This window comes from Flavobacterium kayseriense (assembly GCF_014305095.1).
GTDB classification, from domain to species: Bacteria; Bacteroidota; Bacteroidia; order Flavobacteriales; family Flavobacteriaceae; genus Flavobacterium; species Flavobacterium kayseriense.
In genome coordinates this window covers 403701-461371 of record NZ_JACRUI010000004.1, presented here as the reverse complement: position 1 = coordinate 461371, position 57671 = coordinate 403701, and the positions used below count along the sequence as shown (strand labels likewise).

The 57671-nt window shown below is 34.7% G+C and carries 49 protein-coding genes (2 of these 49 cut by a window edge); 19 read left to right on the top strand and 30 right to left on the bottom strand.

Annotated features, from left to right (window positions below; all coding sequences use genetic code 11):
• The 4 genes in view from H8R22_RS13285 to H8R22_RS13270 are tightly spaced (at most 52 nt apart) and all read right to left on the bottom strand, a layout consistent with a single transcriptional unit that may run on beyond the window.
• Window positions 1-496: the 5' portion of an NAD(P)H-binding protein gene (locus tag H8R22_RS13285; protein ID WP_187010871.1), read on the bottom strand. It extends 161 nt beyond the left edge of the window; only the first 496 of its 657 coding nucleotides appear in the window; it begins with the start codon at window positions 494-496; its stop codon lies off the left edge, out of view.
• Between the two features lie 10 nt (window positions 497-506).
• Window positions 507-968 carry a DUF1456 family protein gene (locus H8R22_RS13280; protein ID WP_187010870.1) on the bottom strand — a complete coding sequence of 154 codons (462 nt, stop codon included), beginning with the start codon at window positions 966-968 and terminating at the stop codon, window positions 507-509.
• A gap of 52 nt (window positions 969-1020) precedes the next feature.
• Window positions 1021-2040: a dipeptide epimerase gene (locus H8R22_RS13275; protein WP_187010869.1), complete on the bottom strand. Its 1020-nt coding sequence runs from the start codon at window positions 2038-2040 to the stop codon at window positions 1021-1023.
• 17 nt (window positions 2041-2057) lie between these two features.
• Entirely contained in the window at window positions 2058-2861 is an 804-nt protein-coding gene (locus tag H8R22_RS13270) for an alpha/beta hydrolase (RefSeq protein WP_187010868.1), read from the bottom strand.
• Window positions 2862-2924: 63 nt separating this feature from the next.
• Here H8R22_RS13270 and H8R22_RS13265 point away from each other — a divergent pair, with 63 nt between their 5' ends.
• Window positions 2925-3320: an excinuclease ABC subunit B gene (locus H8R22_RS13265; protein WP_317171765.1), complete on the top strand. Its 396-nt coding sequence runs from the start codon at window positions 2925-2927 to the stop codon at window positions 3318-3320.
• On the opposite strand, the gene uvrB is transcribed toward H8R22_RS13265, so the two are convergent.
• The 10 genes from uvrB to H8R22_RS13215 all read right to left on the bottom strand — a co-directional run bounded on the left by uvrB (window position 3317) and on the right by H8R22_RS13215 (window position 18366).
• A complete protein-coding gene (gene uvrB, locus H8R22_RS13260) occupies window positions 3317-5308 on the bottom strand; it encodes an excinuclease ABC subunit UvrB (RefSeq protein WP_187010866.1) in 1992 nt (663 codons plus the stop codon). The two genes, H8R22_RS13265 and uvrB, sit on opposite strands and share 4 nt — an antisense overlap.
• Window positions 5309-5473: 165 nt before the next feature.
• Window positions 5474-6556 (bottom strand): alpha/beta fold hydrolase, encoded by a 1083-nt coding sequence (locus tag H8R22_RS13255; protein WP_187010865.1) that lies wholly within the window; start codon window positions 6554-6556, stop codon window positions 5474-5476.
• A 290-nt stretch (window positions 6557-6846) separates the two neighbouring features.
• Complete coding sequence (gene rlmF / locus H8R22_RS13250; RefSeq protein WP_187010864.1) at window positions 6847-7791, bottom strand: 23S rRNA (adenine(1618)-N(6))-methyltransferase RlmF; 945 nt, start codon at window positions 7789-7791, stop codon at window positions 6847-6849.
• A gap of 109 nt (window positions 7792-7900) precedes the next feature.
• Complete coding sequence (locus tag H8R22_RS13245; RefSeq protein ID WP_187010863.1) at window positions 7901-8563, bottom strand: thiamine diphosphokinase; 663 nt, start codon at window positions 8561-8563, stop codon at window positions 7901-7903.
• Between the two features lie 84 nt (window positions 8564-8647).
• Entirely contained in the window at window positions 8648-9469 is an 822-nt protein-coding gene (locus H8R22_RS13240; RefSeq protein ID WP_187010862.1) for a DUF4249 family protein, read from the bottom strand.
• A gap of 6 nt (window positions 9470-9475) precedes the next feature.
• Window positions 9476-11884, bottom strand: coding sequence for a TonB-dependent receptor (locus H8R22_RS13235; RefSeq protein WP_187010861.1), 2409 nt, complete (start codon window positions 11882-11884; stop codon window positions 9476-9478).
• Window positions 11885-12015: 131 nt separating this feature from the next.
• Complete coding sequence (locus H8R22_RS13230) at window positions 12016-14238, bottom strand: NADP-dependent isocitrate dehydrogenase (RefSeq protein ID WP_187010860.1); 2223 nt, start codon at window positions 14236-14238, stop codon at window positions 12016-12018.
• Window positions 14239-14478: 240 nt separating this feature from the next.
• Window positions 14479-14829, bottom strand: a complete 351-nt coding sequence (gene rplS, locus H8R22_RS13225; RefSeq protein ID WP_187010859.1) for a 50S ribosomal protein L19 — start codon at window positions 14827-14829, stop codon at window positions 14479-14481.
• 171 nt (window positions 14830-15000) lie between these two features.
• On the bottom strand, window positions 15001-15678 hold the full coding sequence (trmD, locus tag H8R22_RS13220) for a tRNA (guanosine(37)-N1)-methyltransferase TrmD (protein WP_187010858.1): 678 nt from the start codon (window positions 15676-15678) through the stop codon (window positions 15001-15003).
• Window positions 15679-15843: 165 nt separating this feature from the next.
• Window positions 15844-18366: a M14 family metallopeptidase gene (locus H8R22_RS13215; RefSeq protein WP_187010857.1), complete on the bottom strand. Its 2523-nt coding sequence runs from the start codon at window positions 18364-18366 to the stop codon at window positions 15844-15846.
• Between the two features lie 373 nt (window positions 18367-18739).
• Here H8R22_RS13215 and H8R22_RS13210 point away from each other — a divergent pair, with 373 nt between their 5' ends.
• The 8 genes from H8R22_RS13210 (at window position 18740) to H8R22_RS13175 (ending at window position 29821) form a co-directional block, all read left to right on the top strand.
• Window positions 18740-20821: a M3 family metallopeptidase gene (locus tag H8R22_RS13210; RefSeq protein WP_225876031.1), complete on the top strand. Its 2082-nt coding sequence runs from the start codon at window positions 18740-18742 to the stop codon at window positions 20819-20821.
• A gap of 243 nt (window positions 20822-21064) precedes the next feature.
• Window positions 21065-22060, top strand: a complete 996-nt coding sequence (locus tag H8R22_RS13205) for an alpha/beta fold hydrolase (protein ID WP_187010855.1) — start codon at window positions 21065-21067, stop codon at window positions 22058-22060.
• A gap of 99 nt (window positions 22061-22159) precedes the next feature.
• The gene (locus tag H8R22_RS13200) at window positions 22160-22825 is read left to right on the top strand and encodes a peroxiredoxin-like family protein (RefSeq protein ID WP_187010854.1); all 666 of its coding nucleotides are present in this window, start codon (window positions 22160-22162) and stop codon (window positions 22823-22825) included.
• Window positions 22826-22985: 160 nt separating this feature from the next.
• On the top strand, window positions 22986-24140 hold the full coding sequence (locus H8R22_RS13195) for an MFS transporter (protein ID WP_225876030.1): 1155 nt from the start codon (window positions 22986-22988) through the stop codon (window positions 24138-24140).
• A gap of 42 nt (window positions 24141-24182) precedes the next feature.
• Entirely contained in the window at window positions 24183-25115 is a 933-nt protein-coding gene (locus H8R22_RS13190) for a peptidylprolyl isomerase (RefSeq protein WP_187010852.1), read from the top strand.
• 299 nt (window positions 25116-25414) lie between these two features.
• Window positions 25415-27919: a TonB-dependent receptor gene (locus H8R22_RS13185; RefSeq protein WP_187010851.1), complete on the top strand. Its 2505-nt coding sequence runs from the start codon at window positions 25415-25417 to the stop codon at window positions 27917-27919.
• A 34-nt stretch (window positions 27920-27953) separates the two neighbouring features.
• Complete coding sequence (locus H8R22_RS13180; protein WP_225876029.1) at window positions 27954-28910, top strand: alpha/beta hydrolase; 957 nt, start codon at window positions 27954-27956, stop codon at window positions 28908-28910.
• Window positions 28911-28912: 2 nt separating this feature from the next.
• Complete coding sequence (locus H8R22_RS13175; protein WP_187010849.1) at window positions 28913-29821, top strand: glycerophosphodiester phosphodiesterase family protein; 909 nt, start codon at window positions 28913-28915, stop codon at window positions 29819-29821.
• A gap of 64 nt (window positions 29822-29885) precedes the next feature.
• Here H8R22_RS13175 and H8R22_RS13170 read toward each other — a convergent pair whose 3' ends face one another.
• Window positions 29886-30443 carry a thioredoxin family protein gene (locus H8R22_RS13170; protein WP_187010848.1) on the bottom strand — a complete coding sequence of 186 codons (558 nt, stop codon included), beginning with the start codon at window positions 30441-30443 and terminating at the stop codon, window positions 29886-29888.
• A 105-nt stretch (window positions 30444-30548) separates the two neighbouring features.
• Between H8R22_RS13170 and H8R22_RS13165 the strand changes: the two genes are divergently transcribed.
• Entirely contained in the window at window positions 30549-30890 is a 342-nt protein-coding gene (locus H8R22_RS13165; protein WP_187010847.1) for a tRNA-binding protein, read from the top strand.
• 9 nt (window positions 30891-30899) lie between these two features.
• On the opposite strand, the gene H8R22_RS13160 is transcribed toward H8R22_RS13165, so the two are convergent.
• From H8R22_RS13160 to H8R22_RS13135, 6 genes are all read right to left on the bottom strand, one after another.
• Entirely contained in the window at window positions 30900-31388 is a 489-nt protein-coding gene (locus H8R22_RS13160) for a nuclear transport factor 2 family protein (RefSeq protein ID WP_225876028.1), read from the bottom strand.
• Between the two features lie 50 nt (window positions 31389-31438).
• Entirely contained in the window at window positions 31439-32269 is an 831-nt protein-coding gene (locus tag H8R22_RS13155) for a sulfurtransferase (protein WP_187010846.1), read from the bottom strand.
• Window positions 32270-32280: 11 nt separating this feature from the next.
• Window positions 32281-34794 carry a cation-translocating P-type ATPase gene (locus H8R22_RS13150; RefSeq protein WP_187010845.1) on the bottom strand — a complete coding sequence of 838 codons (2514 nt, stop codon included), beginning with the start codon at window positions 34792-34794 and terminating at the stop codon, window positions 32281-32283.
• Window positions 34795-34961: 167 nt separating this feature from the next.
• Entirely contained in the window at window positions 34962-35864 is a 903-nt protein-coding gene (locus H8R22_RS13145) for a mechanosensitive ion channel family protein (RefSeq protein ID WP_187010844.1), read from the bottom strand.
• Window positions 35865-35967: 103 nt separating this feature from the next.
• Window positions 35968-36354 carry a PUR family DNA/RNA-binding protein gene (locus H8R22_RS13140; RefSeq protein WP_187010888.1) on the bottom strand — a complete coding sequence of 129 codons (387 nt, stop codon included), beginning with the start codon at window positions 36352-36354 and terminating at the stop codon, window positions 35968-35970.
• A 72-nt stretch (window positions 36355-36426) separates the two neighbouring features.
• On the bottom strand, window positions 36427-38187 hold the full coding sequence (locus H8R22_RS13135; protein WP_187010843.1) for an ABC transporter ATP-binding protein: 1761 nt from the start codon (window positions 38185-38187) through the stop codon (window positions 36427-36429).
• 203 nt (window positions 38188-38390) lie between these two features.
• Here H8R22_RS13135 and H8R22_RS13130 point away from each other — a divergent pair, with 203 nt between their 5' ends.
• The 3 genes from H8R22_RS13130 to yajC all read left to right on the top strand — a co-directional run bounded on the left by H8R22_RS13130 (window position 38391) and on the right by yajC (window position 40917).
• Window positions 38391-39497: a Glu/Leu/Phe/Val family dehydrogenase gene (locus H8R22_RS13130; RefSeq protein WP_317171764.1), complete on the top strand. Its 1107-nt coding sequence runs from the start codon at window positions 38391-38393 to the stop codon at window positions 39495-39497.
• A gap of 205 nt (window positions 39498-39702) precedes the next feature.
• Window positions 39703-40614 (top strand): transcription antitermination factor NusB, encoded by a 912-nt coding sequence (gene nusB, locus H8R22_RS13125; protein ID WP_187010886.1) that lies wholly within the window; start codon window positions 39703-39705, stop codon window positions 40612-40614.
• Between the two features lie 30 nt (window positions 40615-40644).
• Window positions 40645-40917 (top strand): preprotein translocase subunit YajC, encoded by a 273-nt coding sequence (gene yajC / locus H8R22_RS13120; protein ID WP_187010842.1) that lies wholly within the window; start codon window positions 40645-40647, stop codon window positions 40915-40917.
• Window positions 40918-40966: 49 nt separating this feature from the next.
• Here the strand turns inward: yajC and H8R22_RS13115 are convergent, their stop codons facing one another.
• From H8R22_RS13115 to H8R22_RS13105, 3 genes are all read right to left on the bottom strand, one after another.
• Window positions 40967-41554 (bottom strand): YdeI/OmpD-associated family protein, encoded by a 588-nt coding sequence (locus H8R22_RS13115; protein WP_187010841.1) that lies wholly within the window; start codon window positions 41552-41554, stop codon window positions 40967-40969.
• Entirely contained in the window at window positions 41555-42826 is a 1272-nt protein-coding gene (pepT, locus tag H8R22_RS13110) for a peptidase T (protein ID WP_187010840.1), read from the bottom strand.
• Between the two features lie 98 nt (window positions 42827-42924).
• Window positions 42925-43461: a phosphoglycerate mutase family protein gene (locus H8R22_RS13105; protein WP_187010839.1), complete on the bottom strand. Its 537-nt coding sequence runs from the start codon at window positions 43459-43461 to the stop codon at window positions 42925-42927.
• A 148-nt stretch (window positions 43462-43609) separates the two neighbouring features.
• On the opposite strand from H8R22_RS13105, the gene H8R22_RS13100 reads away from it, so the two are divergent.
• The 5 genes from H8R22_RS13100 (at window position 43610) to guaB (ending at window position 49406) form a co-directional block, all read left to right on the top strand.
• Window positions 43610-44629: a quinone-dependent dihydroorotate dehydrogenase gene (locus H8R22_RS13100; RefSeq protein ID WP_187010838.1), complete on the top strand. Its 1020-nt coding sequence runs from the start codon at window positions 43610-43612 to the stop codon at window positions 44627-44629.
• Window positions 44630-44753: 124 nt separating this feature from the next.
• Entirely contained in the window at window positions 44754-45617 is an 864-nt protein-coding gene (locus H8R22_RS13095; protein WP_187010837.1) for a hydroxymethylglutaryl-CoA lyase, read from the top strand.
• A 94-nt stretch (window positions 45618-45711) separates the two neighbouring features.
• The gene (locus tag H8R22_RS13090) at window positions 45712-46263 is read left to right on the top strand and encodes a hypothetical protein (protein ID WP_187010836.1); all 552 of its coding nucleotides are present in this window, start codon (window positions 45712-45714) and stop codon (window positions 46261-46263) included.
• Entirely contained in the window at window positions 46260-47660 is a 1401-nt protein-coding gene (locus H8R22_RS13085; protein WP_187010835.1) for a DUF5723 family protein, read from the top strand. Before H8R22_RS13090 ends, H8R22_RS13085 begins: the two co-directional genes overlap by 4 nt.
• A 273-nt stretch (window positions 47661-47933) precedes the next feature.
• Entirely contained in the window at window positions 47934-49406 is a 1473-nt protein-coding gene (guaB, locus tag H8R22_RS13080; protein ID WP_187010834.1) for an IMP dehydrogenase, read from the top strand.
• Window positions 49407-49481: 75 nt separating this feature from the next.
• On the opposite strand, the gene H8R22_RS13075 is transcribed toward guaB, so the two are convergent.
• The 3 genes from H8R22_RS13075 to H8R22_RS13065 form a co-directional block, all read right to left on the bottom strand.
• Window positions 49482-50312: an alpha/beta hydrolase gene (locus H8R22_RS13075; protein WP_187010833.1), complete on the bottom strand. Its 831-nt coding sequence runs from the start codon at window positions 50310-50312 to the stop codon at window positions 49482-49484.
• An 80-nt stretch (window positions 50313-50392) separates the two neighbouring features.
• The gene (locus tag H8R22_RS13070; RefSeq protein ID WP_187010832.1) at window positions 50393-50560 is read right to left on the bottom strand and encodes a hypothetical protein; all 168 of its coding nucleotides are present in this window, start codon (window positions 50558-50560) and stop codon (window positions 50393-50395) included.
• A 195-nt stretch (window positions 50561-50755) separates the two neighbouring features.
• The gene (locus H8R22_RS13065) at window positions 50756-51151 is read right to left on the bottom strand and encodes a hypothetical protein (RefSeq protein ID WP_222616925.1); all 396 of its coding nucleotides are present in this window, start codon (window positions 51149-51151) and stop codon (window positions 50756-50758) included.
• Between the two features lie 246 nt (window positions 51152-51397).
• On the opposite strand from H8R22_RS13065, the gene H8R22_RS13060 reads away from it, so the two are divergent.
• Window positions 51398-53464 carry a tetratricopeptide repeat-containing sensor histidine kinase gene (locus H8R22_RS13060; RefSeq protein ID WP_187010831.1) on the top strand — a complete coding sequence of 689 codons (2067 nt, stop codon included), beginning with the start codon at window positions 51398-51400 and terminating at the stop codon, window positions 53462-53464.
• A 118-nt stretch (window positions 53465-53582) separates the two neighbouring features.
• Here H8R22_RS13060 and H8R22_RS13055 read toward each other — a convergent pair whose 3' ends face one another.
• From H8R22_RS13055 to H8R22_RS13045, 3 genes are all read right to left on the bottom strand, one after another.
• Window positions 53583-55820 carry a cation:proton antiporter domain-containing protein gene (locus tag H8R22_RS13055; protein WP_187010830.1) on the bottom strand — a complete coding sequence of 746 codons (2238 nt, stop codon included), beginning with the start codon at window positions 55818-55820 and terminating at the stop codon, window positions 53583-53585.
• A 253-nt stretch (window positions 55821-56073) separates the two neighbouring features.
• Complete coding sequence (gene purB / locus H8R22_RS13050; RefSeq protein ID WP_187010829.1) at window positions 56074-57420, bottom strand: adenylosuccinate lyase; 1347 nt, start codon at window positions 57418-57420, stop codon at window positions 56074-56076.
• Between the two features lie 67 nt (window positions 57421-57487).
• On the bottom strand, window positions 57488-57671 hold the end of the coding sequence (locus H8R22_RS13045; RefSeq protein ID WP_187010828.1) for an SIR2 family NAD-dependent protein deacylase. The gene runs 509 nt beyond the window's last position; the window shows 184 of its 693 coding nt (coding positions 510-693); the start codon falls outside the window, past its right edge; its stop codon occupies window positions 57488-57490.

The window sequence follows — 57671 nt, the reverse complement described above, 5'->3', positions numbered from 1 at the left end:
CAGCTCCGACTTGTTCTCCAAATCTAAATTCTTTACGATCACCTAATAAAAGGGAAGGCTGAACAATAGAAACACTATCGAAACTCGAATTTTTAAGAAATGACTGAATTTCACCTTTAGTTTTTAGATAAAAGTTACCTGATTTTTCATCGGCTCCAAGTGAAGATATAAGCAAAAATTGCTTTATACCATTTTCTAAAGCTATAGTGGCAAATTGTTTTGGATATTGATAGTCTACTTTTCTAAACGCTTCTTTGCTTCCTGCCTTTTTAATGGTTGTTCCTATTGTACAAAAGAAGTCATCACCTTGCACGAGATTAGCATAAGATTCTGGTTTATCAAAGTCAATTATTTCTAAAACCAACTTTGGGTGTTTGAGCTGCATTTCTCTTTTGCTAAACGCAATCACTTTCTCATAATCACTGCTTTCAAGTAGTAGTTTAAGCAGCTTGCTGCCAATTAAGCCCGTACCTCCTATGATTAAAGCAGTTTTCATAATCGTTTTATTATTTGTTTTTGCCAAAATTAAATTTGACTTTTTCTACCACCTGAACTTTATTATTTCCTTTTGGAAATTGTTTTTTCGAAGGTTTCTTTGTGGCCGACTTAGATTTAGTAGGAGCTTCGTCGCCTCTAGATTTTTCTGCGTCTCTTGGTTTAGCCTTAAATTCTGGTCTTTCTTTTGCTCCGTCTTTAGCTGGAATTTGTGCTTTATGCTTCGCTAGAACGTCTTTTGGGTTCTTAGGGTTTTCCTTTGTTCCACGCAAATGAATAACTAATCCGTTAAGGAAGTTACGTAAAACTTGGTCACCACATTCCATGTAATTTTCGTGTTTCTCGTCACGGAAGAAAGCACCTAATTCTGATTTGGTAATTCTAAAGTCTACTAACTCTAAAATTTCAACTATTTGGTCATCACGTAACATTAGCGCTACACGAAGTTTTTTAAAGATATCGTTATTTGTCATCGATTTATTTTTTACAAAGGTACGTTTTTAATATAATTTAGAACTTATTAATTTATTGTACTTCATATAGTCTTGATCCAGTCCCATCTAGTTCAGAGTATATGATCTTACCTTCTATTATTGTAACTCCTTCGGCTATATCTTTCGCTAATAGTAGAGCCCCATCCATATCTACATAGTCTAAAATAGGTAATAGGTGTGCTATTGCCGAAATTCCTATTGTCGACTCCGTCATGCAACCTACCATTGTTTTTAACCCAAGTTGCCTAGCTTGTTCAATCATTCTTTTAGCAGGTGTAATTCCACCGCATTTCATTAATTTCACATTAACACCATGAAAGTGCTTGTAACATTTAAGAATGTCGGTTTCTGTAATACAGCTTTCGTCTGCTATTATTGGTAATACTGATTTTTTAAAAAGTTCTGAATGTCCATCCCAGTCCTCTGCTGCTAGTGGTTGCTCTAAAAATTCAACGCCTAACTTTTTTAGTACTACAGCATTTTGTAAAGACTCGCTGACTGACCAACCGCAATTCGCATCAATGCGGAATATGGCGTTGGTGTGTTTTCTTAATTCCGTAACAATAGCGATGTCGTCAGAAGTGCCTAGTTTTATTTTATAGATTGGCCACGGCTTTTGTTTCATCTTAATTACCATTTTTGCGATCGTATCTATTCCAATAGTGTAATCAGTCAGGGGATTATTGGTTATAGTGTAATTCCACATTTGAAATAATTTTTGCTTTTTCTTCCGTGCATATAAATCAGTATAGGCAACATCTAAAGCACAAAGGGCAAATAAATTGTCTTTGAGATGCATATGCATTTGCTTCCAATAAATCTCTGGGGTACGGTCAGAATCACGTTCTATTATTGGTCTAATTTTTTCTAAGTCGCTTATTATTGTGTTAACACTTACATTGTAGTACGGATTTGAAGTTGCCTCTCCATACCCTGATATTCCTTCGCTTTTTAATTCTATAATTACGGTAGGTTGAGTATTTATTGATTTTCTTGAAATACTAAAGGTATGTTGAAGTTGTAAGTCGAATGTCCTGATAATTAGTTCCATTTTTTTGCTGCTAAATTTTAAAATTTGAGCCATTGGATAGCTTTAACGAAACCATCACGCCATAGTTTTTCATTGTGTTGACCTCCTTTAACAATTCTCTTTTCATTGAGATTTAGGCAGTAGCATCTTTTTGAATTGATTACTGTTTCCATTTTGTTTAAATCGGCAACCATATCTGCACTTTCATTGTCACCACAAATGAAATAGATTTTACTTTTGATTTTTTTTTGTCTCTGAGTATAGGAATAGATTTCGTCAGAGAACCAAAAGGAGGGAGAGAATACGCCCGCTTTCCCAAATACTTTAGGGTATTTTAAAGTCGCATAAAAGGATAGTAAGCCACCGAGGGAACTTCCCATGATTAATGTATTTTTTGCAGTATTCTTAGTTCTGTAGGTGGAATCAATTTTAGGTTTTAATGTATTCACTATAAAGTCTAGATAATCGTTTGCTTTTCCTCCTCCATATTTATCGTTTTTAAAAGGGGTAAGTTCGTCCATTCTCTTGTCATTGCCATGCTCGATGCCTACTACAATAACTTGTGCTTGTAAACTATCAAGCTTTTCATCTACATTCCATTCTCCAGAATAAGAGGTTTTAGGATCAAATAAATTTTGGGCGTCATGCATGTAGATTACGCTATATTTTTTATTGGATGTAGAATAGCTTTCTGGAAGGTAAAGCCATATTTTTTTTTCGGTGTTTAGCTGTGGCGCTTTTATAGTAAAAGTGCTGACTTGTTTACTTACCTCTTGTTTTTGTGCAAAAATGTTAAAACTCAATAAAAAAAATAGCAAAAAAAGGATTTTTTGTTTTATCATGAGTAGTTTTTGTGATTTCGTTTATAAAAGGATATTTTAGCTAAAAATAATAATTACATGGATATGGAAGAAGAAAAAAAGAATTTACTTTTAGATATGATTGCGTTTTCAACTGTAGATGGAGAGTTGCATAAAAAAGAGTACGACTTTCTGTTTTTAGTTGCAAATGTTCTAGATATTGAGAAAGGTGGTTTTAATGATTTATTTCATCAAGAAGCACCAAAAAATATAATACAATCTGAATTTAAAAGAATCCAACATTTTTATAGGTTAGCACTTTTGATGAATTGTGATGGCGTCTTGCATGAAAAAGAAATTACAACTATTTATCAAATATCATTATCGATGGGATTAAATCCTAATGCTACTAAGCGCGTTTTACAAAAAATGAAAAAGTCTCCAAATACGATCATTGAACCAGGAGAATTATTGCAAATTTTTAAGGAGCAACAAAATTAAGTAAGCTGTTCCTGTAATTTTTTTATATCATCTCGTAATTTTGCTGCCTGCATAAAGTCTAATTCCTTTGCTGCTTTTTTCATTGATTTTCGCTTTTCGCGGATAATTTTCTCTAGTTCAGGTTTAGACATGTATTGTGTTTCCGGCTCTGCAGCAGCATCCATAGTAAGGCCCAATTCGTACTCAACCAAAGGATTCTTAATAAAAGCACTTTCAATTTTTTTATTTAGTGCTTGAGGTGTTTGGTTGTTTTCTGTATTAAAATTGATTTGCTTCGTACGGCGATATTCTGTTTCATCTATGGTTTTCTGCATGCTTGCTGTTATTTTATCGCCATACATAATTGCTTTTCCATTGATGTTTCTCGCCGCTCTACCAATAGTTTGTGTTAAAGAACGGTGACTTCTAAGGAAACCTTCTTTATCTGCATCTAAAATTGCTACCAGAGAAACTTCGGGTAAATCTAAACCTTCACGGAGTAAGTTGACTCCAATCAGTACGTCAAAAATTCCTTTTCTTAAATCTTGCATGATTTCGATGCGCTCCAAAGTATCCACATCCGAGTGTATATAGCGGCATCTAATATTTACTTTGGTTAGGTATTTAGCTAGTTCTTCGGCCATTCTTTTAGTAAGTGTTGTCACTAAAACGCGCTCGTCAAGTTCACATCGTACTTGAATTTCTTCGATTAAATCATCAATTTGGTTTAGGCTTGGTCGAATTTCAATCACAGGATCTAATAATCCGGTTGGACGAATTACCTGCTCTACTACAACGCCTTCTGTTTTTTGTAATTCATAGTCTGCAGGCGTTGCTGATACATAAATTACTTGATTTTGCATTGCCTCAAACTCTTCAAACTTTAATGGTCTGTTATCCATTGCAGCCGGTAGTCTAAATCCGTATTCTACTAAATTTTCTTTGCGGCTTCTATCGCCACCGTACATAGCATGTACTTGTGAAAGGGTTACGTGGCTTTCATCTACAACCATCAAATAATCCTTTGGAAAATAATCTAAAAGACAAAAGGGTCTTGTTCCAGCCAATCTACCATCTAGATAACGAGAGTAGTTTTCGATGCCAGAACAATATCCTAGTTCACGGATCATTTCTAAATCAAAATTAGTTCGCTCCTCTAGTCTTTTCGCTTCAAGGTGTTTTCCTATTTCTTTAAAATAATCTACTTGCTTAACTAAGTCCTGCTGAATTTCCCATATGGCACCTTGTAAAACATCAGGGGATGTTACAAACATGTTAGCTGGATAAATAGTTAGTTTTTCGAACTTTTCGATTACTTGAGAAGTTTTAACATCAAAAGATTCAATTTCTTCAATTTCATCACCAAAAAAGTGTATTCTAAAAGCATCATCGGCATAGCTAGGATACACCTCGACGGTATCTCCTTTAATTCGAAAGTTACCAGGTGTGAAGTCAGCTTCCGTGCGAGAGTACAAGCTTTGCACTAAGCTATGTAACAATTTAGTTCTTGAAATAGTTTGGTCTCTCTCTATTGCAATTACGTTTTTTTGAAATTCAACCGGATTACCTATACCATATAAACAAGATACAGATGCGACTACTAAAATATCACGACGGCCAGAGAGTAGGGAAGAGGTTGTGCTTAAGCGCATTTTTTCTAGTTCTTCATTGATGGATAAATCTTTTTCAATGAAAACTCCTGTTACGGGCATAAATGCTTCGGGCTGGTAATAATCGTAGTAGGATACAAAATACTCAACAGCATTATTAGGGAAAAATTGCTTGAATTCTGAATATAATTGTGCCGCTAATGTTTTATTATGCGCTAAAACTAGTGTTGGTCTTTGTACCTCTTGAATTACATTGGCAACTGTAAATGTCTTACCAGATCCTGTTACACCTAAAAGGGTTTGGAACTGATCTCCATCGATAATTCCTTGCGTTAATTTTTCGATAGCTTGTGGCTGATCTCCTTTAGGTTGGTAATCTGATACTACTTGAAAATTCATGTTTTGAGAGGCATTTTTAGACCTACAAAGTTACGAAGTTTATTGGCATTAATAGAGGAAAGTAAAGATCAAAAAAAACCATTCTAGTTAACGAATGGTTTTTAGTTATTGTAGTGTTTACTTGATTCTTAGCTTTTCTTACTAGAATCAATCTAAGAAAATTGACTATTTTTCTGTGTTTTTCAATAATTGTTCTAAGTGCTCTCCCCAGATTTTAGGGTTGGAATGGGTACCATGTCCCGAAGTCTTATCAGTTATTGGGAGTAAAATGAAGCTTCCGTTTGTAACATTTTTAATTTCTTTTTCCATAATGCCTAACTCAGGAGGATTTACTTGGTCATCTGCCGAATTAATAGCAACTAATGGTGCTTTTATTTTACTAAGAAAAGGTTGTGGATTGTAATCCCTACTAGAATCAAATGCGTAGATTAAATCATTTGCATCTAAAATAGAAGAGTATCTGCTTAAAGTTTTTTCCATCATGGCTTCAGCTGTTTCTCTAGTAGGGGCATTTATTTGCCATTGTAAAGGGCTGCTTACCATGAACATTAGTGACAGTATTGCTCCTGTCATTCCTTCTTTAGGTTGTTCAATGTAGTTACCGCCCTTCCATTCAGAATCCATCTCAATTAATTTGATTGCCATTTTTCTTTGAATACGATTTCTACCTGCAATTTCTACCGGTAAGCTAGCTAGCGGCATTAAAGCATCCATGAAGTCTGGATATGTATAACCCCAAACCCAAGTATGCATTCCACCCATTGATGTTCCCATTACTAAACGAAGGTGATCTATTTTTAAATGTTCAGTTAGAAGCTTATAGTTAGCTAAAACCATGTCATCATAATTGTATTTAGGGAACTTCATTCTCATACCATCACTAGGTTTTGATGACTTACCGTGTCCAATGTCATCGGTTAAGATAATAAAGTATTTAGTGGCATCTAAAAGTTGCCCTTTTCCAAACAGATTTCCGCCAAATTGGTCACTTAAAAAAGCAGCCCCTGTTCCTGTGGTACCATGCATTATTAAAACAGCATTATTAACTTGCCCATTTTTGTCCTTAGTTATTTTTCCTATGGTTGTATAATGTAGCTTGAGTTCTTCTAAATTTTCACCACTTCTAAAGTTGAAATTTTTAATAGTGTAGTCACCCTCCAAAGGTTTTGGGAAAGCCATTTGCGCATCAGTAGTTTGAATACAAAAAATAATTAGTAGGAGTAGAAACAATAATTTATTTACTTTCATTTTCAGGATCGTTTAATTTTTTATAAAAATAAGGATTATCTATCTTGATTTTGAAAGTATAGCTGTTAAATGTAATGACGAAGTTTCATTACAACAAAAATAGTTAGAGCGATCAGGAGTCTTTATTTTTTTTCCTACTTTATTTGGCACGGAAGGTGAAAGTCATTTATCATAATATGAAGTGATAATGAAAAACCATTCGAGTTAACGGATGGTTCTTAAATTTTTATAGCTAAAACGTGAAAGTATAATATTTTTTAAAATAAGTCTAAATATTAAAGAGGGGAATTTTAAAACTTCCATTCCTTTTGTTGTTTTTCGCTTAAAAATGTCCAAGCTACTATTCTGCTTATTTTTTGGCCTTGTGCCATGTCTATAGTTTTAATAGTAGCTGCATTTACTTTATTTAGGGTCTTGTAGATACTAGTTAAGTGTGATTGCTTAGAAACTAGAGTTGTGAACCAGAAACATTGAAGTGGGTACTTTGCACTCTCGAATATCATTTGGGTGATAAAACCTAATTCGCCACCTTCACACCATAATTCGGCATTGTGACCTCCAAAATTTAAGATAGGTTTGTTGGTTTTTTTACTTTCTAGATTGGATATTTTTCTAATTGTTCCTTTTGTCGCTTCATCAAGTGATTTATGAAATGGAGGATTGCAAATGGTAAAAGTAAATCGATCTTCTGGAGTTATAATGTTTTTGAATATAAAACGCGATTCTGTTTGTTGTTGTAAACTGATAACCTCTGCTAATTGTGGATTATTTTCAATTATTGAACTACAATTTTCTATAGCTTTTTCGTCAATATCAGTTCCTAAAAAGTGCCAACCATATGTTGCATGTCCTATGATAGGATAAATACAGTTTGCTCCGATCCCTATGTCTAGACCATTAATCGTTTCACCTTGAGGGACAACACCATTGTTGTTACTACCTAATAAATCAGCAATATAATGGATATAATCTGCTCGTCCAGGAATAGGAGGGCAAAGGTAAAATTCTGGAATATCCCAATTTTTGATTCCATAGTAACTTGTTAGTAATGCTTTGTTTAAAGCTTTAACAGCGTTAGGGTCGCTAAAATCAATAGTTTCGATAGCATGTTCGTTAATTAAAACAAATGGTTTTAATTCAGGAGAATTCGTTATTAAAAACTCAAAATCATACCTTGATCTATGCTGATTTCTTGAGTGTAAATTCGTTTTTTCTGTGAGCTGCTTCGACATCATTTTTTGCTGTTTCTTGACATTTTAGGTCTTTCTTTGTCAAAATCTGGTGCAAGTTATGTAAAAAGAATGCTTTACTCTATTTATTGTAGGGTAGTTTTTATTTTTTTTATTAATCAAAGCACTCCATGATTAACAAATCTCCGGCCTCATGTTCAATTACAACCATTCCGTCACTGATGACATGATTACTGCTTCCCGTTCGATAGCCAATTGTGAGTGTGTCATTCTGTAAAGGATAAAATAAATTTTGAGAATGAATTCCAGTAACTTCACCTATTGGTATTAATGAAATTGGTGTTTTAGCAGTGTACCATTTTTCGAACTTTTTTGGTAATAAAAAAACTTTTGAATGGTCATCTAAAATAACAATTTTTAATTTGTCGCGATATTGGGCTATGTTCGTCAGATTCGTAATAGTGTGATCGGTACGTTTTCCTGTTGCCCAAACCACATTAACAGCAGGGATTTTACGTTCGTATAAATAGTCAAACGCTTTCTCAAGATCTGTTTTGTTTTGGTCGGGAGTATGAACTACTTCTAACGGATATTGTTTTTCTTTATAGTAGTTTGGATCAAAATCCCTATCGAAGTCTCCAAGTAAAACGTCGACTTTGATGTCTAATTTCATGACACGTTCCATGGCTGAATCGAGAACAATAACCAATGGAGACCACTCTAACAATTGTCCTAACAGTTCTGTATTACAAGAGGAACCGTTAGCAATTATTAAAGCTGGTTCTTGATCGTCGCGAACAATATGGTGTGAAGACAAAGTAGTTAATTTAGATTATTGAGTACAAATATAGTAATTGTTTGTAGTGTGATATCGATTTGTGCCAATTGAGATTGTGTTTGATTATTGAACAATGTATTCTCGCTTGTCAGTTTCGCTTAACGAAAAATACCCCAAGGGATAGTCAGTGGCATTAGTCATGTTTACGATATTGCCACGAACGGTTGCAGGTGGACTTTGAAATGGACTTCCTCCTCCATTACTAGCGATGCTTAGTAAAACGCTTAGATAGTTGTAATATGATTTTGATATTCCAAAATGGGTTACGGTAATTTTATCATCTTTCTTTACTTTATCACTCAGGGAAACACTGAAAAATCGATTTCCTTGATAAAAAGTATCTTCATCAACATAAAAGTTTTGCAACACTTGACTGGAGTAATTGTAATTGTACAGATAGTAATTGTTTTCGTTAGCAGGATCGTTAAAATAGGTTTTGATCTCAATGTTATCACCAGTGAACCCTCCCTTGTCATTTTGAATTATTTCAGTTATTGGTGCTACTGATTGTAGTTTTTCAGTTGCGATATAAGTCTGATTGTTGCTAGTGACTGTAAGCGTATATGTTTCATTAACTACAGGAACAAAATTGTTGCAAACATACTCTCCTGTGCCGCTAATTTCGTTAAAGGTAAAGATGCCATTGCTGCTGTTTTTGACAATAACTGATGCTCCAGAAACGACAGGAACAGTAGTGTTATAAAAACCTGTCGTAGTTGTTAATTTTATTTTCTGTAAGGCTCCTGAAGTTCCTTTTTGCCATTTTATCGAAGCTTCGATTACAATTTTCGCAGGTGCTTCAGCAAGATCAAGTTGCACTACTTCCTCGCAAGAATTGAGTAATAAGATAGAAAAGAAGGCTATAATTAGATGTGTTTTTTTCATTTTTTTTTAGAATTTAAAATTGTAACTAACAGCAGGGACGACTCCAAAAATGGATGTTTTCACTGCTTCATTTGCTCCTGAATCTTCATTTTGTCTAAAGTTGATCGAAGCCGCATTTTTTCTGTTGTAAATGTTATAAATACTAAATACCCATTCTCCTTTCCAATTCCTAGAGTTATTTTTAGTTGGGGTTAAAGTTGCCGAAACATCTAAGTGATGGTAAGCAGGAAGTCTGTTTTTATTGCGTAATCCATAACTCGGCACAGTGATTCCTAAATACGTATATTGGCCATTAGGATAAGTTACAGGCTGTCCTGATTGAAGTGCAAAATTACCTCCAAAAGACCATTTCTTATTCAGATTATAGCTTGTAGTTACTGCTAAATTGTGCAATTTGTCATAAACAGAGTTATACCAATTGCCATTGTTAATTCCAGACTCTGCAGGAGTTCTTCCAGGAGTTTGCTGTTCAGATTTTGAAATAGTATAAGAAATCCATCCATTAAATCGCCCCTCGTTCTTTTTAAGCATAAATTCTAAACCGTAAGAGCGCAATCGTCCGTTCAGTATGATTTGTTCAATGGCTTCGTTGGCAATCAAATCAGCACCATCAATATAGTCTAATCTATTTTTGACTATCTTATAATAAGCCTCAACTTCTAAGGAGTAGGCATTATCTTTAAAATTTCGGAAATATCCAAGAGCCACTTGATCTGCTAATTGAGGTTTAATATAATTGTCAGCAGGCAACCAAACATCTAATGGAGTAGGAGATGAGGTGTTAGAAATAAGTTGTAGGTATTGCGACATTCTATTATAACTCCCTTTTATAGATTGGGTGTCGTCTAGTTGATAGGCAATAGATAATCTAGGTTCTAAGTTATTGTAGGTTTGAATGACTTTATTTTTACCAAAAAATTCTGTTGCTATTGGGGTTGCTTTCTCGTATAATTGTAAGTCAGGATTGAAAGTAACTGGATTATTATCAGTATAATAATTGACAGTCGAAGCACCTAGTCTATAAAACATACTATATCTTAATCCGTAATTAATGCTTAGTTTATCAGTTATATTTTGCTCTGCACTTAGGTAGACTGAGGGTTCGAAAGCATATTTTTTATCAAGTTGGTCAAAATTAATTCCTGATGTTTCATTTGATGGTCTAATAGTTCCGGGGTTAAATTCATAATAAATTCCATTAACACCATAGCTCAGTTTGAAATTATCAGAAATATAATTTTTAAAATCATACTTAATATTGTAATTTTTTATACCCGAATCCCATTGAAAGCCTACGAAATCGAGGTTAAGCCCGTAATAATAATCACTGTAAATTAGAGATAGATTCGAAAATAATTTATCGGAATAAAGATGATTCCATCTTAAATTTAAAGTAGTATTGCCATAAATATTAGTAAAGCTATTATTTAAAGAAAAGACATCTCTACCAAAATAACCCGACAAGTACACGCTGTTATTGGAGTCGAATTTATAATTTAACTTCATGTTTAAATCATAAAAGTAAGCTGCGTTGTTTTTTTGCTCTTCAGATAATTTTAAAAAGAGATGTGCATAAGAACTTCGCCCCCCTATTAAGAATGCGCCTTTGTCTTTTACTATTGGGCCTTCGAGTAATATTCTGCTTGAAATTAAGCCTATTCCCCCATTAGTATGAAACTCTTTGCTGTTGCCATCCTTTTGATAAATATCTAGAACAGAAGATACACGGCCGCCATAATTAGCAGGAATTCCCCCTTTGTATAATTTTAAGTCCTTGATTGCGTCAGGGTTAAAAACAGAGAAAAATCCGAAGACGTGAGATGAATTAAAAATTGTTGCTTCGTCAAGTAATATTAAGTTTTGATCAGCACCTCCACCACGAACATTAAAACCAGATGCGCCTTCACCAGCATTAGTAACTCCCGGGAGTAATAACAGTGATTTTAGGACGTCTACCTCACCAAGAACAACAGGCATTTTTTTTATAGACGAAATGGAGAGTTTGTTTAAACTCATTTCAGGAGATCGAATATCGTTGCTGTATTTTTTATCGGTAATGATTACTTCTTTTAATTCTTCTCCATCAACGATAAGATTGATGTCCAATTTTTTATTATCTGAGAGATCAATTTGACTTGAAAAAGTTTGAAATCCGATATAACTAACTAATGCTTTGTAGGTTCCTGCGGGAAGAGTAATAGAGTAAAAACCGTATTCATTAGTGGTGGTAGTCGATTTTAGCTCAGGGAAGTAGATAGTTACTCCAATTAGCGTTTCATTATTTCTTCCATCAGCAACGGTACCACTAAGTGTGAATTTCTTTTTAGCTGGATCTACAGTGCTTTTTTCTTGCGAAAATGCAATTGCTGTAAACGATAAACATAGAAGAAAATGAATTATTTTTTTTACTAACATCTTTTTTATTTAGAATTGCAAATTTGATTAAAAGATAAATAAATAGTGTTTAAACAAAAATTAAATATACGTTAATAAAAAAAGACAACCAATTGTGGTTGTCTTTTTCTAGATATATGATAGGTAGTAGCTTACGCTATTTTAGCTAGTATAGCATTAAAGGTTGCGCTTGGTCGCATCGCAATACTAGTTAAAGCAGGATTAGGTTGGTAGTAACCTCCTATTTCTTGTGCTTTACCTTGTGCATTAATTAACTCCGTATTTATTGTTGCTTCGTTTGTTTTAAATTCTTGTGCGATAGGAGTGAAAATTGCTTTTAAGTCGGCATCCTTATCCTGAGCAGCAAGTGCTTCAGCCCAATACATAGCTAAATAAAAATGCGATCCACGGTTATCAATTTGACCTACTTTTCTAGCAGGAGATTTATCGTTTCTCAAGAAAGCGTCATTAGCCTGATCTAAAGTTTCAGATAAAACGATCGCTTTGGAGTTATTTAAGCTTTGTCCTAAATGTTCTAATGAAGCACCTAGTGCCAAAAATTCTCCAAGAGAATCCCAACGTAAGTATCCTTCTTCCGTGAATTGCTCAACATGTTTAGGTGCTGATCCTCCTGCACCTGTTTCAAATAATCCACCACCATTCATTAAAGGAACGATTGATAACATTTTTGCAGATGTTCCTAATTCTAAAATTGGAAATAAATCGGTTAAGTAATCACGCAATACATTACCAGTCACAGAGATCGTATCTTCTCCTTTCTTGATGCGCTCTAATGTGAAATTAGTTGCTTCAATTGGGTTTAAAATACGAATGTCTAGTCCAGTAGTATCGTGATCTTTTAGGTATAAGTTTACTTTTTCTATTAACTGTCTGTCGTGTGCTCTTTTATCGTCTAACCAAAAAACAGCTGGAGTTGCAGATAATCGAGCTCTGTTTACAGCAAGTTTAACCCAGTCTTGAATAGGTGCGTCTTTAGCCTGACACATTCTAAAAATGTCTTTAGCATCAACAGCTTGTTCCATAAGAACAGTTCCTTTTGTATCTACAACGCGAACTATACCGCTTGCAGTCATTTGGAATGTTTTATCATGAGAACCGTATTCTTCTGCTTTTTGAGCCATCAAACCTACGTTAGGAACACTTCCCATTGTTGTTGGATCAAAAGCACCGTTCTTTTTACAAAAGTCTATTGTTGCCGTATAAATTCCAGCATAAGAGCGATCAGGAATAACGGCAAGTGTATCTTGCGATTTTCCGTCTTTATTCCACATTTGTCCTGATGTACGAATCATAGCAGGCATCGAAGCATCTACAATTACATCAGAGGGAACATGAAGATTTGTAATTCCTTTATCTGAATTTACCATTGCAAGCGCTGGTCCGTTTTCAATTGCTTGATTAATGGCGGCTTCTACTTCTGCTTGTTCTGGGCGTCCCGCTATTTTAGCATAAACATCACCTAAACCATTGCGTGTGTCAACTCCTAATTCTGAAAATAAAGCAGCATATTTTTCAAAAACGCTAGCAAAATAAACTTCTACAATTGCACCAAAAATGATTGGGTCAGATACTTTCATCATCGTTGCTTTCAGGTGAACTGATAACAATATGTTTTTTTCTTTTGCTTCAGCTATTGCTATTTTTACAAAAGCTTTTAATGCTTGTAAGTGCATTACAGAACTATCGATGATTTCGCCCACTTTAAGCGGAGTACTTGCTTTCAATACAGTAGTTGTACCATCTTCTGAAACAAATTCTATTTTTATATCAGTAGCTTCTGTTATAGTAACTGATTTTTCACTTCCGTAAAAATCACCACTTTCCATCGATACAACTTCAGTTTTTGATTCAGATGACCATGCTCCCATAGAATGGGGGTTTACTTTAGCATAGTTTTTTACTGCTTTTGGAGCTCTACGGTCAGAGTTACCTTCACGCAAAACTGGATTAACAGCTGAACCTAGTACTTTAGAGTATTTTGTTTTAGTTTCTTTCTCGATATCCGTTTTTGGATCTTCAGGAAAATTCGGAATCATGTAACCATGAGATTGCAATTCAGCAATTGCTTCTTTTAGTTGTGGTACTGATGCAGATATGTTTGGTAATTTAATGATATTAGCCTCTGGTGCAGTTGCTAGTTTTCCTAGGGCTGCTAACGAGTCTTTTACTCTTTGTTCTTCGGTAAGAAATTCAGGGAAATTAGCTAAAATCCTTGCTGCTAAAGAGATGTCTTCAGTGGTGATCTCTATTCCTGCAGTTGCAGTAAATGCTTGAACAATAGGTAAAAAAGAATAAGTTGCTAATAAAGGTGCTTCATCTGTTAAGGTGTAGGCAATTTTCGATTTCTGTGTCATTGTTATTATTTTATAATCGTATCCGTGGTATATTAGGATGTAGAATGTATATTTTGCTAAAAATTAAGCAGAGCAAATATATGAAAATCAGACTAAAAACGTATAGCGTTTTAGGTGCAAAATAGCCAATAAAATGAGAACTAACGAGATTTTAATAAATTGTTATTTTTGTAGTTGGTTTTTTTACACAAAAAAAGGTCCCAACATTGTTGGGACCTTTTATGATAAAGAGATAGTAAACTATCTTCTTTTGTCTTTGATTTTTGCTTTTTTACCAGTAAGTTGTCTGAAGTAGAAAATTCTTGCTCTACGTACAGCACCTTTCTTGTTGATTTCAACTTTTTGTAAAGCTGGCAAGTTAACTGGGAAGATACGCTCTACACCAACTGCACCTGACATTTTACGAATTGTAAAAGTTTCAGTACTTCCAGTACCTCTTCTTTGAATTACAACTCCTTTAAAAAACTGAGTTCTTGTTTTTTCACCCTCTTTAATTTCGTAGTACACAGTGATAGTATCACCAGCTCCGAATACAGGGAAATCTTTTCTTGTAACAAATTCGTTATTAACGAAATCTACTAAATTTGCCATTTTAAATGCTAATTATGGTTTTGAATTAGAGCAACATACACGGATCTCGCCAGAGGTTAGTCTAAAGTGGGTGCAAAAGTAGAAAAAAAAGTTTAAAGTTTATTGTTTATTTTGTTTAAAGTTAAAAAGTTCAGAGTTTTGACTGTTCAACTCATAATTTTTAAACTTTGTTTATTCTTCAAGTAAATCGGGTCTTCTAGTTTTAGTATGTTCGTAGGCCATGTCTTCGCGCCATTTGTCAATTTTAGCAAAGTTGCCACTAGTTAATACTTCGGGTACTTTCCATCCTTTGTAATCAGCAGGTCGGGTATAGATTGGTCCGGATAAAAGCCCATCTTGAAAACTATCTGTCAAGGCTGAGGTTTCATCGCTCAGTACACCTGGTATCAATCGGATTAAAGCATCTGATAAAACTAACGCTCCTAATTCTCCTCCTGATAAAACGTAATCACCTATAGATATTTCTTTAGTGATAAAATGGTCTCTCACACGCTGATCTACGCCTTTATAGTGCCCGCATAAAATGATGATGTTTTCATACATCGACATAGTGTTGGCCATTTTTTGATTTAAAGTTTCACCGTCCGGAGACATATAAATGATCTCATCGTAGGTTCTTTCGCTCTTCAAATGAGTGATACAAGCATCTATCGGTTGTACCGTCATGACCATGCCGGCACCTCCGCCATAGGGATAGTCATCTACGCTTTTTTGCTTGTTAGTTGTATAATCTCTCAAGTTATGAAAATGCACCTCTACAAGTCCTTTTTCAATAGCGCGTTTCATAATCGAAGCTTCAAAAGGACTCCTTAATAGTTCAGGTAAGACGGTAACAATATCAATGCGCATAATTTTTAGCTCTAAGTTTTAAAAGTCCAAAGGTACAAAGTTTTTTAATGGAAATTTGTGAAGTAAGGTATGCTAAAATAGGAGCTAATCAAAAATAAGTTAGCCTCTAGAATTTAAATTTTAGAGGCTAACTATCATGTGTACTATGTTATAGTTTACATACTTTTACATTAATTTATTGAAGAAAATAGCATTCCACAGTAGTTTTTCGGTTCCTAACCAAAAAGCTCTAAAATTGGTGTTGTCCGTGAAAACTACTATTTTTCCACTTCCTTTTCGGATGGATTGAAAAGGAACAGACTCTTTTAATAATTCTAAGTTAGGGTTTGAGATGTAACCGCTTATTAAAGGCGATTTGGTATACTGAATTGGATTGTCATAACTATTTTTACTAGGCTCTATAATTATGGAACTGTTTCGGAACATTGGGAGAGAATTTCTTGGCATTCCAAAGTTGATTGGGTGAGACAAATCCAATTTGGCTTCAAAAATAGCACCTGCCACTAATTGAGCACCCCTAAAATCATCTTTTTGTTCAAAGCTAATATTTTTAGCCTCTTGTTTATTTGTTTTATAGGCGAGCTCTATCATTTTTGAAGCGCTCAACCATTTTATGGCGTCTTGATAAGCTATCAAGGTTCCGCCATTTTGTACCCATTGTTCTATTTTAGTAGTTGTTTCTTTTGAAAGGCTACCGTAATATCCATTAACTAAAATTAAGGTGTTGTATCTGTTTAGATTTACGTTTGATAATTGGTCAACATCTATCTTGGTCAAAGGCATTGCTGCTTTTTGATCAAACATATGCCAAATTTCTCCTGCATCGGCAGGATCAACTCCTTTGCCCACAACCATGGCCACTTTTGGTGTTTCTAAAGTTTCAAAATTGGGATTTCCAAGATTTATACCATCCGTAAAACCTGTTTCGACTGCTGTAATATCAAAACTATACTCGCTTATTATATCAGTCAAATAGTTATGTATTTCTTCAGATGTCATTTCCTGATTTTGTACCGGAACAAATAGGCTTCCGTAACTAAAAGCTTTGCCTTTATTAGAAAAAGGTTTAGACGTAGTTTTTACTCGTAGACCTTTTGATAATAATTGGTACAATAGTTTTGGAGATTTATGATCAGTCCATTCAATTAAATAACCAATATCACTTTTGGTGTTAACTGCTCCAACTTTTGCTCTTGGTTCATATTTTGCCCCTCCATCGGCAAGAGAATTAACGCCTTCAAAATTCACGTTAAAAGCCAAATCAAAACTCCAAGCCGAAATATCATAAAATAAACTGTCTTTGAATTTTGTTTGACGATCAAAAATAGCATTGATCAACTTCGTGTTTTGCTGCTCAACAGGAATGATGTAACTCATGTCCTTGTTGAATTTTTTATTATTGATCGTGATGTCATTTTTTAAGGCAAGCATTTCAATTTTGTGCTGACTTAAAATTTTTGCTAATTCATTTACTCTAGTGGCATCTTTTTCATCACCTACAACGAAGCCCTTAAATTTACTCTTTTTACTTTCAGATCGTGCATTTGTATAAAAATCACGCTGGTATTCTAGCAAATCGGTTCGCATCTCTGAAGTAGCTTGCAAAGTTGATAAACTAGTAGTGAATTGGTTTCTAATCGTAAACGGAAAAGTAATAATTCCGTTAGCGCTCTCTTGAGCATGACCTCTAGAGCTTGCTTGCTCAAATAAAATTCCTACCGAGCCATTAATATCGGGGTAGGACGAACCTTTGCCGTAATAAAAATCATCGTAATTCTCTTCGATAAAGTAAGAACTACCTATTTTATCTAATGCTTTAGCATGGTAACTTGCGATTTTCATCGTCAATTTCTGATTCAACTCTGGAGTCAGTGGATTGGTTCTTGTAGGTTCACCAGGCTGAAAAAAGTAGGTCGAATTGGTTCCCATTTCGTGAAAATCACACAAGACATTAGGCATCCATTTTCTAAAGGTCTTGATGCGGGCTTGACTCTCTGGTAGCTGTACAGGCAACCAATCTCTATTCATATCAAACAAATAGTGATTAAATCGTCCGCGTGGCCAGCCTTCATTAAACTCACGATCATTAGGATCCGTGACTAAGTTGGTACTTTTATTGCTATTTACCCAAGTAGAGAAACGCTGGATTCCATCTGGGTTAAAACAGGGGTCTAATAAAATTACGGTATTTTCTAGTGTTTTTTCAAGCTCTGCGCTTTCGCAAGCAGCTAAATAATACGTTAACGCTATCGCAGCTCCTGATCCACTCGATTCGTTTCCGTGAATAGAGTAGCCTAGATAAACCACAATAGGCATATCAGCAATATTGGTTTGCTTATTTCCTGCAGTCAGATTTGCGAGATGTTGTTCATTAATTTCTTTAATACGAGCTAAGTTCTTTGGACTCGAAATGGTTAATAGTTGCAATGGTCGGTTTTCAAACGTATAACCCGTAGTTTCAATTGCAATTCTATCAGATACTTTGGCTACTTCTTTCATGTAATAAGCCAGTTGCGTATGATCCGTATGCATTTCGCCTAATTCAAAATTAAACACACTTTTAGGAGTAGGAATGTTTTTGTTGTAGGTTACATTTTGAGGTAAATAATAATCGAGTGTTGGTTGCTTTTTTTGCTGTGCGCTGACAGTGATAGCTATTAAAAAAGTAAAATAGTAGATAAACTTCATAGTTGTTGGTTTTGATTTGGTTTTAAAAGTTAATTGATCTTATAACGTGGTGAACATAAATCTAGATTAATTGATATTAAACTGCTGAGGCATATTTAATTTTTAAGTAATTCATTTTATCATACCTCATTTTTTTGATTGGTTAAAAATCAGATTTCATGATCAAGCAAAATAAAGCAAAACAAATATAGCACTAATTTTTATAGTGTCAAGATTGCTTTTTAGAGGATTTGAGGCTCAATGGTGATTGCGAACAATATCTACGATATCGTTTTTGTAAACATTTTTTTTTAACTACTTTTATAGCGAAAATTAAATCAATCTATATTATATGAAAGCTTTTTCAAAAATTGTTATATCCGGTAGCATGTTTATGGCTCTTGCGTCACTGCAAACAGTCCGTGCTCAAAATAATACAGTAAAAATGACTAATCCGTTATTACAAAAAAGTACTTTACAATACCAAGCACCACAATTCAATCTTATAAAAGACGCAGATTTTAAACCTGCTTTTGAATATGGACTGGCTGTTCAGGATAAAGAAATTCTGGCTATTGCAAACAATCCAGCTAAACCTACTTTTCAGAACACCGTACTAGCGGTTGAAACTTCTGGAGTAGATTTAAAAAGAGCTACTGGGATGTTTTACAACCTAACAAGTTCTAATACAAATCCAAATTTACAAGTTTTGCAGGCAGAATATGCCCCTATTTTCTCAGCACATAGTGACAAAATGTACTTGAATAGTACGTTATACAAACGTTTCAAGGCAATCGATATCAACACACTCAAGGGAGAAGATAAAAAATTGACCGAAAGTTATATTCAGGATTTTGAATTAGCTGGAGCCAATTTATCAGATGCAGATAAAGAGAAAATGAAAAAAATCAATGGAGAGCTTGCAATCTTGGGAACTACATTTGGTGATAAATTATTAACTGCTCGCAAAAATGGTGCTATATTGTTTGATAAAGCAGCGGATTTAGATGGATTAAGTGCAAGTGAACTTGCTGCTGCAAAGTTAAAGGCAACAGAAGAAGGTCATGACGGAAAATATTTAATCGTTTTGCAAAATACAACACAACAACCTGTTTTACAAAGTTTAACTAACAGAGCCTCTAGAGAAAAAATTTTTAAATCATCTTGGACTCGTGCAGAGAAAAATGATGAGGGAGACAGCCGTGATGTACTAGAGCAAATGGTAAAATTGCGTTTGCAGAAAGCCAAATTGATGGGTAAAAAGAATTTTGCTGAGTGGAAGCAACAAGATCAAATGGCTCAAACACCTGAGAGAGCAATGAATTTGTTGGCTGAAATAGCTGCACCTGCAGTTGCAAAAGCAAAAGTAGAGGCAAAAGAAATTCAGGATTTAATCGATGCACAAAAAGGAGGCTTCAAATTGGAACCTTGGGATTGGGATTTTTACTCTGAGCAAGTGCGTAAAGCCAAATATGATCTAGACGAAAGTCAAGTAAAACCATACTTTGAGCTAACTACTGTTCTTGAAAAAGGAGTTTTCTTTGCTGCTCAAAAAATGTACGGAATAACTTTTAAACAACGTAAAGATCTACCTGTTTATCATCCGGATGTTGTTGCTTATGAAGTATTCGATAATGACGGAAAATCAATGGCAATCTACTATTTAGATTTCTACACTAGAGATAATAAAAAAGGTGGAGCTTGGATGAATAGTTTTGTGAAACAATCACATTATTTAAAACAAAAACCTGTTATCGTAAATGTTTATAACTTTTCTAAACCGGTAAACGGAAACCCTTCTTTGATTAGTTTTGACAATGTTACAACTTTGTACCATGAATTCGGACATACATTGCACGGTTTGTTTGCTAATCAAAATTACGCAAGTCTTTCTGGAACTTCTGTGCCACGTGACTTTGTAGAATTTCCTTCTCAAATAAATGAGCACGCGGCTTTAGACCCAGAAGTATTGAAAAACTATGCATTGCATTACAAAACTAAAGAAGTAATTCCTCAGGATTTAATTGACAAAATTAAAAAGGCAGAATCGTTTAACAGTGGGTACCATGTTACGGAACTTTTGGCTGCAGCCACTTTAGATATGGCTTGGCATAGCGTAGAAAATGAAGCTGATTTTAAACCAACATTAGTTTTCGAAAAAGAAGCACTTGAAAAATATGGTTTATTGGTAAACGAAGTGCCTACAAGATACCATTCTCCTTACTTTGCACATATTTTCTCAGGAGGCTATTCTGCTGGATATTATGCTTACACTTGGTCTAAAACTTTAGATTACAATGTATACGACTGGATGAAGGCAAACGGTGGTTTAAGCAGAGAAAACTCTGAGCGTTTTAGAAAATATATTTTATCTGTGGGTAACAGTGTCGATTTAAACAAAGCTTTTGAAGAACTGATTGGTCATAAAATGGAGGTGGAGCCTTATTTAAGAAACGCGGGACTTCTAGAGAAATAATCAAATATTTTATCTTTTTAAAGGAAATGACATTCGTAAAGGATGTCATTTTTTTTTGTAGCAATTCCAGCTGTCCACTCTATCTATTATGCCGAACCCCGGCATAATAGGATGCCGTTTCCATCTGGGCTAGGGAGCAGGCTTATCGACAAGATTTGATTATTAAATCGTAAAGTTTCCTTAATGTTTTTCATTGCGCATTGATAATCCTTAAATTTACAATTCGTATAGAAAATCACAAAAATGAAATTCAAAAAAATAGTACTGCTCTTTTTTATCACAATAGCAACTTTTGCACAGCAAGAAAAATTACAATGGTTAGACCTCAATCTCTCTAATTATGAATATCCTTACCCATCTCATTTTATTACGATAAATGTACAGCAGCAGGAGCTCCAAATGGAATTCATGGATATAAAACCCTCCAATTACAACGGAAAAAATATTTTATTGCTTCATGGAAAAAATTTTAATGGGGCTTATTGGCGAACAACCATTGATGCATTATCAAAAAAAGGTTTTCGAGTAATTGTTCCTGATCAAATAGGTTTTGGAAAATCAACAAAGCCCGACAATTTTCAATATACTTTTCAGCAATTAGCACAAAACACCAAGCATATTTTGGACTCTCTCGGAATCCAAAAAACAGCAGTTTTAGGTCATTCTATGGGGGGCATGATAGCCACGCGCTTTGCTTTAATGTATCCAGAAGTTACGGAAAAATTAATTCTAGAAAATCCTATTGGTTTGGAAGATTGGAAGTTAAAAGTACCATACCAAACCGTAGATTGGTGGTACAAAAACGAACTAACACAAAGTTACGAGCGTATTAAAAAATACCAATTAGATAGTTACTACGATGGAAAGTGGAAGCCAGAATACGACGAATGGGTAAACTTATTAGCCGGTTGGACCTTAAATTCTGATTTTAAAAGAATTGCTTGGAATTCTGCCTTAACATACGATATGATTTTTACACAGCCTGTTGTATATGAATTCCAAAATATAAAAGCACCTACCTTATTAATTATTGGAACTAGAGATAGAACAGCTTTAGGAAAACCATTAGTTTCAAAGGAAGTACAAGCAACTATGGGATTGTATGACAACCTAGGGAAAGAAACACAAAAGAAAATACCAAATGCAAAATTGATCGAAATCCCTAATATAGGGCACATGCCGCATATCGAAAGTTTTAATGAATTCATTCAACCATTACTACTGTTTCTTGAGAAGTAGAAGCATTAGCAATGGAAATTATATAACAATTTCTAATTTAACGATAATTTATATCGCAAAACACCGCCTTAATTTTGGCGTGACAAACAAACAATAATTATGAGTACAGAAAATACGATCAGTTTACAGGAAACTTTAGACAATGCTAAAAATGCATGGGAAGCTAAAGCACCAGATCAAATTAAAGAAATATATGCAGACGGAATTGCCGATGTAGTACGACAAAACTTAATTGCTACTGCAAAAAAAAATGATGATATCGCACCTGATTTTATCTTGACAAATGCTATTGGTAAAGAGGTGCAATTGAATGATTATTTGAAGAAAGGACCGGTAGTTTTAACTTGGTATCGTGGTGGTTGGTGTCCTTATTGTAATATGACTTTACATTATTTACAAGAACAATTACCCACAATTCAATTAAAAGGAGCAAGTCTAATAGCGTTGACACCTGAGTTACCAGACAAATCTATGTCGACTGCAGAGAAGCACCAATTGGAATTTGAAGTACTAAGTGATGTAGGAAACAAAGTCGCTAAGGAGTACGGAATCGTTTTTAAATTAACTGATGCCGTAGCTGATTCATATCAGAAGGGTTTTGACTTGCACGGTTACAACGGTGATGATTCAGATGAATTGCCATTAGCAGCAACTTATGTAATCAATCAAGATGGTAAAATAGTTTATACTTTTTTAGATGCTGAATATCGTAACAGAGCAGAAGCAACTGAAATATTTAAAGCATTAGATACTTTACAAGAATAAAAGGATAGTGCTAAATTAGTAAACCCTCATTGGCGAAACTAATGAGGGTTTGTTGTTTTAATTTACTTTTAATGAAAAATTAGCTTTTGTTTACAGCACAAATTTTTAAAACAGAACGTACTTTTGCAGGATGAATTTATCAAACAAAAATGTCCTGTTTATGGCTATTGCTACAGGTCTTATAGTTGCCAACTTATATTACTGTCAGCCGCTTATTGTTTTAATTGCTGACGAATTTAATATTCCGCATGCCGATGCAGGAACAATAACCTATCTCACACAAGCAGGTTATGCTATTGGTTTATTCTTTATGGTGCCATTAGGTGATAAATTAGAGCGTAAATCGCAAATACTATATACCACTTTTGCCACTGTCATTGCATTAATTATTGCAGCAACCGCGCAAAGTTATTTCGTGCTTGAAATCGCTTCCCTTTTAATAGGAATCACCTCTATTGTTCCGCAACTTATTTTACCGCTAGCAGCATCACTAAGTGCTCCAGAAAAGAGAGGTAAGGTTGTGGGAACCATCATGAGTGGACTCTTAGTGGGGATTTTGTTATCACGAACTTTAAGTGGATTCATAGGTGAAGTATTAGGGTGGCGTGCTATGTTTTGGATTGCTTCTGGACTTTGTTTGCTTTTATTCTTTATTATCAAAAAACAATTTCCTTATAATAAACCTGTTTTCGACGGCTCATATGGTCAACTTATCGGTTCACTTTTTACTTTAATAAAGGAACAACCTTTACTTCGTGAAGCAACCTTAATCAACGTATTTAGCTTCGCACAATTTGGTGCTTTTTGGACTACAATGGTTTTATTACTCTCTGCTGAACCCTTTAATTTTAATAGCGCCACTATAGGTTTATTCGGTATTGTAGGTGCTTCGGGAGCTTTGGCCGCACCCTTAGTTGGTAAATTAGGGGATAAATGGAGTTCTAGAGTTGCCGTTGGATATGGCTGTGTATTAATAGCCTTGAGTTTTATTGTTTTTTACTTCTCAGGAGCGAGTGTCGTAGGTCTTGTCATAGGAATAGTATTAATCGACATTGGTCTTCAAGGCGTGCATATTTCAAATCAAACACGAGTTTACTCGATCGTGCCAGAGGCGAGAAATAGAATGAATACTGTTTTTATGTCGTTCAGCTTTTTGGGAACAGCAGCAGGTTCTGCCTTTGGCTTGTTTTTATGGCAATTAGGAGGGTGGCATGCGGTAGCTTTAGGTTGTTTGTTATTATCGGGGCTGGCATTTTCAGTGTATGGATTTACCTATAAAGCTAGAGGGAAAGCGGTAGAAAGTAGTAATGGATAAAAATTAATTTGTAAATTTGCAATTCAATAAAAATAAATAAAGATGGAAAACGGAATATACGCTAAATTCAACACTGCAAAAGGTGCTGTTTTAGTAAAACTAACACACGATTTAACTCCAGGAACAGTAGGGAATTTTGTTGCTCTTGCCGAAGGAAATATGGAAAATAAAATTAAACCTCAGGGACAGAAATTCTATGATGGTTTAAATTTTCATAGAGTGATCCCTGATTTTATGGTTCAAGGAGGATGTCCTCAAGGAACTGGAACAGGAGATCCAGGGTACAAATTTGATGATGAATTTCACAAAGATTTACGTCATAATGCACCTGGTGTGTTGTCTATGGCAAATTCTGGTCCTGGTTCAAATGGATCTCAATTTTTTATCACTCACGTTGCAACACCATGGTTAGATGATAAACACACTGTTTTTGGAAATGTAATCGAAGGACAAGATGTGGTAGATGCTATCGCTCAAGGTGATGCTTTAGATTCAGTTGAAATCATTAGAGTAGGTGAAGAAGCTAAAAACTGGAATGCTATCGAAGCATTTGTAGGTTTAAAAGGAGCTCGCTTGAAAAAACAAGCCGCTTTGAAAGCAGAATCAGAAGCAAAAATGGAAACATTAGCAGCAGGTTTTGAAAAAACAGAAAGTGGATTGCGTTACCAATTCATCCAAAGAGGGGATGGAAAACAAGCTGTAGCCGGTAAAACAGTTGCTGTACACTACGAAGGTTCATTAGAAACTGGAAAAGTTTTTGATTCATCATACCCAAGAAAAAAACCAATCGAATTCAAACTAGGTCAAGGGCAAGTGATCGAAGGATGGGACGAAGGTATTGCTCTATTGAAAGTAGGAGACAAAGCACGTTTTGTTATTCCGTCTGATTTAGGATACGGACCAGCAGGAGCAGGAGGAGTAATTCCACCAAACGCTACTTTAATTTTTGATGTAGAATTAATGGATGTAAAATAACATTCACTAGTCTTCATTATTACACTATATAAACCGTTTCAAAACTTATTTTGAAACGGTTTTTTAGTTTCAAACAAGAGTTGCTATTGTCTTTTTAGTAGCAAACTTTGGATCAAACTTCAGCAGAATTCCTCAATAAAATGCATTCTGTTCATCAGGTTTATGTAAATGTTAAATAGAGGTTATTTACTGCTTTTTCGTCATTAATTTTAATCATAGAATAATACTCTCTTAATTAGTAGAAATGGAATAAAAAATACTTTTGGACAAAATAATTAACCATCCAAATTCCATTTAAAATGAATTTTAAGTACTGTATTCTCCTCCTGTCTTTATTCGTTATTTCGATTGTAAGCGGTCAAAGTAAAGCTACTCTAAGAGGAACTATCACATCAGATCAAGGTAAAAATATCAAAGGAGCCTTGGTAACAATCAAAGGTCTAAAGCAAAGCGCACTCTCTGATAATGCTGGACAATTTGTTATTCAGGATCTAGAATCAACAATCTATCAAATTTTAGTTTCTCGCGAAGGTTATCTTCCTTTAGAAAAAGAAGTTACTTTAAGTGCAAGAACTGCAACAATTAATTTCGAGCTAGAAGAAATGCCCGCCATGTTAGAAGGGATTACCGTAACAGCTCAAAAGAGAGAACAAAAAAATAAAGATGTTCCCATTGCGATTACGTCGTATGGTAGTGATTTTATAAATAAACAAGGGACTTTTGAATACGATGCTTTGTCAGATTATGTTCCAGGATTTCAAGTGCAAATTCAAAGTGTTAATAACCCGGGAGTAGTAATACGTGGTATAACCAGCGATAGTGGTGATTCTAGAGTTGAGCCTAGAGTTTCTATCTTTCAAGATGGTGTATCTATTAGTAAATCACGAGGGTCTGTCGTAGAGCTTTTTGATGTAGAACGTGTTGAGGTTTTAAAAGGGCCACAAGGAACATTATTTGGTCGTGGTGCACAAATTGGTGCCATGCACATTATTCAAAATAAGGCTAAAAACGAAAGCACAGGAGCCTTAAAAGTAGGATACGGAAATTTTGATCAAGTTTTAGCTAATGGTCACTTTAATACGCCACTAGTAAAAGATAAATTATATTTTAGAGCCGCTGGAATATACAATGCTCGTGACGGATATATTAAAAATCTTTCAGGTGGTACTTTAAACGGGAAGCAAACGCTTGCATTTAGAGCAGCATTAAAATATGTCTCTTCAGAGAAAACGAAGATTGATTTGATTGCCAACTGGCAGCATGATACACCTCCGGGAACCTCATTTAAAAGTGGTACTTATGCTCCTGCAGGAGGGGATACGAATCCAAATACTTTTGCCGACTTAGAACGCGGGGAAGAATTAGGTGTAGACCGAACGGTAAAAGGAATCACTGCGATTGTTAATCATGAATTCAATCCAAATTGGAATTTGACAGCTACAACTGCTTATCGTGATTTTGACTCGAATGAGGCTTTTGATGCTGATGGTACTGCGGCTCCTGCTCTGTTTTTTAGAGAAATAGCCAAAGGAGAACAATTCAGTCAAGAGTTGCGTTTTAACTTTGATACAAACTCAAAATTCAGAGGTTTTATTGGAACTAATTTCTTTGCAGAAAACGGAAGTCAATACGTGCCTTGGGAAGTAAACGAACAGAGTTTTGCAATGTTACTTTTGAGCCCAGCTACTTTTGTAGTCAACGGTCAACCTCAATATTTACCTTCTATCCCGAATGATCCTGCTACTTTTGGACCTTTGGCAGGAGCACCTTTCAATCCAAGTAATTTTGAATCTAATACCAATTTCTCTCGTAATTACTCAGGAGATATTTTCGCTGATGCATCTTATGATTTAACTTCTAAACTGTCCTTAACAGCAGGTTTGCGCGGTACATGGGAAAATGCAAATGCAGGTTACCAAGTGCAAGATGCCACCACAGCGTCTAATGTGGGTTATTTGACAAATGTATATCCCAATAATTTGTTTGCCTCGACAAACAACCAAAGAATTGTAGCTAATAAAAACTTTTTATCCATGGTAGGACGTTTTGCGGCAAATTATATGGTTAACGATAATATTACATTATTTGCAACTACCTCGAGAGGAAGAAGACCTAATGTAATTAATATCACAGCAGCTCGCACAAGAGTTTTGGCTAATGAAATCGTTTGGTCGTACGAGGTTGGTGCAAAATCTTTATTTTTGAATAATAAATTACAGTTCGATATCAATGCGTATATCTACGACTACTCTAATTTTCAAACGAGTGTCACTTCTTTTGTAAATGGTGTGTTTACTACAGCGGTTCAAGATAGTGGTAATGCATCTTCTTTTGGTTTTGAGACTGCTTTTCAATATGCTTTTAATAAAAACGCTAGTTTTTTTGCTAATTACGGTTATATAGATGCCTCTTTTGATGATAATGATGCCAATGGAAATCCACAAGCATTAGCAGGTAATACTTTTAGATTAACACCTAAGCACTCTATCTCTGCAGGACTTGACATCACTCCAAGATTAAACAGTAGATTAGAGTTGTTTATTCGACCTTCTTTTACTTATAAATCAAAAGTATTTTTTGAAGAAACGAACTTGTCCAATATTTCACAAGCGGGATACGGAATTTTAAATTCCAGAATTGGCCTAATAATTGACAAAAAATATGAAGTGAATTTTTACATGAATAATGTGGGTAATAAAAAATACATTATCGATGCCGGAAATACGGGTCAGGCTTTTGGAATCCCTACCTTTATAGCAGGTGCACCACAATTGTTTGGTATGCAAGTTTCGGCTAAATTTTAGGAAACATTTTTTAACGACTTAAAATAGAATGATTATGATGATAAATAAATTGTATACTTTTATATTTGTTGCTTTTTCCCTTACAGCAATAGCTCAACAAAGTAGCACACAATACGACTTGCAGACAATAGATAGAGTACTACAGAATCAAGAGGCAGCCGTACCCGGAATTAAAGCTGGAAACGAAGCAGCGATTATTTGGGCCAAAGCAAATGTGCATGAAAAAACACCATTAGCTTTTGTGTACCTACATGGTTTTGGGGCAAGTAAAAGAGAAGGAGCGCCCGTTATGAAAATGTTGTCTGAAAAATATAATGCTAATGTTTATGAAGCGCGCTTAAGTGAGCACGGTATTGATAGAAGTAATGGATTTGAATTTCTGACTCCCGAGAATTACATCGCTTCTGCAAAAGAAGCTGTTGCCATAGGAAAAATACTCGGAGAAAAAGTAGTTATTGTGAGCACTTCGACTGGAGGCACATTGAGTCTTGCCTTGGCTGCAGCCGATAATGAGATCGCTGGTTTGGTCATGTATTCACCATTTATAGATGTAATAAATCCTCAAATGGAAATTCTCTTAACTCCTGAAGGGAAGGCTGGTTTTATAAAAATGAATGGAGGCGAAATACAAAAGCAAAATAGGCCGGCAGAAGAGGCGAAATTTTGGTCGACATCGTATCATGTAAATGGATATGCTGCTTTGATTAAAATGCTAAAGGACAACATGACTACAACAACTTTTAAAAAAGTAAAATGTCCTGTTTTTGTGGGTTATTATTTTAAAAATGAACAGGAGCAAGATAAGGTTGTGTCTGTTCCAGCAATTTTAAAAATGTATGAAAGTTTAGGAACGCCGCAAAATCACAAAGAAAAAGTAGCTTTTACCGAAGTAGGGAACCACGTTATCGCTTGTGATATAAGATCTAAGGATTGGGAATCGGTTTATAGAGAAACAACCTTATTTCTGGACAAACAATTAGAAAAAAAATAAGTATGAAAACGATACAATTTTTCTTAGGAATGCTTCTGCTCTGCGACTTAACTTTTGCGGAGGCACAATCCAAAATACCAAATACAGCGGAGAAAATAAAAACGTATGTTTTTGATTTGCAAGGGCATAGAGGAGCACGCGGATTAGCTCCAGAGAATACCATTCCCGCATTTAAAAAAGCTTTGGAACTTGGTGTAACTACTCTAGAAATGGATGTAGTGGTTACCAAGGACAAGCAAATAGTAGTATCTCATGAACCATGGTTAAATGATCAAGTAACGCTAGATGCGAACCATAAAAACATAAGTAAGGAAGACGGATTGGCCTACAAAATTTTTGAACATACCTATCAAGAAGTACGTGCTTTTGATGTGGGAAGCTATGGCAATGTGCTTTTTCCAGAACAACTAAAAGAGCAAGTGAGTAAACCTTTGTTGAGTGAGGTTATAGCTTTCGCAGAAGCGATAAATCCTAAAATCAAGTACAATATTGAGATCAAAAGTACTCCTGACGAAGAAAAAAACGGATATCAGCCTACTGTTCATGAATTTGCAGATTTAGTAATAGTACAAGTACAAAAAATGTTACCAACAGATCGGGTTATTATTCAAAGTTTTGATCCAAGAGTATTACAATACATTCATAAAGTATATCCAAAATATACTTTGGCCTATTTGGTTTTTGAGAATGACTTCAACACAAATATTGCCGATTTAGGTTTTAAACCTCAAATATATAGTCCGTACTATGTATTACTTAATCCTGCTGAGGTAGCGACTATACATCAAAATAAAATGAAAGTGATTCCATGGACAGTGAATAAACGAGAAGAAATGGAATCTTTACTAGCAATGGGAGTAGACGGTATTATTACCGATTATCCTAACCTAGCTCTACCGCTAAGAAAGTAGTTGATGCAAAATAAAGAAAATGCAAAACGCCTCTGAACATAATTCAGAGGCTTTTTTTATAGTATTACTTCCATTTTATACCACATCCAATGCTTGGTTTTTGGTCTGGATTAATAGTTCGGTTGTATAAAATTCCGTCAATAGCTCCGCGCAAATCACTACCGCTTAACGGGATGCCGTTGCCAGGACGGCTATCATCTAATTGGCCGCGATATACTAACTCGTCTTGACTATCAAATAAAAAGAAGTCAGGAGTACAGCTGGCCTGATATGCCTTAGCAACTGTTTGATTACTATCGTATAAATAAGGAAATTCAAAATTATTTTCAAAGGCGTATTCAGTCATTAGTGTAGGGCCGTCTTGTGGGTACATAACAACATCATTACTTGATATAGCAATGATACCTAAACCTTGTACGCGGTAATCATTAGCAATCATAACAACTTCTTCAATTACATGATGTACAAATGGACAGTGATTGCAAATAAAAAACACGAGTGTGCCTTTTTCGCCTCTTAAATCAGCAAACGAAAAGGATTCCTTGCCCCATGTCCTATCCGGTAGTTGAAAATTGGGCGCCTTTGTTCCAAGTAATGCCATTTTAGAAGTGGTATTTGCCATTGTAAAAAAAGTATTTAAATTTTGAACCTTAAAGTTAGTGAAAAAGGTTTGCTTTCTTAGTGAAATTTGTAATTTAGTGAGGAAGTAATTTATTCTAAAAAGCGAATGGAAGGTAGTTTAAGTTGGGAAGATTTTGATAAAGTAGCAATGTATGTTGGAACTATAATTGGGCTAAACGATTTTCCTGAAGCAAGAAAACCAGCTTATCAATTGACTATTGATTTTGGTGAAGCGATAGGAATTCTAAAAACGTCGGCGCAAATCACCAAACGATACACCAAAGATGATTTAATTAATCGTCAAATTGTTGCGGTAGTAAACTTTCCAAAAAAGCAAATCGGAAAGTTTATGAGTGAATGTTTGGTTCTTGGTGCCATAGGCGAGTCGGGTGATGTAATTTTACTAGCTCCTGATTTTAAAATTCAAAACGGATTGCGCATTGGCTAGCTACTGTTTTTAGTGTAAACTTATCACTTTGGTTATTTGCCATTTATTATTTGCAAACTGCCACATAATAATAAATTTGCTAATTGTAGAAGGGGTGTTGGCTGGTTCTTGGTTGTTGTGAAATTTATGAAGTCCTATTTCGACCGCGCCAAAATCTTTTATTGGATATACTTCGATGCTTCCTGCAACTAATTCTCTCGTCACTTTACCGCAAATGTTTTTTTTGGTTCCGTCTAGAATATCTTGTTTAGATGTCATTAGACCACCTTTGTCGTGATAAAACTCTAATGTGTCGGCATAAATTTGAGCTTGCATGTTCATGTCACATTTATTATAAGCATCAAAAAAAGTACTATCCATTGTAGTAATAGCATCATGTAACTGTTGGTTTTCAATAGTATACCGGTATGGAGATTGTGCTGAGGTTTCTTTTTTAGGAGCGCAGGAAACTATTATTAGCACAATTGAAGAATATAAATAAAGAATACTTTTTTTCATCACCTCAATTTTAAATGGTTGACTTTAGTTAAGGGTTAACTAATTATAAATTAATTTGATTTTTCGATTGGTAAGCTTTCACTTTGTCCCCATTCTGTCCAAGATCCGTCGTAGACTGATCTGTCATTGCTGGAACCAATTATTTCATATGCAAGATAATCAATGCAGGCCGTGATACCAGAACCACAACTAAAGATTAATGCTGTCTCTTGATTAGGTAAAATAGCTTTTAATTTTTCTTTAGATAGAAAATACCCGTTTTGGACAAGGTCAGTATACGGAATGTTAATTGCACCAGGAATGTGTCCGCTACGCAGTCCAGCTCGAGGTTCTGGAGTTAGCCCTAAAAAACGGTCGTTAGATCGAGCATCGATTAATACAGCTGTTTTAGATTTTATATTAGCTAACACATCTGCTGTGTTTTTGACCATGGAAGGATTGAAATTCGATTCGAAATTGCCAGGTGTAAAGGTATTGGGACTAATTTTTTCAATAGGGAAATCGGCTTTTACCCATGCAGGAAGTCCTCCATCAAGCACCCAAACGTTTTCATGTCCCATGATCTGAAACAACCACCATGCTCTCGGGCTAGAGTAAATACCTAAACTATCATACACCACAATTTTACTGGTAGTATTAATGCCGAGATTTTGAGCTGCTATAGCAAACGCTTTTGGATCAGGAAAGGTGTTAGGTAACGGATTGGAACTGTCGCTAAAATTATTTTTAATGTCAAAAAAGCCAGCACCTTCAATTTGGATACCTGCAAATTCAGGACTAACATTAGCTTGGTTAACTTGCTGGCTTGCATCAAGAATAATTAAATTTGGATCTTGCAAGTTGTTTTTTAACCAATCTATGGATACTAATGTGTTTTTCATAAGTTGCTATTTTAGTTTGTTCCTTTACGTCTTTTATTCCATTTGTAAATTTCGATCCACAATATAGAGGTCGCGCTAATCGCCAGACAGGTAATTATTTGCAAAAATGTCAATGGTTGAACCTCAAAAAATGATGCAATCGGACTAATGTAAATAATCATTCCTAACATGACTAATGTGACCGTATTCACAAAGATCATCATATTGTTTTTGTTTTTTAGAGAGGTGAATACAGAATAGTAAAAGGAACGGTTTACGAGGGATAAAAGTACGTTAGAAAAAACTAAGGTAGAAAAAACCATCGTGCGTGTTTCAATTTCAGATCCTCCGCTCTGAACAGTTAATTGATATGTAACTAATATGGCAATCGTTATAACAAGCCCTTGAATAATACTAATGGCCATCTCTTTAAATGATAAAAAAGTACTACCCAATTGTCTAGGCATTTGTTGCATGCTGTTTTTTTCGGCAGGTTCATTTTCATATACGATGGAACACATTGGTCCCATAACCAACTCAAGAAAAATAACGTGAACAGGAGTAAAAATGTCAGGGTAGATCCATCCGAAAAACAGGGGTAGTGATACCGTTAATATAATAGGAATGTGTATTGAAACGATGTATTGAATCGCTTTTTTTAGATTGGTGTAGATGCGTCGACCTGCGGCAACGGCTATAATCATTTTTGATAAATCATCATCTACGAGAATTAAATCAGCCGCTGATTTAGCGATTTCAGTTCCTTTTTTACCCATGGCTACACCTATATGGGCCGCTTTAAGCGCAGGACCATCATTTACTCCGTCACCAACCATAGCCACAATTTGATTGTCTTTTTTAAGTGCTTTTATAACCGCTAATTTTGCCTCGGGAAACATACGCGTAAACAAAGTTGTCTCGTGAATGGCTTGTATCATTTTTGTAGCGTCTAGTGCCATGATGTCCTGACCTTCTAAACAATAGTTTGCGTCTTTAATCCCCGCTTTTTCAGCGATAGCTTTAGTGGTGGGGCTATTGTCACCAGTTATCACTTTAATGGTTATTCCTGCTTTGTAAAATTGATTCATCACTAGCTCGATGTTTGACTTAGGTGGATCGTAAAAAACAACCAAGCCAACTAGCTTAAAAGGAATGTTTTGCTGGTCTTTAGGAAAATCATGCTCTTGATAATTAGATTGTGCTACACCCAATATACGGTAGCCTTTCGATGCTAAGCGATCAATTATTTGGTTTATTTTTTCGCGTTCCGCGTCACTTATTTTTGATACTTTTAAAATTGTCTCGGCACCACCTTTGGCAGCAATAATTCTTTGTCCGTTTTCATTTTGGAATACATGAGTCATCATTGGTGGCTTGCCTTCTAGCGGATATTCATGGACTATTTTAAACGAGGAGCGAACGTCATTTGCAGTTGTGCTTTTAAACTCATCGTGTAAAGTTTTTTCCATCGGATCAAATGGTACTGGTTCACTAGCCCACATCGCAATTTCGATGACTTGTTTAGCATCGCTATTATTCCAATCTTCTTTTTCGTAAAGCGAGTCGGACTCAAAAGAATATACCGACTGTAGACTCATAGTATTCTCTGTAATTGTTCCCGTCTTATCGGTGCAAATCACAGTGGCGCTCCCTAATGTTTCTACTGTTCTGATTTTTTTAACGATAATGCCTTCTTTCATCAAACGCCAAGAGCCTAACGCCATAAAAGTGGTAAAGGCAACGGGTATTTCTTCCGGAAGGATAGACATGGCTAGAGTTAAGCCCTTTAATAAACTATTTAAAACGTCTTGTGTTTTATAGTAGTACACTCCCCAGACGAGCAGAAAAATAACAATTCCTATCACGGCCATTCCCTTTACAAATTTTTCTATTTGAATTTGTAAAGGTGTAGGCTCATTTTTAATATCAAGAAGAGATTGTCCTAATTGTCCTATTTTTGTTTTGGAACCAATTGCTGTTACTCTATAAACGGCTAACCCAGATGCTACTAGGGTTCCGCTGTAAACAATTTTATGTTCGGATTTTTCAGATTTAAACACAGCATAAGGTTCACCACTAAGCGTGGACTCATTCACTGAGAAATCATTACTATGTATAATTTCGCCATCCGCATTAATTGTATTTCCTTCAGTAGCAATTATTAAATCTCCTAATACGATAGTATTGGTTGGGATACTTTGCGGTTGTTTATTTCGATATACAGTAGTAAGGGGCTCGTTTAGTTTTTCTAAGGCTTCTAGTGCTTTTCGGCTGCGGTTGTCTTGGTAAAAAGAGATTCCAGAAACAGCAACAATAGCGGCTAGCATAAAATAAGCTTCGTTATTCTGACCTAAAATAAAATAAATAATGGCAACAGCAATTAACAGTACCAACATAGGTTCCTTGAAAAGCTCAAAAAGAGCTAGCCACCATTTATATTGTTGTTTTTGTACCTGTTCATTGTAACCTGATGTTTCTCTAGAACGATTAACTTCGCTGTCAGTAAGGCCAATAATGTGGTCAGGAATGTTTATTTCTTGTGACATACTTCATCATTTTTAAGATGCTAATCAAATATACTATTTTAAATTAAGTAGCTGTAAAAGCAATCCTTGATGTTTCAATCTCTTCGCTTATTTATAGTTAGTATAGCTAAAAAAAAGTCTAAAAATCAATTGACTTTTAGACTTTTGCTATGATTTTTTGCTAATATTTAAATCTTTTCTTGGTTGGTATTGTCTGGTGAAGTCTCGACTGCGCTATGAAGTACCATTTGTGGAAACGGAATCTCGATTCCTTCTTTGTCAAACGCCACTTTTAGACGTTTGCGTAATTCGCCAGTCACTTCCCATTGTCTACTTGGAAGTGTCTCTCCTAAAATTTTTAACATTATCGCAGAATCAGCAAAATCATTTACACGCAAAAATTGTGGAGCAAGTAGAATAGCATGTTTCCAATCAGGGTCATTTGCTAAAGTAATTCCTACACTATTAATCACGCTGATAACATGCTCTAAGTTAGTGTTGTAACTCACACCCATATCTAGGTTGATTCTGGAAAAATCTTTCGATAAATTAGATACTTTTTTGATTTCGCCATGCGGAATGTGATGTGCCGTTCCGTCGAGATCGCGTAAAGTTGTTTTTCGCAAACTAATTTCTTGGACGGTTCCGCTTGCATTATCAAAACTTACTATATCACCCACGCGATATTGATTTTCTAAAATAATAAAGAGACCAGATATAATGTCCCTGATGAGGTACTGACCCCCAAAACCAAAAGCCAATCCCACTATTCCGGCTGCTGCTAAAATAGGAGCGATCTCAACTCCAAATTCCTCTAAAACCATCAAGGAAGCAATGATTATAATTCCAATTTTAGCCGTAGTATTGAAGATCTGAATTAAAGTATTTTCTCTTTTCTCTTCTGCCTCTTGGGATGATATTCCGTCTGGACGAACTGCAATTCGTACTGCTTTTTCTATAAAGCCTGTGACGATTTTATTTAGAATTATTGCTCCAATAATTATGAAAATTATTTTCACTCCATTAGTTAATAACCACGGAATTACTAATTCAGCATATTTGTCGAGATATTTGTTTGTGATTTCAGTCATGTAAAAATTTTTTGTAGTTGTGTGAAAAGTAAAAAGTCCAAAAATCAATTGATTTTTGGACTTTTTGTTAAGTAAGTAAGAACATTAATTTATAGGTTATAAATTAAATATCGTCAAAATCAATATCTGTAAAACTTGATGTTTGTGGTAATGCTTCTTCATCTGCAGAAGCTATTTCTACAGCATATTCCTTTTTAAAATCTTTTTGATGTCTCTCTGAGATTACTTCTTCTCCTTTGTGGTTTAAAACATAAGAGGTCATGTCTTCTAGGATTTCTGCAAAAGCAGCAAAGTCTTCTTTGTACAAATAAATTTTATGTTTTTTAAAGTGAAACGATCCATCTTCTTCAGTGAATTTTTTACTCTCAGTAATCGTAATGTAATAATCATCAGCCTTAGTTGCTCGTACATCAAAAAAATAAGTTCTTCGTCCAGCACGCAAAACTTTAGAAAAGATCTCTTCTTTTTCTAACATGTCATGTTCTCTCATAATCCGTTCTCTCAATTAAATGGTTGTTAATTAGTAATCAAAAATCTTAAAAATATATCTATTATACAACAATTACAGCAATTCTTTTTCTGAAAGTTGCTTTAGGTATAAAGACTTGTAATAACCTTCTTGATTTATCAACTGGTTATGAGAGCCTTGTTGAATGATTTTACCATCTTCTAGAATAATAATGGTATCAGCGTTTTTAGCTGATGATACCCGATGACTTACAATTAGAGTTGTTTTATCCTTACATATTTCAAATAAATTATTTAAAATCGCTTCTTCTGTTTCTGTGTCAACAGCAGATAAACAGTCATCAAAAAGTAAGATTGGGGGGTTTTTGATAATCGCTCTAGCAATCGATACACGTTGCTTTTGTCCTCCAGATAATGTGATTCCTCTTTCGCCTAATACTGTTTCATATTGGTTATTGAACCCCATGATGTTTTTATGTACCACAGCGCTTTTGGCTGCCGCCTTAACCTCGTCATCAGTGGCGTTTTCTTTACCAAATTTGATATTGTTTTTGATGCTATCAGAGAATAAAAAGGCATCTTGAGGCACGATTCCAATGCTGTTTCTAAGGTCAAAAAGGTTCAATGTACTGATCTCTTTCTGGTCGATTTTGATAGAACCAGTCGTGGTGTCGTATAATCTTGATATTAAAGAAAGAAGAGAGGATTTTCCTGAACCTGTTTTACCAAGGATTGCAATTGTCTCTCCTTTTTTTATAGTAAAACTAATGTCTTTCAAGGCTTCTATTTTAGTATCATTGTAGGTGAAACTTACATTTTCGAAAGCTATCGAACCTTCTATTTCTGACTTGTTTGTATTGTTGTTTTTGATTTCGGGTTGAATTTTTAAGAATTCATTCAATCTTTTTTGAGATGCTTCGGCTTCTTGAACCATTGAGGATACCCATCCTAAGGACGCAACGGGCCATGTTAACATGTTAACGTACAAGATGAATTCGGCTATGGTTCCAATACTTTTTATGGTGCCGTCGATATACATTATTCCTCCAAAATAAATAACCACTAGATTACTGATTCCTATTAAAGCGATCATTAATGGTCCAAAAAGAGACTGTACTTTAGCCAAGCTAAGACTTTTGTTTTTGCTTTCTACGGCCAAGTTCTCCATGTTATTTTGATGTTGCTCTTCAAGGGAATATGCTTTTATAACCCGTATGCCTGAGAAAATCTCTTGCGAAAAACTAGAAACTTTTGATAAATATTGCTGAAAAATAGTACTTCGTTTGTTGATCTCTGAACTAAGTTTGAAAATCCCGTAGGAAAGCAGCGGTAAGGGTAGTAGGGTGTATAAAGTAAGTCGTGGGGAAACGTTATACATGTATATAATTACAATAGCGAAACGTATAATGGTGTTGATCGAGTACATCACCGCGGGTCCTACATACATACGAACCTTAGAGACGTCTTCGCTTATACGATTCATCAAATCACCTGTTCTGTTTTGTTTGTAAAAATTTTGAGATAAATTTTCATACTGTCTAAACACTTCGTTTTTTAAATCAAATTCGATGTGGCGCGACATCACTATTAGCGTTTGACGCATTAAGAAAGTTAGGAAGCCAGCAATAATAGTTGTGGCTATAATTAGTAAAATATTTGAAATTAGCTCTTCTCTAATTACAGCTGAACTGATGTTTTTATCCTTGGCAAAAGTTTCAATCACTTTAAAGGACTGACTAATCAGCTTTGGTGTAAAGAGCATGAAGATTTGTGCGATAATTGTAAACACAATTCCTAGCGAAAAGCTGTATTTGTATTTGATGAAATATTTATTTAAATAACTTAATTCTTTCATTTTATTTAGGATATTCGCTAGTGAATATCTTATTTTTTAAGGTTAATCGTTGTTTTATTGCTAATTTTTAAAAGCGCACTTTGCTTTCTATTCTGTTAATAATACAAATATTAGAAACAAAACCTAAATATATTCATTTTTTATGTATTTTTGACTCGTCTTTTTGACAAATTCATAAAATCAATATCATAAAAATTAGCACTATGGATGCAACTTTCACAACTGGAAAGGAACTTCAAAAAATGGATCCCGTTTTTGGACAATTATCATTTGATGATCACGAACAAATTGTATTTTGTAATGACAAAGATACAGGATTAAAAGCAATTATTGGTATTCATAATTCGGTTATGGGACCTGCTTTGGGAGGAACGAGAATGTTCGATTACGCTAATGAATGGTCTGCCTTGAATGATGTTTTGCGTTTGTCTAGAGGAATGACTTTTAAAGCTGCAATCACAGGATTAAATATTGGGGGAGGTAAAGCCGTAATAATAGGCGATGCGAAAACTCAAAAAACTCCTGAGTTAATGCGTAAATTTGGTGAATTTGTACATTCACTAAGCGGTAGATACATAACTGCTGAAGATGTAGGAATGGAAACTAAAGACATGGATATCGTTAGGGATGTGACTCCTTATGTTACTGGTATATCTGAAGAAAGAGGAGGAGCAGGGAATCCATCTCCTGTAACTGCTTTTGGTGTTTACATGGGAATGAAAGCGGCTGCAAAACATAAATTTGGATCTGATTCACTTGCAGGAAAGAAAGTTTTGGTTCAAGGTATTGGTCACGTAGGTGAAACTTTAGTAGAGTATCTAACTAAGGAAGGTGCTATCGTAACTATCGCTGATATCAACGAAGAGAAGTTATATGAAGTTGGGAATAAATACAACGCTACAATTTACACAGGTGAGGACTTATACACTGCTGATGTCGATATTTATGCACCTTGTGCAATGGGAGCAACTATAAATGATGCTACTGTACACAAAATTAAAGCTAAAGTAATTGCTGGAGCAGCTAATAATCAATTAGCAAATGAAGATGTTCACGGTGCTATTTTACAAGAGAGAGGCATATTATATGCACCAGATTTCTTGATTAATGCAGGTGGGATCATCAATGTATATGCAGAATTGGCGCATTACGATAGAGCTGAGATCATGTCGAGAACGGAAAATATCTACAATACTACTTTGGAAATCTTAGATTATGCTGTTGCCAAAGGTATAACGACACATCATGCAGCATTAAATATTGCTCAAAATCGAATTGATCAAAGAAAGATCGAAAATAGTAAGAACTAATTTTACTACTCGAATACAAGAGCCATGGTTTTCTACTTTCATTGAAAACTGTGGCTTTTTTATGACCATATCAATTAAATAGTAAGGTTTGCCTTTTTTGTAATAGTTTAATTTTATTTTAAAAAAGGAAATTCTTATTTTTGCACTCTAATTTTATAAAAGTTCTTACAAGGTGGTAAACAGAAGACACATTCGCGTTAAGGTTATGCAATCCATTTATGCGATGCATCAAAATGGTTCAGATAATTTAGAAAAAGAAGAAAAGTTTCTTTTTCATAGTATCGATAATATTCAGGATTTATACCTTACAATGATTTCTTCCTTAATGGAAATTTGCAAAAAAGAAACTGAGTTTTTGCATAAATCAAGTTTAAAACATCTTGCAACTCCTGCAGAACGCAAGCCAAACGAAAAATTTATTAAAAATCGTATTTTCGAAATTCTTGCAGAAAACAATTCTTTAAGCATTGCTCTAGAAACACGTAAAATTGATGCTTGGCATTTACACGAGGACTACATTGTATTGCTCTTAAACGCAATCAAAGAGAGTACCTTTTACCAAGAATACATGAATAACTCATCTAGTTCTTTTGAAGAAGACAGACAACTTATTGGAGATCTATTCATGGAAATTATCGTTCCAAACGAAAAATTATATGAATTTCTTGAGGATGATAAGTTAACTTGGATCGATGATATTCCAATGGTAAACACGCATATTATCAAACAGTTGAGAGCGATGAAGCCTATCGAAGATGATAATTTTAGAGTACCAAAAGTATACAAAGATGCTGAGGATAAGGATTTTGTAAAAGATTTGTTTAGAAAAACAGTCTTAAATGAAGCTGCTTTGGCAAAAGAATTTGAAGACAAGACACCTAACTGGGATAGTGACCGTATTGCTGAAGTGGATACTATTATTTTGAAAATGGCTATTTGCGAATTTTTAAAATTCCCATCAATTCCGGTAAAAGTTACTTTAAACGAATATTTAGAACTAGCCAAAGAGTATTCTACACCTAAAAGTAGTATTTTTATCAACGGTATTCTAGATAACTTAGTAAAAGAACTAGAAGCTAATAAAAAATTAATTAAAGCCGGTCGCGGTTTAATGTAAGACTAATAAATAAAAAAGAGAATTAAAATTATGGAACAATTAACTCAATTTGCACCGTTTTTACTAATGTTTGTAGTAATCTATTTCTTCATGATTAGACCTCAACAAAAAAGAGCTAAAAATGAAAAGGAATTTGAAAGCACATTAAAAGTTGGCGATAAAATCGTTACTAAAAGTGGTCTTCATGGTAAAGTTGCTGAACTTGCTGAAACTACAGTAGTAATCGAAACTATGGCAGGAAAATTAAAAATGGAGCGTTCTGCAATTTCTTTAGAGATGAGTGCAGCAGTAGCTAAGAAATAATTTTTTAGATAGTAAATACAAAGAGTCCCATTAATAGTGGGACTCTTTTTTATTTATACTTATCATTTAAACCTTTGTTTTGTAAAATCATAGGCTTTATTTTCTCTATTCGAGCGTTTTTAGTTTCCTGTCTTTTTGCAGTTATTATATACTCTACAAATTCTTGTTGTTTCGCAATTGTAAAGCTTTCAAACGCTTTCGACAAATTCGAATCGTTACTTAATTCAGTATTTAATTCTACTGAAAGAAGAGTGGCTTTTTTTTGAGGCTTGCTACTTTTTCCTGATTTTTCATTAGTGATAGCTTCTTTGATATAAAGTAAAATGATTTCTTGATGTATTTCTTCTATATGTTGGAACCGCCATTGGCGCAAGGATTTAGTAACGCCTTTTTGTGCATTAACTAGAACATTATATTCGTCTTTCAAAAAAACACCATTGTAAAACCAAATTCCAAAATAAGTTTTAAAGCCACTTATTCCCAATACATTTTTACCGTTTAAAACATAAACTGGACCACCCCATTTGATGGTTTCTACTAATTCAGTTTGACCAATAATTTCCTTAAGTAGATTCAGTTCTACCGTCCAATTATTGTTTTTGTCCCAAATATGTTTTTTAGGTTCGAATGATTCCACTTATTTTTTCTTTTTAGTAGCAGGTAAACCAAAGTTAGGCAAAGCTGTCAACTCAGCAATTTTCACTATTACTTCTACCGCTTTTTGCATGCTTTCTACGGGTACGTATTCGTACTTTCCATGAAAGTTATGTCCACCAGCAAAAATATTAGGACAAGGTAACCCCTTGTAGGATAACTGACAACCATCAGTTCCACCGCGAATAGGTTTTATTAATGGTTTGATGTTTACTTCTTTCATTGCTTTTTCGGCAATGTCTACGATATGTTTAACAGGAACTACTTTTTCCTTCATATTGTAGTATTGATCTTTAATTTCTGTAATTACAATATCTTCTCCAAATTGCTTTGCAAATTTCTTGTTGATTTTTGCTGCAATTTTTCCAATCAATTCTTTTCTTTTCTCAAATTTGAGTTTGCTATGGTCTCTGATGATTAATTCTAAAACCGTTTCCTCGATGCTACCAGTTAGGTGATGCACATGAAAAAATCCTTCATAGCCTTTAGTTGTTTCGGGTGTCTCTTTTTTAGGTAGCGCATTAATGAAATCGTTAGCGATCAACATGGAGTTTATCATTTTACCTTTGGCATAACCGGGATGTACGCTTTTACCTTTAAATGTAATTTTGGCTCCAGCCGCATTAAAATTCTCAAATTCTAATTCCCCAATCTGACTTCCGTCCATGGTATATGCCCATTCAGCGCCAAATTTAGCCACATCAAAATGATGTGCTCCGCGACCAATTTCTTCATCAGGTGTGAAACCTACTCTAATTTTTCCGTGTTTGATATCTGGATTATTGATTAGAAATTCCATTGCAGTAACAATCTCTGTGATTCCAGCTTTATCATCAGCACCTAATAATGTAGTTCCGTCAGTTGTGATTAATGTTTGTCCTTTGTATTGCAATAAATCTTTGAAATAGCTTGGTGACAAAATGATGTTTTGTTCCGCATTCAATACAATGTCTTTACCATCATAATTCGTTATGATTTGTGGTTTTACGTTAGCTCCAGTAAAATCAGGAGTAGTATCAAAGTGAGAAACGAAACCTATTGTTGGAACTTCGTGTGTGACATTACTCGGTAAAGTCGCCATGATGTAAGCCTTGTCGTCTATGGTAACATCTTGCATACCAATAGCTTTTAGTTCGTCAACTAGTTGATTGGCTAAATCCCATTGTTTCGCAGTACTTGGGGTTGTTGTTGAGTTCGAATCTGATTCTGTGTCAATAGTTACATAACTAATGAAACGATCAATAATATGTTGCATAAATGTGTTTTTTTATTAGGACTGTAAAGGTACTACTTAAGACTGATGTTTTAAAACTCGATTTATAAGTGACGTTATACAGTCTGCTTTAGGGTTGGTTATTTCGTTGTTTCTTCTAATTTATTTTCAGCACCATATTTCATTGCTTTTACTTTTACAGTGCCATTTGCTTTAATTGTTACTAAAAATAAATTATTGTAATCTTCATCGGCAATGGTAGTAAATGGTTTCACACCGCCAGCAGCTTCAACTGTTTCTAGTACGGTATTAGAATGGCCAACTATCAGTATCGTTTTTCCATTATTTTTTTCTAGAATAGTTGGAATCGCTTTTTTCAAATTTCGTGAATCATACGGTTGAATACTAAGTTCGTGGTCATTTGCAGTTGATTGTCCTGTTGCTTTTGTTCGTTTATAATCAGTAGAGTAGATAGCCTCTATCTGCTTTTTTCTTAAAATTTGTGATAATGCTTTAGCTCTTTCGGTTCCTTTTGCAGTTAGTACAGGATCTTTTTCTTTAGGATCATCGGTCATTTTTTCGGCATGACGCACGATGTAAACTTTAGTCACTGCTTTGTTTTGAGCAAAAAAAGATAGTGACACTAATAATAAGAGTAAGGAGAGGTGCTTTTTCATTGTTTTATGTTTATTTCTGCTAATTTATTGCTAATAAATTAAAAAATAAAGATTAATAAGTTCTTTAACAGCCTCATTGTTTTTTTAAGTATAATAATTTATTTATCGGTTAGATAATTCTATTTTTGCAGCACACAACTACAATACTATGTACAAGCTACTTATTCGCCCTTTGTTTTTTCTTTTCGACCCTGAAAAAATACATTATTTCACTTTTTCGTTACTTCGTTTTACTTCAAAAATCCCAGGGTTTTCTGCTATTTTTCGTTCACTATATTTAGTTAATGATAAACGATTAGAAACAGAAGTTTTTGGTTTAAAATTTAAAAACCCTGTTGGTCTAGCAGCTGGTTTTGATAAGGATGCAAAGCTGTACAAGGAACTATCTAATTTTGGTTTTGGATTTATCGAAATTGGTACGTTAACACCCAAAGGTCAAGATGGGAATCCTAAAAAACGTTTGTTTCGTTTAAAGGAAGATTCGGCAATCATTAATCGAATGGGTTTTAATAATGGCGGAGTTCTTAAAGCGGTAGAACGATTAAAGGCCAACAACGGTGTTTTGATTGGAGGTAACATTGGCAAAAACAAACTGACTCCAAACGAAGAAGCCACATCTGATTATGAAATCTGTTTTGATGCACTATACAGTTATGTAGATTATTTTGTGGTGAATGTGAGTTCTCCTAACACACCTAATTTACGTGCCTTGCAAGACAAAGAGCCGCTCACACAACTGTTGCAGACCCTTCAGGATAAGAATTTGGCTAAACCAAAACAAAAACCAATTTTACTAAAAATCGCTCCTGATTTAACGAATGAGCAATTAATAGATATAATAGATATCATTGCCGATACTAAAATTGCAGGTGTGATTGCAACAAACACCACAGTCTCTCGTGAAGGTTTACAATCAGTGAATAAATCAGAAATGGGCGGACTGTCAGGAAAACCGTTAACAAAGCGCTCTACGGAGGTTATTCGTTTTTTATCTGAAAAGAGTAATAAAGCATTTCCAATTATTGGAGTAGGAGGAATACATACTGCTGCTGATGCAATCGAAAAATTAGAAGCAGGAGCTAGTTTAGTTCAACTCTACACGGGATTTATCTATGAAGGACCTGCTTTAGTTAAGGCGATAAATAAAGCTATTTTAAATAAGTTTTAAAATCATAGTTTTGTTATTATCAGCAAAGCGTACTTCTTATTAGAGATTATGCTTTTTTTATTTATAAAAATTTTCATAATCTTAGCCGTTGCCTATTTATTTGTTTTATTATCTTTGAAAATATATGAAACCAGTAAAAATTATAGAATGTCCACGTGATGCCATGCAAGGTATCAAGCCCTTCATTCCAACCGAAAGAAAAGTTGCTTACATACAATCCTTATTGCGTGTGGGTTTTGATTCGATCGATTTTGGAAGTTTTGTTTCCCCGAAGGCGATTCCGCAAATGGTAGACACTGCCGATGTTTTGGCACAACTGGATTTATCTCAAACCACTAGTAAGCTATTAGCGATTATTGCTAATACTAGAGGTGCCGAATTAGCTAGTCAGCATGCAGAAATTCAATATTTAGGTTTTCCGTTTTCTATATCTGAAAATTTTCAGATGAGAAATACACATAAAACAATAGCAGAATCATTAATAACGTTGACGGAGATTTTAGAAATAGCTGACCAAACCAATAAAGAGGTTGTAGCCTACCTTTCTATGGGCTTTGGAAATCCGTACGGAGATCCATGGAATGTAGATATAGTAGGCGAGTGGACCGAGAAAATGTCAAATATGGGCGTTAAAATTCTTTCGCTATCAGATACTGTAGGGAGTTCAACACCTGATGTGATAAGCTATTTATTTTCTAATTTGATTCCGAAATATCCAGATATCGAATTTGGAGCACACTTACATACCACTCCTGATAAATGGTTTGAGAAAATCGATGCGGCCTACAAGGCTGGTTGTGTGCGATATGATGGCGCAATTCAGGGTTTTGGTGGTTGCCCAATGGCTAAAGACGATTTGACAGGGAACATGCCTACTGAAAAATTACTATCTTATTTTACAGCAAATAAAGTAGAAACTAATTTGAACCCATTGAGTTTTGAAAGTGCCTACAATGAAGCTTCCAAGTTGTTTGGCGAATTTCATTAATTCTCATGTATTACAGCTTTGTTGTTTTAGGCAATAAGAGTTTTAGTAATGCGTTTTCATAGTAGTCAAATAATTTTTTCAATTATATATTAAAATGAAATACCACCGTTGTATCGCCTTTATTGGAATTTTTACATTAATTCTTTTTAATACTTCATGCTCGAGCGACCTGGATTTCAATCAAGTTAATGATGTAAAGCTAGAGCCTACCTACATCGCGAATCTCTCTTATTTTGATATTCAGGCCAACGAATTTATTGTAAATGGTTTAGAGCGCGATATTGCTTTTGATGCACAAAATTTTGATGTCTTTAGAGATAAATACTTTAAAAGTTATTTAAGAAAAGTGGACTTCTTTTTTGAAGTTGACAACACCATCGCTAGATCATTTAGCATTGATATTATTTTATTTGATCAAAATGATCAGGTCCTATATGTAAAAAGAATCACTATTCCTGCCTACACGGGTGTTCCCAACACGATCACTGATACAGATGTTTTTGAAAATACTAAGTTAGACCTACTCAAACAAACAACTAGATTAGGTTTCGCAATAGTTAAAAATCCGGGTGCTCCACTAACTGTAAATAGTACAGGGAATTTAAAATTAAGGTCTAGTGCAACAGTTTATTTAGTGATACAATGAGAAAAATATACTTATTTGTAATCCTATTTTCGAGTTTCTTCACCGTCGCTCAAAACAAACAGCTGTTGTATAACTTTACACCCATTCCGCAGTCTTTAATGACTAACCCTGGTGCCGATGTAAAATATAAATATTATTTCGGTATTCCTTTACTCTCAGGAGTATCCTTTCAAGTAGGTTCATCAGGATTTTCAGCTTATGATTTATTTGCTAATAATGGTATTGATTTTAATACTAAATTACGATCTGTCGTTTACAATGCCTCGCGTAATGATAAAGTAACGGTTAATGAGCAAATAGAACTTTTTAGTGGCGGTTTTAAATTGGGTGATTGGATGGAAAATAAAGGGTATATCTCCTTTGGTATTTACCAAGAGTTCGACTTTATTAGTTATGTTCCTAGAGATATTGCCATATTGGCTTTAGACGGTAATCGCGATTATTTAGGTCGCTCTTTTAATCTGGGAGATCTAAATTTAAAAGCCGAAATGGTATCGGTACTTCACGTTGGTTATCATAAAGATATAAATGAGAAATTAATTCTAGGAGCAAGAGCAAAAATCTATTCAAGTCCTTTTAATGCTACTTCTACAAAAAACTCGGGTTATATCTTGACAACTCCCGGTACTACTACATTTTACGACCAAGTCATTTATGCCGATATGCAATTAAATACGAGTGGAATTTCTAAATATCTAGATGAGGATTATGAAGGAGATGTCGTTGCCGATATTAGGAAAAAAGCATTATTTGGGGGTGATTTGGGCTTAGGTTTTGATGTGGGGTTTACCTATTATCCTCAAAAAAACAAGCAACTTACTGCCAGTCTAGTCGATATTGGATTTGTTTCGCACAGTAAAGATGTCGAAACTTATACCTATAAAGGAATGTATCAATATGAAGGAGTAAATCCCAACTTTACAGATGCTAATGTGCCAAAAAACATATACGATGAGTTTAATGATGCAATTCCCTTAGATACGCTCTATAACAAATACACTACGTGGAGACCCATGAAATTTAATGCCTCTTATCAGTACTCCTTCAATAATAATCAAGGACGAGAGGATTGTAGTTGCAGCGCTGATGATGATGCTTATAAAACGGCAGTGGGAGCACAATTATTTGTAATGACGGCACCTCGAGCACCTCTAATGGCACTTACTGGCTATGTTAGACACCGCGTGATAAAAGGGTTAGATTTAAAAGCAACCTACACTGTCGATTCCTATTCCTCGAGCAATATAGGTTTAGGCATGGCAGTAAATGCAGGTAAATTTAATATGTATGTTTTAGCAGACAATCTATTAGAATACCGAGATCTCTCCAAAGCCAATAGTTTGTCTTTACAATTTGGTTTTAATTTTGTTTTTAAAGACAGTAATGATCCTCCTTAATTTATATTTAAGAAGCTTCTTCCAGCTATTCATTGCAAGCACTCCATTAAAATCCTCTTTTTAAATACTTGTAAAAGAGCTTCCTTTGGTCGCTTTTTACACGCTATAAAAAGGAAGGATTCTAATTATTGTGGCTTTCCATTACTATCTGGGCTAGGGCTTTAAGGCTTGAAATAGCAGTCAATACAGCTGCTTCTTTATTATTGAAATTCATTTTAGAACTATTCAAGATAATTTTGTATATTTGCACGCAATTCAACAAGAAATTGCACCATGATAGCACACAACTCCAAGATTATCGGCGAAGGTCTAACTTACGATGATGTTTTACTAGTACCAAACTACTCGAATGTGCTTCCCCGCGAAGTAAGTATCAAATCAAAATTTTCACGAAATATAACGCTTAATGTTCCTATTGTATCCGCAGCTATGGATACAGTAACAGAATCTTCTATGGCTATTGCTATGGCTCAAGAAGGAGGAATAGGTGTTTTGCATAAAAACATGACTATTGAGCAACAAGCTGCCAAAGTACGTAAAGTGAAACGTGCAGAGTCTGGAATGATAATAGATCCTGTTACTTTACCGCTTACCTCTACAGTAGCCGATGCAAAAAGTGCCATGAAAGAATACGGAATTGGTGGAATTCCAATCGTTGATGAAAATCAAAAGTTGAAAGGTATTGTAACGAATAGAGATTTACGTTTCGAGAAAGTAAACTCAAGACCTATTATTGAGGTAATGACAAAGGAGAACCTTATCACAGTTGCTGAGGGTACTTCACTTGAACAAGCAGAGGTGGTGCTTCAAGGTCATAAAATCGAAAAACTACCTGTAGTGAATGATGATAATAAATTAGTAGGTTTAATCACTTTTAGAGACATCACTAAATTAACTCAAAAACCTATTGCTAATAAAGATGTTTACGGTCGATTACGAGTTGCAGCTGCTATAGGTGTAACTGGTGATGCAGTAGAAAGAGCAGAAGCATTAGTAAATGCAGGTGTAGACGCTATTATTATTGATACAGCTCACGGCCACACACAAGGAGTGGTAAATACCTTGAAAGAAGTAAAAACCAAATTCCCTCAAATAGATGTTATTGTAGGTAATATTGCGACGCCGGAGGCAGCATTATTTTTAGTAGAAAATGGAGCTGATGGAGTAAAAGTAGGAATAGGACCTGGTTCAATTTGTACCACTCGTATCGTTGCAGGTGTTGGGTTTCCTCAATTCTCAGCAGTTTTAGAAGTCGCTGCAGCATTAAAAGGAACTGGTGTTCCCGTTATTGCCGATGGTGGTATTCGTTACACCGGTGATATTCCTAAGGCTTTAGCCGCAGGAGCCGACTGTGTAATGCTAGGTTCGCTTTTAGCCGGAACAAAAGAATCTCCGGGTGAAACTATTATTTTTGAAGGTAGAAAATTTAAATCCTACCGTGGGATGGGGTCTGTTGAAGCAATGGAAACAGGTTCTAAAGACCGTTATTTTCAAGATGTTGAAGATGATGTGAAAAAACTAGTTCCAGAAGGAATCGTAGGCCGTGTTCCTTACAAAGGAGAATTAAATGAAAGTATGTTACAGTTCATTGGTGGTCTTCGTGCAGGAATGGGTTACTGTGGCTCAAAAGACATTCCAACTTTGCAAGAAACAGGACGTTTTGTTCGTATTACTGCTAGTGGAATCAATGAAAGTCACCCGCACAATGTAACAATTACTAAGGAAGCTCCTAATTATTCTAGATAAGGACTATGATATAAAATAAGTAAGGCTGTCTAAAATAACTATTTAGACAGCCTTTTTTATGCATAGGAACGCTTATTATTCTTTTTTGAAGAGTTTTTCAAAAGCATCATACACAGCTAAGTGCAAAGCGTCGCCGTGATTTTGTTTTTCAAAAAAAGAAAAGTAAACAGTTGTGCTATTCTTTTTTTGTCCGTTTATTTTGTCATACAACGCTTTTGCAGTTCGTTCCATAACATCTCCCTCTTTCCCCACAGCAATATATACTGATTTTTTAGAAGAATAGCTTGTTGCTTGCATTGCTATCAGCGATTCGTTGTCCCACCACAAGCTTGGACTGACAATAATATAATTGTCAAAAAGAGTTGGCTTTTTAAACAAAATTTCTGTGGCTAGTAATCCACCGAGAGATTGACCAATCAGTGTTCTACTTGATGAGGTCCGGAAGTTACTATCGATATAAGGTTGTAATTCTTTCTCAATGAACTGAATGAAATCAGCTGATTTTCCAGTAGTAGGAAAGTCGTTTTTATCCTTTTGAACTTTGCTTGGAAAAGTGAAATCCCTTTTTCGATCGGTATTCGCAATTCCAACAATTATTGTTTCTGGAAGCATGTTAATCCATGAAAAAGAGCCAAATTGAACTAAGCCTACAATATGTATGAAATCCTCGTCTAATGATCCATCAAGTAAATAAATTACTGGGTACTTTTTAGTTGATTCAGTACTATAGCTTGGTGGTAAGTATATATTTAGAATACGGTTTTCCTTTAAAATATCCGACTTGAATTCTCGTGTTTCTCCAATCGTTATAGGCAGGGAATTACTTAATTTTAATTCTGTTTGCGCCCACGATGAATTCAATATAAATAATGCTAAACAAATTACAAGTAATTTTGAACGTTCCATAAATCTTTTTTTTACGTTTACTCTAGAGTGTTTTGGGTTAAATCATTTTAGCAATTGTAAATTACTTGAGTTAATTTGTTTTACTTATTTGTTTTTTTAAAAATTTTAAAGTCAAATAGAAATAGTCCAATTCCCGTTGCGCAAATAGCACCAGCTAAAAAACCAAGACCTTTAAATTCTATTGCAGAAAAGTTGAACAGTAAACCAATAATAAGTAAAACTGCTCCTACTATTTTATCTTTTGACATATTACGTCTATTTGTGATCTTAAAAAGCGAGTTTTTCCATTTGAAAAAACTCGCTTTGCTATAGCCCCATTTACTAATTTTAAAGGAAAGTAACGCAATCAATAATTAATCGTATAAGCTTCCCTGATTTAGCGTATGGTAGCCAAGTTAGTTGACTGTTTATTTCGTATAAGCTAAAAACAAGCATTCATACAACTAGAATGATGTTCTAGATATCTCAATTCCTGAAGGATAAGAGATATTTCCTGAATCTTCAGCTGTAATATAGATTTCTTTTACTTTGAATGGAGTACTTGTTTTTAAAACAGCTTTTTGTCCGTTTTTACTATACAATAATCCAATGTTTTTTGTCCCATTATCTTCTGTGGTTATCCACACAACATAGCTGCTTTTTGGTGGATCAAGTCGTTCTGCACTAGCTAGATTTTTAGCGGTAACTTCAATTGTAGTATTGTTGTTTTTGTCTGTTGAAGTTTTTGCAACTATTTCTGCTGCCGGTGTAACTGTTGATGTTGGAAACTTTGCAGTAGATCCACATGCACTTAGAATAACTATCAATGCAGCTGCTATAAAGTATTGTATTTTTTTCATCTTTTTATAAATTTGATTTTTTTCCTCCGTTACAGGTCTGGGAAATTTACCTCGACTGTTTGTAATTTACTTTTCATTAATCATAAAATAATTTTTAACAGATTAACAAATTTATCTGTATGGCAATAGACTCAATCAGTCCTTTAAAGATAAGAAAAATAAGAACAATTTGCAAATAAATTAACTTTATATTTGGGCTATCCTTTTTTATGTAGTTATGCTATATTTGCTGTATATTTAGTAGTAATGAAAAACACTCAAACAAAAATTTTCTTGGTTTTTTCTATACTTTTATTTTTGTCAGGAGTTTTTTTTTATTTTCACAAAGATAAAAGTCTTGATTTTTTTAATGAAGTAGGTAAAACGGAAATTGATAAATCTTTTATATTTAAGTATAATAAAGCAGAGGATTATGCTCTTAATCATTTGTATAAAATTGATTCTGTAGTTGCAAATTCTAATCTAACTCTATCTTCGAAAGTTAAAATTTACGATTACAAGAAATATTTTTATGAAGTTATCATTAAAGATTATCAAACTGCGCACCGCTATGCCGATTCTGCCTTTGTTTTAGTAAGAGATCAAGATCCAAAAAAACATAAAGATGACTTTGCGATGGCGTACCTTGGCAAAGGAGATGTGTATTACAGTCAAAATAAGTTTAACGAGGCTTTTTACTTTTACTATAAGGCGAGACAATTTGGTTTAAAATATTTTGATAATTGTATTAAATCTGATTATAGTTATAGGATTGGTATGATTTATTACAAGCAAGGTTTCTTTGAAGATGCCAGATTGAATTTCAGTCAAGCATTAATTGAAATTGGCAATTGTGAGGATAGCTTTGATAACTACTACCGGAAACAAGAAATTTTATCAAATATCGGTTTATGTTATTTTCATTTAAAAAATTATGACAGCGCAGGTTCCTATTACGATAAAGCACTACAATATGTGCAATCGAACTCCTCTAAATACACGAATAAAAAAAAATCGAACGAAGAAGCTAAAGGCGTTATTTATGGGAATATCGGAAATGTTTATCAAGAAAAAGGAAAATTAGCTCTTGCTAAAGAGGCGTATACAAAGAATGTAAACATTAATATGAGGGCTACTTATGATATTGCTAATGCTCAGCTAAGCTATATTAGTTTGGCAGAATTGTTATTAAGTGAGAAAAAAATGGACAGCGCCTTCGTTGCTCTTAACAAAATTAAGAGTTCTTTTGATAAAGTCAGTACAAAGAAAGGTGAAGTAGAGTGGAACAGGGTAATGTGGCAGTACTATGTGCAAGGGGGAAATAGAGTAGAGGCTTATAAATATTTAGAATCTTTTCACAATAAAAAGGAACAGTGGTTAGCAACTGATATTGCAGATAACCAAATTGACTTAGCGGATCAATATGCTTTATTTGAAGACCAACGTAATGCAGAGAATTTGAAGGCCGAAAATAGCCTTAAAAATTTATATCTTTTTATCACCATTTTTATAGCAATTGTAGCTACTGCTTTTCTTGTATTTATTTGGATTAGTTGGAGAACTTCAAAGAAAAATGTTTCTAAATTAAATAAATTAATGGGAACGATTCTTACTCAAAATGGGGAACTTGAATTTGCTTTTATGTCTTTGTCTGAAAGCACTTCAGCTAAGGAGAAATTGATAAAGTTAGTAGCCCATGATTTGAGAGCTCCATTAGCTTGCATGAGCATGGTGACGACATTGATAGAGGAGGAAGAGAACGAAACCGAACGAAGTACATTAATGACGTTAATGAAAGATTCTTGTAATACTGCATTAGGGCTTGTTGATGAAACGCTAAAATCAAGTTCAGATCCCACATCCTATGAACTAAAAAGGAATATTGGAATTAATAGTTTTATTATTGAATGTATACCTTTATTAGAAATATTAGGCTTAAAGAAACAAATCAGAGTTTTAACTGATCTACCTGAGAATGAGATTTTAGTCAATTTAGATAGCGGAAGATTTAAAAGAGTTATTAATAATCTTGTAGTAAATGCTATTAAATTTAGTTTGCCTGGATCAAAAATTAAAATATCAGTTACGCAAGAAAACAATGTAGTCATCATCGCTATAAAAGATCAAGGCGTAGGAATTGCCTCGGATCAATTGGTTTCGCTATTTGATGGTAGCGACACTTTTAAACGAATTGGGACCAGTGGCGAACCCTCTTATGGTCTTGGCTTGTCCTTTTGCAAGCATGTCGTTACTGAACATAATGGTCATATTAGAGTAAATAGTTTGGAAGGTAAGGGTAGTACATTTTATATACAATTGCCTACTGCCGAATAGAAATGGATATGTAAAATCACTTGATATATACTATTCAATAATAGTACTAATTGCATCACTGTTCGAAGGTAATTGTAATCAGTGTGTTCAAAAATTCAGCAATACAATTTACCAGAATTTACTCTTTAAACAGGGTGTTCATCAACTTATTATTACCTACTATCCACAAAATGTCATTTCTTTCGAGTATTATGTTCGACTCAGGATTGAGTAAACGCTTACCATTTCGTTCTATCCCTACAACTAATCCGTTCGTGAGTTCACGAAGTTTTGACTGTCCAATACTTTGTCCTATAAAGTCTTCGTTTTGGAGCTCAATTTGCTTTAAAATTACTTCATTAGTAACTTTCTTTGGAACTTCGATTTCATGCTTTCTTAAAAATTGTGCAAATTCTTTCACTTGCTCATCTGATCCAATAACACAAATCTCATCTCCAGGGAAAAGTCTTTCTGTTTTATTAGGAATTTGAATCATGATTTCTCCCCGCTTGATAAAAGCAATGTTTACCCCCATGAGTTCTCTAATACGAACTTCTCTCAAGGTTTGCCCCGCTAAATTGGATTCTTTAGCAATGGTAAAGGTGCTCATATGGCCATCCCAAGGGGTAAGATTGGCATAACGGCGATCAATTTTTTTCTCTTCTCTGTCGTTTAGGTTTTTTAGAAAGTGACTTTCTATTTTGTGGTATTGCTTGTGCAGTTTCTTTGGGAAAAAGGCATAGATAGCAATTGCAAAAACTAAAGCGATAAAAGCAACGGTAGGGGAGAAAAATATATTTAAAAGAAAACCAATATAAAAAACAGCAAGCCCCATTCTAAAGAAAATTAGCATCAGGATTGGACCTCTATACTTTCTTTCCTTGTATAGTATTTCTACTTCTTTTACAGCAACACGACGTAAGGACAATGCCCATAAAAAAGGAGCAATTACTATTATTGTGATTAGTGCAGCAATTGCATTTCCGAATTTTGATGATTCTACTAAAGGCAATATGTATTTACTAGAAATGAGGATAATTGAAGTAATGATAATCGTATGTAAAACAATCTGCAATAAGTGAGTCCTGATTACGATTTGCCACGTACTCACAGATCGAATTGCTTGAGCATTAGAGCTATATCGCTCAATGCGTTTGGTCCATCTACGAGGAAGTGCCTTTTCTAAATAGCCTGAAAACGGCACTGCTAGTTTTACCATAAATGGTGTAGTAAAAGTTGTTACAGCCGATACAGCTACCACTACAGGATATAAAAAGGAACTCGTCACATTCATTGTCATTCCAAGCGTTGCAATAATAAAAGAGAATTCCCCTATTTGTGACAAACTCATTCCTGTTTGAACGGATTGCTTTAAAGGTTGCCCTGATATTAAGGCACCAATAGTTGAACTTATGGATTGTCCAAAAATAACAACCAATGTCAAAATCGCTACAGGCAAAGCATATTCTACAAGAGTAGTAGGATCAATTAACATCCCTACAGATACAAAAAATACAGCCCCAAATAGATCCTTGACAGGTTTGATCAAGTGCTCAATTCGTTCCGCTTGTGTAGTTTCAGCAATGATAGATCCCATGATAAACGCTCCTAAAGCAGGAGAAAACCCAACATTTGATGCCAGAATTACCATCATTAAGCACAAAGCAAGGGATATAATTAGTAACATCTCATCAGTCAATAAGTGCTTTGCTTTTTTTAATAATGTCGGTATAAAAAAGATACCTCCAATAAACCAAGCGGTCAAGAAAAAGATTAATTTCAAGACAGAATACAGTAATTCACTACCCGAAAACTGTTGGCTAACAGCTACTGTAGATAGCAATACCATCATCAAAATAGCAACAATATCTTGTACAATCAGCGAGCCTATAACTATACCTGCAAATTTTTGTGCTTTTACTCCAAGCTCATCAAATGTTTTTAAAATAATAGTGGTCGAGGAAATTGAGAGAATCACACCCAGGAAAATAGAATCCATTTGTTTCCACCCCATCCAGGTCCCCACAAGAAAGCCCATCAATACCATGACAATAATCTGGGTAACGGCCGTGATGGAGGCGGTGCCCCCAACTTTCATTAATTTTTTAAAACTAAACTCAAGCCCAAGGCTAAATAGTAGCACGATTACACCAATTTCTGCCCATACTTCGACGCTTTTAAGATCTTTGACCGAAGGGAAAAAATCAAAATGATTCCCAGCGAGAAATCCAGCAATTAAGTATCCTAGAACTAGTGGTTGCTTTATTTTTTTAAATAAAAGTACAGCAATACCTGCAGTCATTAGGATTAGCCCTAAGTCGCTTATTAATGGTTCCAAATGGGTGGTAGCTTCGGCTACAGTTGCTGCAGTACTCATATTTTTTATTTGTAGCTATTCCAGCTTTTCACTTCAAGCTTTTAGTCAAAAAACTTTTTTATTAGGCAATGTCAGGAGTTTCCGTTGGTCACTCTGCCATAAGCCATAAAAATAGTTTTTTTTCTGCTAGGCTTTCCATTCCAATCTGGGCTATGCTTTGGTTAATTATATTTTTTCTAAGAGAAATTTATTACTCTCTTAAAAAAAAAGCTATCGATAAAGATAGCTTTTTTTACGTATTTCAATCTGCTTTTTAAATTCCTAAGAAATTGCTAGGAGTAATTTGCAGTAATTCGTTTTTTATAGCTTCGGATACTTCTAGTGTTCCTATGAACTCGTGAATGGATGCTTTTGTAATGGCTTCATTTGTTCTGGTCAAGCCTTTTAAAGCTTCGTACGGGTTTGGATATCCTTCACGACGCAATATCGTTTGAATTGCTTCAGCTACTACAGCCCAGTTTTTTTCTAAATCTTCATGAAATTTAGACTCGTTTAATAGTAATTTATTCAACCCTTTCAAAGTCGCTTCAAATGAAATAATAGTGTGTCCCATAGGTACTCCTATGTTTCTCAAAACGGTACTATCCGTCAAGTCACGTTGCAAACGAGAGATAGGTAACTTAGCCGAAAGGTGTTCAAAAATAGCATTAGCAATTCCCAAATTCCCCTCTGAGTTTTCAAAATCAATTGGGTTTACTTTATGGGGCATAGCCGATGATCCTATTTCACCTGCTTTTATTTTTTGTTTAAAATATTCCATTGATACATACGTCCAAATATCTCTGTCAAGATCAATAACAATAGTATTGATTCTTTTTAAAGCATCAAAAAACGCTGCAAAATGGTCGTAATGTTCAATTTGTGTCGTCGGAAAAGAGTGGTGTAATCCTAAAGTGTCACCTACGAACTTGCCTCCAAATTCTTTCCAATCAATTTGCGGATACGCAACATGGTGAGCATTGTAATTTCCAGTTGCTCCTCCAAATTTGGCTGCAAAAGGGACATGAAACAATAATCGCATTTGCTCCTCTAAACGCTCTACAAAAACGCCAATTTCCTTACCCAATCGAGTAGGTGAGGCTGGTTGTCCGTGCGTACGCGCAAGCAACGGAATGTTTGCCCACTCGACACTTAATTCTTTTAATTTAGCAATTAATCCAATTAAGGATGGCATATATACGCTCTCAAAAGCTTCTTTTGTAGAAAGCGGAATAGCTGTATTGTTTATGTCTTGTGATGTCAGTCCAAAATGAATGAATTCTTTATATTGTGATAATCCTAACTTTTCAAATTTATCCTTTATAAAGTACTCTACCGCTTTTACATCGTGGTTTGTTACTTTCTCTGTTTCTTTGATCCAAAGGGCATCCTCAGTAGTAAAGTTTTTATAAATAGCACGCAAACTTTCAAACAAATCGGTTTTAACATCCGCAAGTTGTGGCAATGGTAATTCGCACAAAGCAATAAAATATTCGATTTCAACTAATACGCGGTATTTGATTAAAGCTTCTTCAGAGAAAAAGGGAGCTAGAGAAACAGTTTTACTTCTATATCGTCCATCGATTGGCGAAATAGCATTCAATTCGTTTAAAGTAGTCATTGTTGTGTTATTTGTTGTAAAAGCACAAATGTAAAGCATTAAGGGCAATATCGAAAAGGAATAGTTTTTAAATTAAATCCAAAAGTTCCTTTTTTAACTGCTTCATTCCTTCTGAAGCAATTTCGGGAATTACATACAAGGGATTCCTTAAATTCGGGATTTTGATTGGTTTGGGATCAATGTAGTAAACAGGAGTTGTAGCTTTTGTAAAATCGATTAGCCCTGCGGCGGGATATACTTGTAAGGAGGTT

What these genes read in the sequence shown, in the direction of transcription:
- H8R22_RS13280 (WP_187010870.1), bottom strand. Translation starts at nt 968, where the DNA reads ATGACAAATAACGATATCTTTAAAAAACTTCGTGTAGCGCTAATGTTA.
- H8R22_RS13275 (WP_187010869.1), bottom strand. Translation starts at nt 2,040, where the DNA reads ATGGAACTAATTATCAGGACATTCGACTTACAACTTCAACATACCTTT.
- H8R22_RS13270 (WP_187010868.1), bottom strand. Translation starts at nt 2,861, where the DNA reads ATGATAAAACAAAAAATCCTTTTTTTGCTATTTTTTTTATTGAGTTTT.
- H8R22_RS13265 (WP_317171765.1), top strand. Translation starts at nt 2,925, where the DNA reads ATGGAAGAAGAAAAAAAGAATTTACTTTTAGATATGATTGCGTTTTCA.
- uvrB (WP_187010866.1), bottom strand. Translation starts at nt 5,308, where the DNA reads ATGAATTTTCAAGTAGTATCAGATTACCAACCTAAAGGAGATCAGCCA.
- H8R22_RS13255 (WP_187010865.1), bottom strand. Translation starts at nt 6,556, where the DNA reads ATGAAAGTAAATAAATTATTGTTTCTACTCCTACTAATTATTTTTTGT.
- rlmF (WP_187010864.1), bottom strand. Translation starts at nt 7,791, where the DNA reads ATGATGTCGAAGCAGCTCACAGAAAAAACGAATTTACACTCAAGAAAT.
- H8R22_RS13240 (WP_187010862.1), bottom strand. Translation starts at nt 9,469, where the DNA reads ATGAAAAAAACACATCTAATTATAGCCTTCTTTTCTATCTTATTACTC.
- H8R22_RS13235 (WP_187010861.1), bottom strand. Translation starts at nt 11,884, where the DNA reads ATGTTAGTAAAAAAAATAATTCATTTTCTTCTATGTTTATCGTTTACA.
- H8R22_RS13230 (WP_187010860.1), bottom strand. Translation starts at nt 14,238, where the DNA reads ATGACACAGAAATCGAAAATTGCCTACACCTTAACAGATGAAGCACCT.
- rplS (WP_187010859.1), bottom strand. Translation starts at nt 14,829, where the DNA reads ATGGCAAATTTAGTAGATTTCGTTAATAACGAATTTGTTACAAGAAAA.
- trmD (WP_187010858.1), bottom strand. Translation starts at nt 15,678, where the DNA reads ATGCGCATTGATATTGTTACCGTCTTACCTGAACTATTAAGGAGTCCT.
- H8R22_RS13215 (WP_187010857.1), bottom strand. Translation starts at nt 18,366, where the DNA reads ATGAAGTTTATCTACTATTTTACTTTTTTAATAGCTATCACTGTCAGC.
- H8R22_RS13210 (WP_225876031.1), top strand. Translation starts at nt 18,740, where the DNA reads ATGGCTCTTGCGTCACTGCAAACAGTCCGTGCTCAAAATAATACAGTA.
- H8R22_RS13205 (WP_187010855.1), top strand. Translation starts at nt 21,065, where the DNA reads ATGAAATTCAAAAAAATAGTACTGCTCTTTTTTATCACAATAGCAACT.
- H8R22_RS13200 (WP_187010854.1), top strand. Translation starts at nt 22,160, where the DNA reads ATGAGTACAGAAAATACGATCAGTTTACAGGAAACTTTAGACAATGCT.
- H8R22_RS13195 (WP_225876030.1), top strand. Translation starts at nt 22,986, where the DNA reads ATGGCTATTGCTACAGGTCTTATAGTTGCCAACTTATATTACTGTCAG.
- H8R22_RS13190 (WP_187010852.1), top strand. Translation starts at nt 24,183, where the DNA reads ATGGAAAACGGAATATACGCTAAATTCAACACTGCAAAAGGTGCTGTT.
- H8R22_RS13185 (WP_187010851.1), top strand. Translation starts at nt 25,415, where the DNA reads ATGAATTTTAAGTACTGTATTCTCCTCCTGTCTTTATTCGTTATTTCG.
- H8R22_RS13180 (WP_225876029.1), top strand. Translation starts at nt 27,954, where the DNA reads ATGATGATAAATAAATTGTATACTTTTATATTTGTTGCTTTTTCCCTT.
- H8R22_RS13175 (WP_187010849.1), top strand. Translation starts at nt 28,913, where the DNA reads ATGAAAACGATACAATTTTTCTTAGGAATGCTTCTGCTCTGCGACTTA.
- H8R22_RS13170 (WP_187010848.1), bottom strand. Translation starts at nt 30,443, where the DNA reads ATGGCAAATACCACTTCTAAAATGGCATTACTTGGAACAAAGGCGCCC.
- H8R22_RS13165 (WP_187010847.1), top strand. Translation starts at nt 30,549, where the DNA reads ATGGAAGGTAGTTTAAGTTGGGAAGATTTTGATAAAGTAGCAATGTAT.
- H8R22_RS13160 (WP_225876028.1), bottom strand. Translation starts at nt 31,388, where the DNA reads ATGAAAAAAAGTATTCTTTATTTATATTCTTCAATTGTGCTAATAATA.
- H8R22_RS13155 (WP_187010846.1), bottom strand. Translation starts at nt 32,269, where the DNA reads ATGAAAAACACATTAGTATCCATAGATTGGTTAAAAAACAACTTGCAA.
- H8R22_RS13150 (WP_187010845.1), bottom strand. Translation starts at nt 34,794, where the DNA reads ATGTCACAAGAAATAAACATTCCTGACCACATTATTGGCCTTACTGAC.
- H8R22_RS13145 (WP_187010844.1), bottom strand. Translation starts at nt 35,864, where the DNA reads ATGACTGAAATCACAAACAAATATCTCGACAAATATGCTGAATTAGTA.
- H8R22_RS13140 (WP_187010888.1), bottom strand. Translation starts at nt 36,354, where the DNA reads ATGAGAGAACATGACATGTTAGAAAAAGAAGAGATCTTTTCTAAAGTT.
- H8R22_RS13135 (WP_187010843.1), bottom strand. Translation starts at nt 38,187, where the DNA reads ATGAAAGAATTAAGTTATTTAAATAAATATTTCATCAAATACAAATAC.
- H8R22_RS13130 (WP_317171764.1), top strand. Translation starts at nt 38,391, where the DNA reads ATGGATGCAACTTTCACAACTGGAAAGGAACTTCAAAAAATGGATCCC.
- nusB (WP_187010886.1), top strand. Translation starts at nt 39,703, where the DNA reads ATGCAATCCATTTATGCGATGCATCAAAATGGTTCAGATAATTTAGAA.
- yajC (WP_187010842.1), top strand. Translation starts at nt 40,645, where the DNA reads ATGGAACAATTAACTCAATTTGCACCGTTTTTACTAATGTTTGTAGTA.
- pepT (WP_187010840.1), bottom strand. Translation starts at nt 42,826, where the DNA reads ATGCAACATATTATTGATCGTTTCATTAGTTATGTAACTATTGACACA.
- H8R22_RS13105 (WP_187010839.1), bottom strand. Translation starts at nt 43,461, where the DNA reads ATGAAAAAGCACCTCTCCTTACTCTTATTATTAGTGTCACTATCTTTT.
- H8R22_RS13100 (WP_187010838.1), top strand. Translation starts at nt 43,610, where the DNA reads ATGTACAAGCTACTTATTCGCCCTTTGTTTTTTCTTTTCGACCCTGAA.
- H8R22_RS13095 (WP_187010837.1), top strand. Translation starts at nt 44,754, where the DNA reads ATGAAACCAGTAAAAATTATAGAATGTCCACGTGATGCCATGCAAGGT.
- H8R22_RS13090 (WP_187010836.1), top strand. Translation starts at nt 45,712, where the DNA reads ATGAAATACCACCGTTGTATCGCCTTTATTGGAATTTTTACATTAATT.
- H8R22_RS13085 (WP_187010835.1), top strand. Translation starts at nt 46,260, where the DNA reads ATGAGAAAAATATACTTATTTGTAATCCTATTTTCGAGTTTCTTCACC.
- guaB (WP_187010834.1), top strand. Translation starts at nt 47,934, where the DNA reads ATGATAGCACACAACTCCAAGATTATCGGCGAAGGTCTAACTTACGAT.
- H8R22_RS13075 (WP_187010833.1), bottom strand. Translation starts at nt 50,312, where the DNA reads ATGGAACGTTCAAAATTACTTGTAATTTGTTTAGCATTATTTATATTG.
- H8R22_RS13070 (WP_187010832.1), bottom strand. Translation starts at nt 50,560, where the DNA reads ATGTCAAAAGATAAAATAGTAGGAGCAGTTTTACTTATTATTGGTTTA.
- H8R22_RS13065 (WP_222616925.1), bottom strand. Translation starts at nt 51,151, where the DNA reads ATGAAAAAAATACAATACTTTATAGCAGCTGCATTGATAGTTATTCTA.
- H8R22_RS13060 (WP_187010831.1), top strand. Translation starts at nt 51,398, where the DNA reads ATGAAAAACACTCAAACAAAAATTTTCTTGGTTTTTTCTATACTTTTA.
- H8R22_RS13055 (WP_187010830.1), bottom strand. Translation starts at nt 55,820, where the DNA reads ATGAGTACTGCAGCAACTGTAGCCGAAGCTACCACCCATTTGGAACCA.
- purB (WP_187010829.1), bottom strand. Translation starts at nt 57,420, where the DNA reads ATGACTACTTTAAACGAATTGAATGCTATTTCGCCAATCGATGGACGA.